The 57671-nt window shown below is 47.1% G+C and carries 50 protein-coding genes and 1 pseudogene (1 of these 51 running past the window's edge); 22 read left to right on the forward strand and 29 right to left on the reverse strand.

The features are described from left to right. Both ACTTHR_RS05080 and ACTTHR_RS05085 read right to left on the reverse strand, forming a co-directional pair. Positions 1–1411, reverse strand: a 1411-nt coding sequence (locus ACTTHR_RS05080; protein ID WP_442605416.1) for an SIR2 family protein, incomplete at its 3' end; no start/stop codon positions are given. Between the two features lie 366 nt (positions 1412–1777). Next, positions 1778–2683 (reverse strand): site-specific tyrosine recombinase, encoded by a 906-nt coding sequence (locus tag ACTTHR_RS05085; RefSeq protein WP_442605417.1) that lies wholly within the window; start codon positions 2681–2683, stop codon positions 1778–1780. A 50-nt stretch (positions 2684–2733) separates the two neighbouring features. On the opposite strand from ACTTHR_RS05085, the gene ACTTHR_RS05090 reads away from it, so the two are divergent. The 6 genes from ACTTHR_RS05090 to cobC are packed head-to-tail and all read left to right on the forward strand — an operon-like array spanning position 2734 to position 6833. Continuing rightward, positions 2734–3204 (forward strand): type II 3-dehydroquinate dehydratase, encoded by a 471-nt coding sequence (locus tag ACTTHR_RS05090; RefSeq protein WP_442605418.1) that lies wholly within the window; start codon positions 2734–2736, stop codon positions 3202–3204. A gap of 18 nt (positions 3205–3222) precedes the next feature. Next, positions 3223–3873 carry an O-methyltransferase gene (locus tag ACTTHR_RS05095; RefSeq protein ID WP_442605419.1) on the forward strand — a complete coding sequence of 217 codons (651 nt, stop codon included), beginning with the start codon at positions 3223–3225 and terminating at the stop codon, positions 3871–3873. Positions 3874–3906: 33 nt separating this feature from the next. Next, a complete protein-coding gene (gene cobU / locus ACTTHR_RS05100; RefSeq protein WP_004334910.1) occupies positions 3907–4419 on the forward strand; it encodes a bifunctional adenosylcobinamide kinase/adenosylcobinamide-phosphate guanylyltransferase in 513 nt (170 codons plus the stop codon). A 13-nt stretch (positions 4420–4432) separates the two neighbouring features. Next, positions 4433–5473 carry a nicotinate-nucleotide--dimethylbenzimidazole phosphoribosyltransferase gene (cobT, locus tag ACTTHR_RS05105; protein ID WP_442605420.1) on the forward strand — a complete coding sequence of 347 codons (1041 nt, stop codon included), beginning with the start codon at positions 4433–4435 and terminating at the stop codon, positions 5471–5473. A gap of 11 nt (positions 5474–5484) precedes the next feature. Then, positions 5485–6303 (forward strand): adenosylcobinamide-GDP ribazoletransferase, encoded by an 819-nt coding sequence (locus tag ACTTHR_RS05110; protein ID WP_442605421.1) that lies wholly within the window; start codon positions 5485–5487, stop codon positions 6301–6303. After that, on the forward strand, positions 6300–6833 hold the full coding sequence (cobC, locus tag ACTTHR_RS05115) for an alpha-ribazole phosphatase family protein (protein ID WP_442605422.1): 534 nt from the start codon (positions 6300–6302) through the stop codon (positions 6831–6833). Before ACTTHR_RS05110 ends, cobC begins: the two co-directional genes overlap by 4 nt. Here cobC and hemH read toward each other — a convergent pair. The 8 genes from hemH to ACTTHR_RS05155 form a co-directional block, all read right to left on the reverse strand. Continuing rightward, entirely contained in the window at positions 6822–7796 is a 975-nt protein-coding gene (hemH, locus tag ACTTHR_RS05120; RefSeq protein ID WP_442605423.1) for a ferrochelatase, read from the reverse strand. The two genes, cobC and hemH, sit on opposite strands and share 12 nt — an antisense overlap. A gap of 140 nt (positions 7797–7936) precedes the next feature. Further along, complete coding sequence (gene gmk, locus ACTTHR_RS05125) at positions 7937–8503, reverse strand: guanylate kinase (protein WP_304285147.1); 567 nt, start codon at positions 8501–8503, stop codon at positions 7937–7939. A 7-nt stretch (positions 8504–8510) separates the two neighbouring features. Continuing rightward, positions 8511–9422: a YicC/YloC family endoribonuclease gene (locus tag ACTTHR_RS05130; protein ID WP_442605424.1), complete on the reverse strand. Its 912-nt coding sequence runs from the start codon at positions 9420–9422 to the stop codon at positions 8511–8513. 183 nt (positions 9423–9605) lie between these two features. Then, positions 9606–12950, reverse strand: coding sequence for a preprotein translocase subunit SecA (gene secA, locus ACTTHR_RS05135; protein WP_442605425.1), 3345 nt, complete (start codon positions 12948–12950; stop codon positions 9606–9608). A gap of 65 nt (positions 12951–13015) precedes the next feature. Next, the gene (locus tag ACTTHR_RS05140; RefSeq protein WP_442605426.1) at positions 13016–14593 is read right to left on the reverse strand and encodes an alkaline phosphatase family protein; all 1578 of its coding nucleotides are present in this window, start codon (positions 14591–14593) and stop codon (positions 13016–13018) included. Then, positions 14586–15881, reverse strand: a complete 1296-nt coding sequence (locus ACTTHR_RS05145; RefSeq protein WP_442605427.1) for a lipoprotein N-acyltransferase Lnb domain-containing protein — start codon at positions 15879–15881, stop codon at positions 14586–14588. Before ACTTHR_RS05145 ends, ACTTHR_RS05140 begins: the two co-directional genes overlap by 8 nt. Positions 15882–15907: 26 nt before the next feature. Then, positions 15908–17065 carry a molecular chaperone DnaJ gene (gene dnaJ / locus ACTTHR_RS05150; RefSeq protein ID WP_442605428.1) on the reverse strand — a complete coding sequence of 386 codons (1158 nt, stop codon included), beginning with the start codon at positions 17063–17065 and terminating at the stop codon, positions 15908–15910. 28 nt (positions 17066–17093) lie between these two features. Beyond that, positions 17094–17654 carry a nucleotide exchange factor GrpE gene (locus ACTTHR_RS05155; RefSeq protein WP_314943101.1) on the reverse strand — a complete coding sequence of 187 codons (561 nt, stop codon included), beginning with the start codon at positions 17652–17654 and terminating at the stop codon, positions 17094–17096. A gap of 497 nt (positions 17655–18151) precedes the next feature. Here ACTTHR_RS05155 and thrS point away from each other — a divergent pair, with 497 nt between their 5' ends. The 13 genes from thrS (at position 18152) to mnmE (ending at position 32516) form a co-directional block, all read left to right on the forward strand. Beyond that, positions 18152–20104 (forward strand): threonine--tRNA ligase, encoded by a 1953-nt coding sequence (thrS, locus tag ACTTHR_RS05160; protein WP_442605429.1) that lies wholly within the window; start codon positions 18152–18154, stop codon positions 20102–20104. Between the two features lie 116 nt (positions 20105–20220). After that, positions 20221–20832 carry a translation initiation factor IF-3 gene (infC, locus tag ACTTHR_RS05165; protein ID WP_315561118.1) on the forward strand — a complete coding sequence of 204 codons (612 nt, stop codon included), beginning with the start codon at positions 20221–20223 and terminating at the stop codon, positions 20830–20832. Between the two features lie 132 nt (positions 20833–20964). Beyond that, positions 20965–21162: a 50S ribosomal protein L35 gene (gene rpmI / locus ACTTHR_RS05170; RefSeq protein ID WP_304285133.1), complete on the forward strand. Its 198-nt coding sequence runs from the start codon at positions 20965–20967 to the stop codon at positions 21160–21162. Between the two features lie 142 nt (positions 21163–21304). Next, positions 21305–21649 (forward strand): 50S ribosomal protein L20, encoded by a 345-nt coding sequence (gene rplT / locus ACTTHR_RS05175; RefSeq protein WP_004333375.1) that lies wholly within the window; start codon positions 21305–21307, stop codon positions 21647–21649. A 310-nt stretch (positions 21650–21959) separates the two neighbouring features. Continuing rightward, positions 21960–24149 (forward strand): ATP-dependent Clp protease ATP-binding subunit, encoded by a 2190-nt coding sequence (locus ACTTHR_RS05180; RefSeq protein ID WP_442605430.1) that lies wholly within the window; start codon positions 21960–21962, stop codon positions 24147–24149. 37 nt (positions 24150–24186) lie between these two features. Further along, positions 24187–26256, forward strand: a complete 2070-nt coding sequence (htpG, locus tag ACTTHR_RS05185; RefSeq protein ID WP_442605431.1) for a molecular chaperone HtpG — start codon at positions 24187–24189, stop codon at positions 26254–26256. Between the two features lie 327 nt (positions 26257–26583). After that, complete coding sequence (locus ACTTHR_RS05190; RefSeq protein ID WP_276774293.1) at positions 26584–27456, forward strand: cell division protein FtsX; 873 nt, start codon at positions 26584–26586, stop codon at positions 27454–27456. Between the two features lie 124 nt (positions 27457–27580). Continuing rightward, positions 27581–27826 (forward strand): DUF3098 domain-containing protein, encoded by a 246-nt coding sequence (locus tag ACTTHR_RS05195; RefSeq protein WP_442605432.1) that lies wholly within the window; start codon positions 27581–27583, stop codon positions 27824–27826. After that, the gene (locus tag ACTTHR_RS05200) at positions 27823–28665 is read left to right on the forward strand and encodes an undecaprenyl-diphosphate phosphatase (RefSeq protein WP_276774290.1); all 843 of its coding nucleotides are present in this window, start codon (positions 27823–27825) and stop codon (positions 28663–28665) included. Before ACTTHR_RS05195 ends, ACTTHR_RS05200 begins: the two co-directional genes overlap by 4 nt. 18 nt (positions 28666–28683) lie before the next feature. After that, complete coding sequence (truB, locus tag ACTTHR_RS05205) at positions 28684–29469, forward strand: tRNA pseudouridine(55) synthase TruB (protein ID WP_442605433.1); 786 nt, start codon at positions 28684–28686, stop codon at positions 29467–29469. A gap of 87 nt (positions 29470–29556) precedes the next feature. After that, positions 29557–30606, forward strand: coding sequence for a tRNA preQ1(34) S-adenosylmethionine ribosyltransferase-isomerase QueA (gene queA / locus ACTTHR_RS05210; protein ID WP_304285122.1), 1050 nt, complete (start codon positions 29557–29559; stop codon positions 30604–30606). An 18-nt stretch (positions 30607–30624) separates the two neighbouring features. Beyond that, positions 30625–31113, forward strand: a complete 489-nt coding sequence (folK, locus tag ACTTHR_RS05215; RefSeq protein ID WP_442605434.1) for a 2-amino-4-hydroxy-6-hydroxymethyldihydropteridine diphosphokinase — start codon at positions 30625–30627, stop codon at positions 31111–31113. Continuing rightward, positions 31110–32516: a tRNA uridine-5-carboxymethylaminomethyl(34) synthesis GTPase MnmE gene (gene mnmE, locus ACTTHR_RS05220; protein WP_442605435.1), complete on the forward strand. Its 1407-nt coding sequence runs from the start codon at positions 31110–31112 to the stop codon at positions 32514–32516. Before folK ends, mnmE begins: the two co-directional genes overlap by 4 nt. A 371-nt stretch (positions 32517–32887) precedes the next feature. Here mnmE and ACTTHR_RS05225 read toward each other — a convergent pair. From ACTTHR_RS05225 to ACTTHR_RS05315, 19 genes and pseudogenes are all read right to left on the reverse strand, one after another. Further along, positions 32888–33870, reverse strand: a pseudogene (locus ACTTHR_RS05225) (IS30 family transposase). Between the two features lie 141 nt (positions 33871–34011). Beyond that, positions 34012–34488 carry a phosphohydrolase gene (locus ACTTHR_RS05230; RefSeq protein ID WP_442605436.1) on the reverse strand — a complete coding sequence of 159 codons (477 nt, stop codon included), beginning with the start codon at positions 34486–34488 and terminating at the stop codon, positions 34012–34014. Positions 34489–34491: 3 nt separating this feature from the next. Then, positions 34492–34812 carry a helix-turn-helix domain-containing protein gene (locus ACTTHR_RS05235; RefSeq protein ID WP_442605437.1) on the reverse strand — a complete coding sequence of 107 codons (321 nt, stop codon included), beginning with the start codon at positions 34810–34812 and terminating at the stop codon, positions 34492–34494. 254 nt (positions 34813–35066) lie between these two features. After that, on the reverse strand, positions 35067–36242 hold the full coding sequence (locus tag ACTTHR_RS05240) for an ADP-ribosylglycohydrolase family protein (RefSeq protein ID WP_442605438.1): 1176 nt from the start codon (positions 36240–36242) through the stop codon (positions 35067–35069). Between the two features lie 179 nt (positions 36243–36421). Continuing rightward, positions 36422–38812, reverse strand: coding sequence for a DUF262 domain-containing protein (locus tag ACTTHR_RS05245; RefSeq protein WP_442605439.1), 2391 nt, complete (start codon positions 38810–38812; stop codon positions 36422–36424). Then, positions 38775–40511, reverse strand: coding sequence for a DUF262 domain-containing protein (locus tag ACTTHR_RS05250; protein ID WP_442605440.1), 1737 nt, complete (start codon positions 40509–40511; stop codon positions 38775–38777). Before ACTTHR_RS05250 ends, ACTTHR_RS05245 begins: the two co-directional genes overlap by 38 nt. 152 nt (positions 40512–40663) lie before the next feature. Next, on the reverse strand, positions 40664–41641 hold the full coding sequence (locus ACTTHR_RS05255; protein WP_442605441.1) for a hypothetical protein: 978 nt from the start codon (positions 41639–41641) through the stop codon (positions 40664–40666). Positions 41642–42178: 537 nt separating this feature from the next. Beyond that, entirely contained in the window at positions 42179–42511 is a 333-nt protein-coding gene (locus tag ACTTHR_RS05260; protein WP_377457850.1) for a hypothetical protein, read from the reverse strand. Positions 42512–43381: 870 nt separating this feature from the next. After that, complete coding sequence (locus ACTTHR_RS05265) at positions 43382–43663, reverse strand: HU family DNA-binding protein (protein WP_262501044.1); 282 nt, start codon at positions 43661–43663, stop codon at positions 43382–43384. 227 nt (positions 43664–43890) lie between these two features. Further along, positions 43891–44769, reverse strand: a complete 879-nt coding sequence (gene miaA / locus ACTTHR_RS05270) for a tRNA (adenosine(37)-N6)-dimethylallyltransferase MiaA (RefSeq protein WP_442605442.1) — start codon at positions 44767–44769, stop codon at positions 43891–43893. 31 nt (positions 44770–44800) lie between these two features. Next, the gene (locus ACTTHR_RS05275) at positions 44801–45343 is read right to left on the reverse strand and encodes an IS1096 element passenger TnpR family protein (RefSeq protein WP_442605443.1); all 543 of its coding nucleotides are present in this window, start codon (positions 45341–45343) and stop codon (positions 44801–44803) included. A gap of 8 nt (positions 45344–45351) precedes the next feature. Continuing rightward, positions 45352–45909 (reverse strand): GTP cyclohydrolase I FolE, encoded by a 558-nt coding sequence (gene folE / locus ACTTHR_RS05280; RefSeq protein ID WP_304286098.1) that lies wholly within the window; start codon positions 45907–45909, stop codon positions 45352–45354. 44 nt (positions 45910–45953) lie between these two features. Beyond that, a complete protein-coding gene (locus ACTTHR_RS05285; RefSeq protein ID WP_311552342.1) occupies positions 45954–46448 on the reverse strand; it encodes an SPOR domain-containing protein in 495 nt (164 codons plus the stop codon). A 123-nt stretch (positions 46449–46571) separates the two neighbouring features. Beyond that, entirely contained in the window at positions 46572–47333 is a 762-nt protein-coding gene (gene tpiA, locus ACTTHR_RS05290; protein WP_442605444.1) for a triose-phosphate isomerase, read from the reverse strand. 40 nt (positions 47334–47373) lie between these two features. Beyond that, the gene (locus ACTTHR_RS05295; protein ID WP_442605445.1) at positions 47374–48651 is read right to left on the reverse strand and encodes a BT_3928 family protein; all 1278 of its coding nucleotides are present in this window, start codon (positions 48649–48651) and stop codon (positions 47374–47376) included. Then, the gene (locus ACTTHR_RS05300; RefSeq protein WP_004334604.1) at positions 48648–49199 is read right to left on the reverse strand and encodes a DUF1599 domain-containing protein; all 552 of its coding nucleotides are present in this window, start codon (positions 49197–49199) and stop codon (positions 48648–48650) included. Before ACTTHR_RS05300 ends, ACTTHR_RS05295 begins: the two co-directional genes overlap by 4 nt. Positions 49200–49231: 32 nt before the next feature. Continuing rightward, positions 49232–51712, reverse strand: coding sequence for an endopeptidase La (gene lon, locus ACTTHR_RS05305; protein ID WP_442605446.1), 2481 nt, complete (start codon positions 51710–51712; stop codon positions 49232–49234). 180 nt (positions 51713–51892) lie between these two features. Next, complete coding sequence (locus tag ACTTHR_RS05310; RefSeq protein WP_004334458.1) at positions 51893–52447, reverse strand: nitroreductase family protein; 555 nt, start codon at positions 52445–52447, stop codon at positions 51893–51895. 14 nt (positions 52448–52461) lie between these two features. Further along, positions 52462–53064: a riboflavin synthase gene (locus ACTTHR_RS05315; protein ID WP_442605447.1), complete on the reverse strand. Its 603-nt coding sequence runs from the start codon at positions 53062–53064 to the stop codon at positions 52462–52464. 498 nt (positions 53065–53562) lie between these two features. On the opposite strand from ACTTHR_RS05315, the gene cysS reads away from it, so the two are divergent. The 3 genes in view from cysS to ACTTHR_RS05330 are tightly spaced (at most 43 nt apart) and all read left to right on the forward strand, a layout consistent with a single transcriptional unit that may run on beyond the window. Continuing rightward, positions 53563–55038, forward strand: a complete 1476-nt coding sequence (cysS, locus tag ACTTHR_RS05320; protein WP_442605448.1) for a cysteine--tRNA ligase — start codon at positions 53563–53565, stop codon at positions 55036–55038. 43 nt (positions 55039–55081) lie between these two features. Then, positions 55082–56122: a glycosyltransferase gene (locus ACTTHR_RS05325; RefSeq protein ID WP_442605449.1), complete on the forward strand. Its 1041-nt coding sequence runs from the start codon at positions 55082–55084 to the stop codon at positions 56120–56122. A 3-nt stretch (positions 56123–56125) separates the two neighbouring features. Beyond that, on the forward strand, positions 56126–57671 hold the 5' portion of the coding sequence (locus ACTTHR_RS05330) for a YfhO family protein (protein WP_442605450.1). 995 nt of this gene lie beyond the right edge of the window; 1546 of the gene's 2541 nt are visible here — the first part of the coding sequence; its start codon is at positions 56126–56128; its stop codon lies off the right edge, out of view.

A 57671-nucleotide genomic window follows, 5' to 3' on the forward strand; every position in this document is an offset into this window, starting at 1 on the left:
GATATTTTTCAATGGCTTCATCGTACAGCTTTTCAGCCTCGATTCCGGATTTTGTCTTGGCCAAGTCACTTAAAGTAGCTCCCCAATTGTTATAGGCCTCATAATAGTCCAGCTTATACTCTATGGCTTTCTGATATTTTTCAATGGCTTCATCGTACAGCTTTTCAGCCTCGATTCCGGATTTTGTCTCTGCTAGATCACTTAAGGTAGCTCCCCAATTGTAATAGGCCTCATAATAGTCCTGCTTATACTCTATGGCTTTCTGATATTTTTCAATGGCTTCATCGTACAGCTTTTCAGCCTCGATTCCGGATTTTGTCTCTGCTAGATCACTTAAAGTAGCTCCCCAATTACAGAATGCTTCAGAATTTCTGGGATTTAATACAGTCGCGACCCCATACTCTTCTGAGGCTTCTGGGTATTCCCCTGCCAGATGATGCCTTACTCCCTTATTAAAACGATTATTGGACTCCCACTCTAATAGGAGTAAGTTTTTCTTATGTTCATCCTTTACTTCCTCAAGCTCTTTTGCAAGTACTTCATTTCTCTTTTCAGTCTCCTTAAGTTGCTCCTTAAGAGGAGTATTCTTTTCGTCTTCAGCTCGTTTAATTTCTAAAAGCTGATCTATAACCCCTGGAATTTCTTCATAAGAAGTTATTGGGATGCGAGTCAGGAAATCAAGAGACTTCTCTAATGGATCAGGAGTAATGATGTAGTGCTTTTGATTGTAAGGCCCTTGAATTATTTTGATTTCCTCAAAAAAACTATTGATTTGAGGGTCGCCCAAACCCGTCCCAATAAAGAGAAAAGTTTTGTTGAAGATGAGATTTCTCAAAGCAGATAAGGTATGCTCCGCCTCTCGCCGGTTGCTATTATAAAGCTTCCCATAGTCGGATGGGAATAAGACCATCGAGTCTAGATGCTCTATACAACCATGCAATTTGAATAAAAAGACAGGATCTTTTTTGAGCCCATTCAGTTCGTAATCTTTACCCTTATATGCTTTTTGGCTTTGGAGTTGAGGAACTGCCATCTCAAAGGCTCTGTCGTAGTTGGTGGTAATGATCTTTGTGGATAATTCAAATAGCTTCTTCTGAAGGGAAAAATCATTCCCATCTCCCAAAGTGAAATACTCTCTGATAAATGGTCCTACTTCTCCTATACCGATTTCCCTTTCCTCCAATATTTCAAGAGTTTTTATCTCCCCTAATGTATCACAAGCTTGCTTTAAGTTCTCTAGGATATGGCCGTTATCACATAGATAAGAAGTAATAGACGAGGCCATTTTTGTCCATCCTTCCAGCGTCTCATTTTTCTTGTTCTTAAAGTTCCAAGATAGGCCGGCACCCACGAAAAGTACCAACTCATCTACTTTGATGGCCTCCCTTAGGCCTGGAGGTATTTCTATCATAGTTTTATCAAACACGTTGCTCAACTGCTATCATAAGTAGAGGAAAATCACATAGTATAAACTCCCAACAACCGATCGGGATTAAAACCAAGAGATTTTCGGATATGTAAAGGTATAAAAATATTAGGGCTCGGAAAAGTGTTTTTTCGTGGGTGGGATTTGTTGGGATTCCGGCTAATTTTCCCCTCCACTTTCGGGCGAAAAAAGAAAAAATCTCAGGCAGAATGGGCTGAGGTTTCTGGCTGAAAAGGAATGGAAAATTAAGCAGCGATTCCCTCGCTTTTCTTCTTAGACTAAAAAGGCTATTTGCCCCCTAGAGGAGGCTCTGTATGGGTGCGCTTTCTACTCCGCACCCGAGTATGGGGCTTAGCCCTCCTTGTTGCGCGGATGGTGCCGGAGGATCTCCTCTCGCAGGGTTTGGCTATCGATGTGCGTGTAAATCTCGGTGGTGCTTATATCCTCATGCCCCAGCATTAGGCGGATGGCTTGCAGATTAGCCCCTCCATCGAGTAGATGCGTGGCAAAGCTATGGCGAAAAGTGTGCGGGCTCACCGTCTTAGTGATCCCTGCCGCCTCAGACAGGGCCTTGATAAGATCGAAGACGCTATTGCGTGCAATGGCCTTACCCAAGCGAGAGAGAAATATATAATCCTCCTGCCCCGGCTTGGGTATAGGTCTATGGGGCGAGGCGAGGTATTGAGCAAGAGCATCGAGAGCCACCGGACTAATGGGTACAAGACGCTCTTTGCGCCCCTTGCCATAGACATGAACGAAAGCCTCCTCCGGATGCACATCGCCCAACTTGAGATGGCACAGCTCACTCACACGCAAGCCACAACTATAGAGCACCTCTATGATGGCTCTATTGCGGAGAGCGTCGTTTTTGCTATAGTCTATCGCCTCTAGGATGCGGTCGATCTCCTCAACGGAGAGCACGGTAGGTAAATGGAGCTCCAACTTGGGAGACTCGAGTAGCTCTGTCGGATCTTTTTGGATGTACTGATCAACATAGAGAAAGCGGTAGAAGCTCTTTACGCCGGCAATAATGCGCGCAATAGAGCGAGCCGCTATGCCACAATCGTAGAGCGAGGCAACAAAGGTCTCGAGGTGCTCATACTCTACCTGGTCTAGGGGTAGAGCGCAATCCTCGGCATAGGCAATAAGCTTGCCCAAATCCATCAGATAGGCACTGATGCTATTGGGGCTTAATGCCTGCTCCAGTTGCAAGTGTCGCTTAAAAGCTTCGGCAAGCCTTTGATTCTCCGTATTCATCCCGTTTGCGAGTTCCGGTGCCCCAAGGGGGGTAACCACCTATAGAGCTAATGCACTACCTTTGTAGCTACAAAGATAAGACTACTATACCTATGCAGCAACGTTACATTATACTAGACGGCCCCAACCTCAATCGCCTAGGACGGCGAGAACCCTCTATCTATGGAGTAGTATCGAGCCAAGAAATGATGGAGAGACTGCAACGGGATTTCCCCAACGTTACCATAGAGTACCACCAAAGCAACCACGAAGGAGTGCTGATTGACCTGCTCCAACAGTTCGACGACGAGAAGGTATCGGGCATTATCTTCAACGCCGGAGCCTATACCCACACCTCCCTATCCCTTGCGGATGCCATACGTAGTCTATCCACACCCGTAATAGAGGTGCACCTGAGCAATACCGCAGCGAGAGAAGAGTACCGACACACTTCCTACATCGCGCCCGTAGTACGTGGCACCATTACCGGCTTTGGGATTCATAGTTATCGCTTAGCTCTACTCGCTTTCCTTGAGGGATAAGGGAGAAGCAACCCCACTATGTCACTACAAACAGACCTACTAGAGGAATATCTAGAGCAACACTCCTCCCAAGAACCCACCGAGCTACGCCGGTTGCGTCGCGAGGCGCACGTTCACCTTTTGCAACCTAGGATGCTCTCGGGGCACCTGCAGGGGAGATTGCTCAAGATGCTGGTTCAGTTGGTCAATCCCCGTAATGTGCTGGAGCTGGGTACCTACACCGCCTACGCCTCCCTATGCTTGGCCGAAGGGCTACAAAACCCCTCAGCTCGGGTACACACCATTGAGCACAACGACGAAATGGAAGACTTTATCCATCACTCGCTGGCTCTCTCCCCCTTTGGCGATCGAGTGGTGGTCCATATTGGGGATGCTCTGGAGGTAATGCAAGAGCTACTCTCTCAGCACCCTTTTGACTTGGTGTACATTGATGCCAACAAGCGAGACTACTCGAGCTACTACCAGCTACTCATCCCGGCTCTCCCCTCTCAAGCCCTCATCCTGGCAGACAATACGCTATGGGACGGAAAGGTACTCCAATCTCCTCCCCCTGGGGATGCTCAGACACAAGGGATACTCAGTTTCAACGACCTCGTGGCCGGCGACCCTCGTGTAGAGGTGGTCATGCTCCCTCTCCGTGATGGGCTCACACTCATCCGCAAGCGATAAAAAGACTCCCTAACCCTCTCGAAGAATCTCAAGATGACACGCGTACTGCTAATAACCGGCGGACAGCGATCCGGCAAAAGCCAATATGCCGAGCAATTGGCACTGTCTCTCGCTCCCAATCCTATCTATGTAGCCACGGCTCGAGTCTTCGACGAGGAGTTTCGCCAGCGTGTAGCCCTGCACCAAGCTCGTAGAGGCTCCCAGTGGACCAACATAGAGGAGGAGAAAGAGCTAGCCCGCCACGACTTCTCTCAACGTGTTGTATTGATAGACTGCCTTACATTGTGGGCCACCAACTTTTTCTTCGACCTCAACGAGTCTACCGAGCAAGCCCTTCTTGCCCTACGCGAGCAGTTGGAGGCTCTATTTGCCCAAAAGGAGGTTACCTACATCTTTGTCACCAACGAACTCGGGCTGGGCGGTGTCTCTCCCAATGCCACGCAGCGCAGATTTACAGACCTACAAGGGAGCCTCAATCAAATCGTTGCGCAACGAGCCGACGAAGTCACCCTGATGGTATCCGGCATACCCGTACGCATTAAATAATCCACTCTAGAGAATGAGACAATACAATATCCCCCCTATTAACCGTGAACTGATTATCCCTATTCGCGAAAAGATAGACCACCTATCCAAGAGTAAAGAATCGCTAGGCTATGTAGAGACCCTGGCAGAACGCATTGCACTAATGCAGGGCACCCTCTCGCCCCACCTAGCGCATCCCTGCCATATTCTCTTTTCGGCAGATCATGGAGTGGTAGCAGACGGAGTTAGTTTAGCGCCTCAAATCATCACCTACCAACAGACGCTAAACTTCGCCCGGGGGGGTGCTTGTGCCTCTGTTTATGCTCGGCTATACGGCTTCGACCTCACCATTGTAGATGCCGGTGTAATAGGAGATCTCTCCATAGAGCCCTCCATCATAAACCGCAAAATAGCCGAAGGCACTCGCAACTATCGCCTAGAGCCGGCTATGACTCCCGAGCAAATGGAGCGTTGTCTATCCGTTGGGGAGGAGTTTGTGGCTTCGTTTGCAAGCCAAGGGTGTAATGTGCTAAGTGTAGGGGAAATGGGGATTGGCAATACCTCCACCTCGTCCCTATGGATGCATTACCTTACAGGGCTTCCTCTCGAAGAGTGCGTAGGTGTAGGCTCCGGATTATCTCGCAAGGGGGTAGAACACAAACTTGAGGTACTATCGGCTGCCATTCGCCGATTTACAGGCACCCCAACCCCTGAGCATCTCATGCAAGAATTCGGTGGGTTTGAGCTCGTAATGGCTGTAGGTGCCATGCTTGCTGCAGCAGAGCAGCGGATGGTGGTACTCATAGATGGTTTTGTAATGAGCGCTGTAGCCCTTATGGCGTCGCACATCAACCCCAACTTCCTAGACTATGCCGTCTTTGGGCATAAGAGCAAAGAGAGCGGACACGCTCGGATGCTTGCCGCAATGGGTGCAACGCCCCTACTCGACCTCGGTATGCACCTAGGAGAGGGAGTGGGAGCCATGATGGCTTACCCCATTGTACAGGGAGCCGTAGCCATGCTTACCCAAATGGGTACCTTTAGCTCAGACGGCATTATCAAATACTTCAAGTAAGAGACTACACCATGCGCCCTAAAGCCCTTGACGAACTATTTGCTGCCGTATGTTTTTTCACACGCATACCGCTCTACAAGTTCATCCCCAATATCCACCCCGATAGCTACCGCAATGTAGTAGCCTACTGGTCTATAGTGGGTATTCTAACAGGGGGAAGTATGGCTCTAGGCATGTACTTAGGAGGGATTCTTTGGGGGGCTGTTGGGGGTGCTCTCATGGCTGTATTGTTTCGTCTTCTACTCACAGGGGCACTACACGAAGACGGATGGGCAGATTGCTGCGATGCTTTCGGAGGCAGTTGCTCTCGGGAGAAGGCTCTTGCCATCATGAAAGACTCCCACATCGGCACCTACGGAGTATTGGGGCTAATCGTTCACTTCTCGCTCCTATGTCTCATACTGGTTTTGCTGCAAAACTACGCCTCAGGATGGGCGTTATGCCTGCTCATTGTTTGGCTAGACGTAAGCAGCAAAGCCCTTGTTTCCCTACTACACAACTTCCTCCCTTACGCCCGAGAAGAACAAGAAGCCAAGGTGGGATTTTCTTTTAAATCCCTCTCTATCCGAGGTATTTGCTACGAGTTTACTCCTGCGCTTTTGCTGTTCATAGGATTACTGCTCCTAAGGCCTTCTCTCTGGTGGGCACTACTAGGAGCCTTGGGGATAGGAGGGATTACCTTTTTTGCAGCCCTACGTTATCTAAAGCATCGGATTGGAGGATATACGGGCGATTGCTATGGTGGACTTTTTCTTTTGGTAGAGCTTGTTTCCTATCTCTCCCTCATCGCCTTACTCTCCCTCATCGCCTTACTCTCCCACACCCTATGAAGCTAGTTTTGATTCGCCATACCTCGGTAGATGTAAAACCCGGGGTTTGTTACGGAGCAAGTGATGTGCCCCTACGAGATAGTTTCTGCAAAGAGGCAGCTCTGGTGAAAACGAGGCTTTCGGAATACAAGATAGATCAGGCTTTTACAAGTCCGCTCAGCCGCTGTAAACGACTGGCTGAGTATTGCGGATTCCCCCATGCGATAGCGGATAGTCGGCTCATTGAGCGGAACTTCGGGGCTTGGGAGGGGCTGGAATATGCACGCATCGACGATCCCCAATTACAGCTTTGGTATGCCGACTTTGTGCACACAAGGGCAACAGAGGGCGAGAGCTTTATGGATGTAGTCGGCCGTGCAAAGGCATTCCTAGACGAACTAAAAGAGACTACGCCTCCGCTTCACACCTTAGCTTTATTCACCCATGGAGGCGTAATAACGGCACTGCGATTTCTAGTTGAGCATTGCTCGCTAGAGCATCTGCTTGACCTACAAATGCCCTACGGGACGGTGTACCCTCTAGAGCTCTAACGACTTCTCTTCTGCAAGAGATAGGAGGAACTCTGCCACCTCCTTGTCGCCATTAAGTGCCGGAACAAGGCGAAGTTCCTTTCCCCCTAGGCTTAGGAACTCCTCTCGCAGCACCACCCCAATATCAAGTACTGTCTCAAGGCAATCTATGGCAAAGCCGGGGCAGGCAATGGTAACTCGTTCGAAGCCTTTTTCGACCCACTCCTTCATATCCTCTTCTAAAAAGGGACCTATCCAGTGCACCTTGTCTAGTGCGGACTGAAAGTAGACTCTGCGCTCAGCCGTATGAGGGAGACACGAAAACATTTGGGTAGCAGTCTCCAAGCATTGCTCGCGATAGTTAAACCCTCGCCTCCGCCCCATACGCTGATGTTTTATGGGAATACTATGAAAACTAGCAACGTAGAGATCACTGGGCGTATCCAACGTATCGGCCAGTCGCTTCTGAATGAGTTGAATATAGTGGGGATAGCGAAAATAGGGAGGCGTGACGCGCAGTATTACCCTCTCACCCAAGAGACGATGTAGATGGCGAAACAGCTGGCGAGATGCCGATAAATAGGTGCTAAAGGTCTTGTGAGGGAAGAGGGGAAGCAGTACGACCTCGGAGTAATCCCCTCTAGCTCTAAGGCGAGCCGCCAAGTCCTCGGGGCACTCCTCTCCATGCTGCAAATACCCAAAGACATCCCAATCCTGGGTAAGCCCTTGCATTGTCTCAACCAAGGCATTCATATATTTACGGAGTGGCATTTCTCCCTCGTAGAGCGACTCCAACACCCGATAGCGAGCCGCCGAATGGCGGAGCCTGCGTGGTATTATAATGCCATTAACAAGAAGAGAACGAAATGGCTGGGGAAGGGAGATAACATACCTATCGCCGAGGAACTTAGAAAGGTACTCGCGCACATCCTCCGAGGCAGAGGATTTAGGAGTAGCAATATTACACAAAACGATCGCCTTCATTACTCGGCAAAGATACTCTTTTTAGGCTATTTACAGTGGCAATACAGGATAAAACGAATTGATTTTTGTCTAGACATAAAAAGAGAGGTGCTGAAATTGCCTTCGACACCTCTCTTTTATAACAAATGGATAAATAGGGTTTAGCGACTCAAAAATTGGGTAATAGCCTCCCGCACAGCTTCGGAGCAACGTGTGAGATCATCATTGACCAATTGGGTATCAAACTGCTCCGCCAAACTTATTTCGTACTCAGCTCGCGCAAGTCTATCGGCAATTACTTCGGGCGTATCTGTACCTCGCCCTTCGAGTCGGCGGCGCAACTCGTCTATAGAAGGTGGCAACAAAAAGATGGCGAGCACATCTTGTCCATACTTCTTCTTCACCTCCAGCGCGCCCTCTACATCTATGTCTAAAATCAGATTGCGCCCAAGCCCACCGATGCGCTCTAGTTCGCTTTTGAGCGTACCATAGTAACGCCCGGGATACACCTCGACGTACTCAATGAACCGCCCTTGCTCTATGTAGTCTTGGAATTGTTGGTCGGAGAGGAAATAGTACTCCACTCCATCCTTTTCTTCTCCACGAGGAGAACGATTGGTGGCAGAGATAGAAAAAGTAAGTTTGAGGTTAGGATCCTCTATAATACGACCTATTACAGAGCTTTTGCCCGTACCGGAGGGGGCTGATAGTATAACGATGCGAGACATAATAGTATTACAACGCGTTCAGTACTTGTTCCTTGATTTGCTCTAGTTCATCCTTCATCCGCACTACAATCTGCTGCATAGCGGCTTGGTTGCTCTTCGACCCTAAGGTGTTGATCTCTCTACCTATCTCTTGAGCAATAAAGGCGAGCTTCTTACCTACCCCTTGCGCAGAAGCCTCCTTCATGGTCTCCATAAAGTACTTCAGATGGTTGGCAAGTCTCTCTTTCTCTTCGTGTACATCAAGCTTTTCTATGTAGTAGATCATCTCCTGCTCAAAGCGGCCGTTGTCAATAGTGATCCCCTCTAGTTTGGCAAGCTCTTCCGTAAAACGAGCACGAATATCCTCAATACGTTGTGCCTCGTAGGGGGCCACTTCCTCTAGCAATGCTCCGATATTGGCAATTTTCTCCTCAAACACACGCTCAAGCATCTCTCCCTCTTGTTTGCGAAAAGCTTCGAAGCCAAGAAGAGCCTCCTCTATGAGAGCTAATAGCTCTGCCTGCTCTTGAGCGGAAGCCTTTGTAGCCACTTCTGCGGTAGTAGTAGCCACCACCCCCGGGAGAGATAGGATACGAGTCAGCAAATCTTGTGGCAGAGGGATGTTGTATTGCGAGGAAATCTGCGTTAGCTCTCGGTAGTATTGGGCAATTTTCTCCTTGTCAAAGAAAGAACTATCAGAAGTCTCTTCTCCGGAGCTAGGGTCAGTAATCGGAGTTAACGTGATCGTAAGTTCTACCTTCCCACGTACTACTCTTTTACCTATAGCACTACGTATCTCAGGCTCTGCATCACGAAATAAATTGGGTATCCTAGACGATAGCTCTAGTTGTTTATTATTTAGAGAGCGGATGTTCACAGAGATAGCATTTCCGGCTATGGAACCTTCGGCTTTCCCGAAGCCTGTCATTGATAGAATCATATCTTATAGTTCTATTGTTTCTATGTATAAGAGAGAATATAATACCCTGTAAAGTATTAATCCAAATATCCCAGAATCAAAAAAGATCTCGCACTACGATAGAGAGGCAATCCTCCCTTATCGCAGTACGAAATCTGACTTTTATATCCTCATACCAAAATAAGATACTCCAAGCGACTTGGATTAGAGATCACGTCCGTGGCAGTTCTTAAACTTCTTACCACTACCACAAGGACAAGGATCGTTGCGCCCAATCTTCGGCTCGACACGTACCGGCTCAGCCTTCGGTTGCGAAGCCTGTCCGGCTCTTGCGGCAGCGGCACGTTGTGCCTCGCGTTGCTCTTCGATATCGTCTTTTCTAGTCTTATAGCGACTCATATCTGTAGGACGCTCGGGAGCAGCTTGCTTCACTTCTACCTTTTGAGCTGCAGCAGCTTCGGCCTCCTGAGGAGGTGCAACTTGTATGTGCGCACGCATCAGGATAGCAGAGGCTTTGCGGTTCATCGAGTCTATCATTGTCTTAAATAGCTCGTAGCTCTCTAGCTTGTAGATGAGAAGAGGATCCTTGTTTTCGTAGCTTGCATTTTGCACAGAGTTTCGGAGTTCGTCCATCTCGCGCAAATGCTCTTTCCAAGCTTCATCCAAGGTATAAAGCGAGATACTCTTCTCGAGTTCTTTTACGATGCTCTTGCCTTCTGAGGCATCAGCTTCTTCCAAGTTTACGGCAATATTGTAGACACGACGCCCGTCCGTAATGGGTACTACAATGCGCTCATATTGCGTTCCATGCTCTTCTCGCACTTGATGAATAACGGGATAAGCAACAGAAGCAATGGTATCACAGCGACGCTTAAAGGTCTTATATACCTCGTCAAAGACAACATCAACAAGCTCATTCTCACGTTCTTTGCGGAATTGCTCTTCGGTTAGCTCTACCTCAACGGCAAGCGTAGAGAACATCTCAGCAACGAAGCCTTCGTAATCTTCTCCATCCTTATACCTTGTCACAATACCCTCCGTTACATCGTAGAGCATGTTGAGGACGTCCATCCCAATACGCTCTCCCATGAGAGCATGGCGGCGACGAGTATAGATCACCTCACGCTGAGAGTTCATCACGTCGTCGTACTCAAGAAGACGCTTACGAATCCCGAAGTTATTTTCTTCGACCTTCTTTTGTGCCTTCTCTACCGACTTAGAAAGCATATTGTTTTCGAGTACTTCGCCCTCTTTGAACCCCATACGATCCATCAAAGAAGCAATACGATCGCTTGCAAAAAGACGCATCAAATGGTCCTCAAGAGAGATATAGAAAACAGAGCTACCGGGGTCTCCTTGACGACCGGAACGGCCTCGTAACTGACGGTCTACACGGCGAGACTCATGACGCTCCGTACCGATAATGGCCAAACCACCTGCCTCTTTCACCTCGGGGGTGAGCTTAATGTCGGTACCACGACCTGCCATGTTGGTAGCAATGGTAACGGTGCCTTTGCGCCCTGCCTGTGCCACAATGTCGGCTTCACGCTGGTGCAATTTGGCGTTGAGCACGTTGTGTTCGATCTTACGCAAAGAGAGCATTCTGCTGAGCAATTCACTAATCTCCACAGAAGTAGTACCCACAAGCACCGGTCTTCCCTGCTCTACGAGGCTTACAATCTCTTCGATAACAGCGTTGTACTTCTCACGAGCCGTCTTGTAGATACGGTCGTTCATATCCTTGCGGAGGATAGGGCGATTCGTAGGAATAACCACAACATCCAACTTGTAGATGTCCCACAATTCTCCTGCTTCTGTTTCGGCAGTACCGGTCATCCCCGATAGCTTGTGGTACATACGGAAGTAGTTCTGCAACGTAATGGTGGCAAATGTTTGCGTGGCAGCTTCCACCTTCACGCGCTCTTTGGCTTCGATAGCTTGGTGGAGACCATCTGAGTAGCGACGCCCGTCCATGATACGACCCGTCTGCTCATCTACAATCATCACCTTATTATCCATTACCACATACTGGTCGTCTTTCTCAAAGAGAGTGTATGCCTTGAGTAGTTGGTTCACCGTGTGCACTCGCTCACTCTTGATGGAGTAGTTCGTAATCATAGCATCCCTACGAGCGGTGCGATCTTCCGGAGAGAGCTCTAGATTATCGAGTTGAGCAAGCTCTGCCGCAATGTCGGGGAGCACAAAGAACGTTGGGTCTCCCGTACCCGAGGTTAGCAAATCAATCCCCAAATCGGTGAGCTCAATGCTATTCATCTTTTCGTCAATAACGAAATAGAGAGGGTCGGTCACCACATGCATTTGACGCATATTGTCTTGCATGTAAAACTCTTCTGTCTTGAGCATGGTAGCTTTTACCCCGGGTTCGCTAAGGAACTTAATGAGAGCTTTGGACTTAGGCAGCCCCTTGAATGTTCGGAAGAGCAACAAGGCTCCCTCCTCCTGCACCTTCTTATCGTCGCTGTGAATCTTCTGTTTTGCTTCTAGCAGAATCTGATTACAGAGCTTACGCTGAGCCTCTACCACTTTTTCTACATTGGGGAGGAACTCTTCGAAAAGCTGATCTTCGCCCTTAGGCGTAGGGCCGGATATAATAAGAGGTGTACGAGCATCGTCAATAAGCACAGAGTCCACCTCATCGACAATAGCATAGTTGTGCTTCCTCTGTACAAGGTCAGAAGGAGCCGTAGCCATGTTGTCTCTCAAGTAGTCAAAGCCGAACTCATTGTTCGTACCAAAGGTAATATCGGCATTGTATGCTGCGCGTCTGCCGTTGGAGTTGGGGATGTGTTTATCAATACAATCCACCGTAATGCCGTGGAACATATAGAGGGGGCCCATCCACTCCGAGTCACGCTTAGCAAGGTAGTCATTCACCGTAACGACATGCACACCATTGCCGGATAGGGCATTGAGGAATACGGGCAAGGTGGCTACAAGCGTCTTCCCTTCCCCGGTTGCCATTTCCGCTATTTTCCCCTTGTGGAGCACCACTCCACCAATAAGCTGCACATCGTAGTGCACCATATCCCAGGTCATATCATTACCACCGGCAACCCAGTGATTCTGATAAATCGCCTTGTCGTCTTCGATGCGTACGAAGTCGAATTTGGTGGCAAACTCACGATCTCGGTCGGTAGCTGTAACTACGATCTCTGCATTTTCTGCGAATCGACGAGCCGTATCCTTAACTATAGAAAAAGCCTCGGGCAGAGCCTCATCAAGGATCTCTTCTGTCCTATCGAGGATTGTTTTTTCTATCTTGTCTACCTTATTCCAGACCTCTTCGCGTGCCTCAAGATCCAACTCTTCTACATTGGATTTGAGTTTCTCAATCTCGGCACGCTCGGCAGCCGTATACTCACGTATCTTCTGCTTTAGGCTCTCACTCCTGGCTCTAAGCTCATCGTTACTGAGAGCTTGAATGCTAGGATAGGTCTCCTTGATTTTTGTAAGATAAGGTTGTACCTCACGGAGGTCTCTTTGAGATTTATTACCGAATAGCTTCGATAGTATATCATTGAATCCCATATGATCAATCTGTATTATAGTCTATATCTTCTTTTTTATCTTCTTAGAGGGGGTAATCTTTTAGGTCAAAGCCACTCTTCGAGAGGGGCACCTTGAGCCCCCGTAGGAGGCCTTATTCGTAGGATGTACGCCAGAGTGGAGGCAAGTGCCACCATCTCAATGGGTCGTGTAACGCGCTCTCCTTTTCCTCCCGGTCTTGCGATAATCAACCAACAGGGCAGGGGCGATAGAGCCGTAGGGGGAGTACTAAGATGCTCAACATTACCCTCCGAAACATACGTTGTAGCTTCGAGACGAACTAATACGTCGGCCCGACTGGTCAGAGGGATAGCTCGCAACATACGCATGGAGAGGTTATCTTCAGAGGACACCTCACTCACAGCAAAAGCATCTGCCACGCCATCCATCTCTCGCATTAGGGCTGCAGTGCGCAATTGTAGCTCCCTGAGGGATAAAGCCTTGCGCTCTATAAGGGTTCGATTGAGGTAAACGGCATCACTCGTTGCACGCTCTACCCAATTCTCTTTGCCATAGAGCGCCGAGAGGTAGAGGTTAATCAAAGCCGTAGCTTTGGCCGGAGAGTAGAGCGGCTTTTTAATCGAATTGCTAGGAGGCGTTACCTTAGCAGCTCCCGCAACACGAGGTGCTGAGGTCACAACAAAAAGGCAATGCTCTGCACCAAAAGCCTTCTCTGCCACCTGCAATAGAGAGCCGATAGCTTTATCGGCTCGGAGGTAAGCATCAAGGGCTTCCGGACTATATGGAGAGTACGTAGTACCTGCTCGCTTGGGAGCTAGGGGGTATGTGATGTTAAGGATGGTGGGTGCAGAAGCCTTTTCCACAGCGCTCTCTTGGAGCAACGCCGTTGCAAAACGAGTAATTTCGTCCCCAACCAGGGGTGACGAGATATACTCACGATAAGCATGAGCACCTGCAAAAGAATATCGAAAATTCCCCTCAGTACGTTGGGGGAGATACTCAGAGGGCAAAGGAGAAGAGACCCGACGCAGGGGAGTCCAAACCTGCTTTGCAATTGTATTTCTAAGCGATTGAGAAGCTCTATTTACTTCTGTAAAAGATTTGGGGAGAGCCGGATAGTAAGCCGAAGAGGCCCACATTCCATTAGTCTCATCAAGCCAAAACGCTCCGGAAGCCCCCGTTGCAGCCAACGTAAGAGCCTCGGGAGCAGTAGCACTTATAGCATAAACAGAGGCCTTTCCCTGGGTTACGTCTCTCAGGACATCCCCTACTGTACAATAGGACAATCGCTCGGGAGAGAGACGGCTTGACGTATTTATTCCTCTTTGAGAAGAGCGGAAGAGCTCTGTATAGTCAGTACCCCATCCCAATTTATGCTCACGAGGGTAGCAGCCGCTTACGAGGGTTGCAAGAGCACTTTGCGGCTCAGTTAGGGGGAATCCATAATCGGCATTGGCATACAAAACGCCCTCCGAAAGCAACCGCTTTAGCCCATCTTGCCCCAATAGAGGGGTATAAGTCTCTAGTAAACTACTCTCAGCACCCTCTAGATGAATGCACAACAAGAGGCGTGGAATATCACGCGCCTCTAGAGGACGAATGCTGAGTGCAGAGAATACAACCAGCGAAGTAAGTAACCGAGACCACCCTCCCCCTTTATTCATTGCCGAGCTTTTTTAGATTAGCTGTAACTATCAAACGAAGAGAGACCACCGCAGTACCCAAAGCCCATGCGACAGGAGCCAAATTGGGCGTCTGCCAACCTGCAAATACAATCAGTAGAACATAAAGCAATTGCAGACCTATATTGATAAGATGGTACCAGTAGCTCCAACGCGAGTAGGGAGCAAAAAGAATAAGAGGTGCACCCATAAGAAGGTGTAGAGGATGCAACGATAGGAGATTAAGGTTAGGCCATGTAAGGGGATGCAATGATAGGAAAGAAAGGAAAAATAGCACTACTCCCACCAATCCTAAAACAGCAAAATACCCTGCATAGAGCATCCGCCACCCTTTTCTTCCTTTACGGTCTATCGCACAAATAATCAGTATCCCTATTACAAGAAGAGCCGCCAAAGCTCCCGGATGCAGATAGAAAGGCGTAGGAGCAATCATAGAGGGCTCTGCCGTACGTGCGTAGGAAGACTCTGAAAGTACCAGCTTTCTTTCCCTCCCAAACTCATCTACAATACGAGTGTGGCGCATTATATCAAGCAAGTAAAGAGGGAGAAAAACTTGTTCCCGCACCTCTACTTCTTCATCAGCAGGCATCCCCAAAGCCAGGTCAGTACCCAGTTTGAGCCACGCCCACTTAGTACTGCAATGATCTATCATGTTGCGCCAAGTAACTTTGAGAGAGCCCTTGAGATCTTCGGGATACAACAAGTGCCCCTTTATGGCTTTCTCTATGATGGCAACAGGGCGCGTGGCACAATTGTCGTAGACTACATTGTATCTATACCTGGCATTCTCCGGACGAGCATTCTCAATAAGAAGCATTTCTATATTTTGTGCCTCCTCCGGTCTTAGATTCAGTACTAGCTCATACACCTCGCACCCCTGCTCTGTATAGCTCTGTACATAGTCCGCAGTATATTGAGAGGCGAGCATGTAATCATCGGTACGCCCTGCAATAAACTTCGCTGTAAAGTTGGGAGCGTCGTAATCAAAAACCCCGTAGTTGTACACCCGATCAGCGAGCCCCACCCCTCCTTGTACTCGGATGGCGGCATGACCATAGATCGTATAAATAGCTTCGTCTCTTGGCGGGACAATCAACAAGCTCACCGTAGGAGTGGGCAGACTATCCACCGAGAGACGAAATGGAGTTGCCGTATATTCCTCCGAGACAGGCTCCGCCAGCAGAGGATGAACGGCCAAGAGGGATAAAAGCCCACTCAGCAGACTACAGAATAGCCAACAACTCCAAATATTCTTATTCTGTCGCTTCATAGGCAAACAACTATGTGGTGGGAGAATTACCGAGCCAGCATCTCCCTATATTTCTTATCAATGAGTTCTCTGTCTTTTGGCGTGGGCATAAAGTTTGGCTTCGACGCCATCTTTTCGACCAAATCACTCTCCTCTTTACCCAACGTTTTTGGGATAAATACATTCACATTGATGAGCAAATCCCCATGGCCATAGCCCCGTACACTGGGGAGCCCCTTATCCTTTAGTCGGAGGATTTTACCCGGCTGAGTGCCCGGCTCTATACTCACTCGTGCCACTCCATCGATGGTAGGCACCTCAACCTTTCCACCCTGTATAGCTACATGTACGGGGATGAGGAGATTATATATAAGATCGTTGCCATTACGGATCAAATTGGGGTCTTCAATCTCCGAGAACAGCACAATCAGGTCCCCATTTACCCCTCCATGAGGAGCTGCATTCCCCTTGCCTTGTAGGGTCATCTGCATTCCATCTCCGGCACCGGCTGGCACATCGAAGGTCACAAGTTCTTCTCCATTCTCAACGCCCTGACCATGACAATGAGCACAAGGTTTCGTTATAACTTCCCCTGTTCCTTGGCAATTTTGACACGTTGTTTGCGACTGCATTTGCCCAAAAGGAGTACGAACAATGCGCGAGACCCTACCCGTACCGTGACATACGGAGCAAGTATTTTTCCCGTCTGGCTCTGTAGTTCCGTTTCCGTGACAAGAGCTACAAACCACCTTTTTCTTTACCTTGATCTTCTTGGTTACTCCCTTGGCTATATCACGTAAAGTAAGGCGGATATTGACCCTCATATCAGTACCCTGAGGTGCTACCGGCCCGTCATTTCCGAAGCCACCAAAGCCTCCGAAACCACCAAATCCACCACCAAATATATCTCCAAAGTGGCTGAATATATCTTCCATAGACATACCGCCACCAGAGAATCCTCCGGCACCGGCGGCACCATCCACTCCTGCGTGACCAAAACGATCGTAGCGTGCTCGTTTATCGGCATCGCTAAGTACGTCATAGGCTTCGGCTGCCTCTTTGAATTTCTCTTCAGCCTCCTTGTCTCCAGGATTTTTATCAGGATGGTACTTGATGGCCATCTTGCGATAAGCCTTTTTGAGCTCTTCAGCTGTGGCGTTTTTGTCAACACCAAGTACCTCGTAATAATCTCTTTTTGTTGCCATATTATCTATAATTGCTCCGAGAGACTACTTACTCCCCTACTACCACATCAGCAAAGCGAAGCACCTTACCATTGAGAGTATATCCTTTTTTGGTGCAATCAATCACTATACCTTTTTGCTCTTCACTTGGAGCCGGCACCATGGCGATAGCTTGTTCCTTCTCATCATCAAAGGGTTGCCCAATCGCCTTGATCTCCTCCACTCCATGCCGTGAAAGATAATCCGAAAATTTGCTGCAAATAAGTTCTACGCCCTCTCGTAAAGCAGACACATCACTAGCTTCTCGGATATTCTTGAGAGCCAATTCGATATCGTCAACAACGGGCAAGAGATCTAGCAAAGTACGCTCTCCCCCATTCTGTATCAAGTCTGCCTTCTCTTTTATTGTGCGCTTGCGAAAGTTGTCATACTCGGCCACCAAACGCAGATACTTATCGTTGACCGCAGCCAACTCCTCCTTTGTCTTAGAGAGTTCGTCTTGCGTCTCTTGCTCCACTTCGGGTGCATTCTTGGGGGCTGTTTCCTCTGTATGCTGAGACTTGGCAGCGTTCTGCTTAAGTTCTTTCTCTGTATCTTTTTTTTGCTTCATATCTTCATTCTTCCATTGCAATGCATCTATCTCACTCTGAGGGGAATCAAGTCACCAGTCTAAAACTACCGGTACAACATCCTCCCGAGGTGGAGATACAAAAACTAGGCCAATGCCTTAATATAGGTACATTTGTCCTACAATTCGGGTACAAAGATAGCGTATTCACCTCATCCGTGACCGGCTAGGAGAGAAACGAATCACAAAAGGGAGCGAAAATAAACTCCCCTGAAGTTTGAAAAATTCCTGCCCAAGATTTTCCGAAAAACCAGCCTATATCTCTCGAAATCTCACCCTAGAAATATTTTGTTTTAGGCCTGAAAAAGAAAAACTATAGGCCTAGAAAATTCTAGGAAGCAACCGACCCTAAAAAAGTAGCTGATTGGGTATAAAGTTGTAACTTTGCACGGAATTGCTCTATAAAAGACCATATGACACTTACCCTTAAAGGTCGGTGGCAGAGGTACAAGAGCAAAAGAGGACGAAAAGAAAAGACTATGATAAAGATAACGCTACCCGATGGGTCGCAACGCGAATGCCAAGAGGGTGTAACTCCGCATCAGATAGCAGAAGAGATCAGTACTCGTCTCGCTCAAGATGTTTTGGCAGCAGAGGTGGACGGAAAGATTGTCGATCTATCCACGCCCCTCATGCAGGATGCAAACGTAAAACTCCTCAAATGGGAAGACGACGGTGGTAAGCACGCCTATTGGCACACATCTGCTCACCTTATGGCAGAGGCAATCCAAGCCTTATACCCTCACGCTCAGTTTGGGATCGGTCCCGCCATTGAGAATGGGTTTTACTACGATATAGACACAGGCGACACCGTACTCAAAGAGAGTGATTTGGCCAAAATCGAGGAGAAGATGCTCGAATTTGCCAAAGAGAAACAGCCTTTGACTCGTTGCTCTATCAGTAAGCAGGAGGCTCTCAAACGCTTTGCAAACGAGGGACAAACCTATAAAGTAGAGCTAATCAATGACCTAGAGGATGGTACCATTACCACCTACTCTCAAGGTAGCTTTACCGACTTGTGCCGAGGGCCTCACCTCCCCAATACGGGCTATATCAAGGCCGTAAAATTGCTCAGTGTAGCAGGGGCATACTGGCGAGGTGATGAGAAGCGTAAGCAATTAACGCGTATTTATGGTATCACCTTCCCAAAAAAGAAGATGCTTGATGAGTACCTTGCCGTACTCGAAGAAGCCAAAAAGCGTGACCACCGTAAGATTGGTAAGGAGCTGGAGCTATTCGCTTTCTCTCAAACCGTAGGTGCAGGGCTTCCCCTTTGGCTCCCTCGCGGTACACGCCTCCGTCTCCGTCTCGAAGATTTTCTCAAGAAAATCCAAAAAGACTTTGGCTACCAGCAGGTAATGACCCCCCATATCGGGAACATTGAGCTCTACAAGACCTCCGGGCATTATGCTAAGTATGGAGCAGACTCATTCCGCCCCATCACTACCCCTCAGGAGGGTGAAGAGTTCATGCTCAAGCCCATGAACTGCCCCCACCACTGCGAGATCTACCGCATCAAACCTCACTCATACCGCGATTTGCCCGTACGTCTCGCGGAGTTTGGAACGGTATATCGTTATGAACAGAGTGGAGAGCTACATGGTCTAACCCGTGTGCGTGGCTTTACCCAAGACGATGCGCACATCTTCTGTACGCCCGAGCAGGTAAAAGACGAGTTCCTCAAGGTGATGGATATTATATTCATCATATTCAAGGCACTCAAATTTGAGAACTTCGAAGCTCAAATATCACTCCGCGACAAAAATAATCGCGAGAAATATATCGGGAGCGATGAGAATTGGGATCGTGCAGAACAGGCTATTATAGAAGCATGCCAAGAGAAGGGACTGCCCGCTGTAGTTGAGTATGGAGAAGCCGCTTTCTACGGACCCAAACTTGACTTTATGGTCAAAGATGCCATTGGCCGTCGCTGGCAGTTGGGTACAATCCAAGTCGATTACAACTTGCCGGAGCGATTTGACCTCGAATACACGGGCGAAGACAATCAAAAGCATCGCCCCGTGATGATTCACAGAGCACCTTTCGGCTCCATGGAGCGCTTCGTTGCTGTTCTTATCGAACACACTGCAGGCCGCTTCCCCCTTTGGTTAACTCCGGATCAGGTTGTCGTGCTACCCATTGGAGAGAACTTCAATGAATACGCTTATAAAGTAAGGGACTTCTTGGCCGATCACGACATAACCGCAACGGTGGACGACCGTAACGAAAAGATTGGTAGAAAGATACGAGACAACGAACTCAAGCGCATCCCTTACCTCCTAATCGTGGGTGCACAAGAGAGCGAAAACGAAACGGTTTCTGTAAGAAAGCAGGGAGAAGGAGACCAAGGTTCCGTAAAATTATCTACCTTTGCGGAGAAAATCTGCCAAGAGGTGGATGATGAAATGAATGCTTGGCAGCGAGATCGCTGATAAATAGAGCCTTACACAGGATTCGAGCGTGGTATAACTCATCAGAATCATCTCTGTAGAATAGAAGAAAAAGAGATAGAATATTTAGAACCCTCAACCCCTCAAGAAAAAGGATAGTGAACGACAACAAGAAGCATAGTAGCAATCACAACAGTAGAGATCAACATCGTATTAACGAAGCCATTACAGCGCGTGAGGTTCGTCTCACGGGGGATAATGTGAACCAAGGGATCTATCCCATACAAGAGGCTCTACGCATAGCAGATCGTGCTGGTCTCGACCTCGTAGAAATTGCTGCAGAGGCCAATCCTCCCGTTTGTCGGGTGATTGACTACCAGAAGTTTATCTATCAAAAGAAGAAAAAGCTCAAGGAGCAGAAGAGCAATTCTGTGAAGGTTGTGATCAAGGAGATCCGCTTCGGTCCCCAAACAGATGATCACGACTACAACTTTAAGCTCAAACATGCTCGTAGCTTTATCGGGGAAGGTTCTAAGGTAAAGGCGTATGTATTCTTCCGAGGTCGCTCTATCCTTTTCAAAGACCAAGGGGAGGTACTCCTACTTCGCTTTGCTACCGATTTGGAAGATATAGCAACAGTGGAGAGCATGCCTTCGCTCGAAGGGAAACGAATGTTTATGATGCTCGCCCCCAAAAAAGGAACAGCACCAAAGAAACAACAGCCCAAGCCTCAAGTGGAGACCCAGGCAGCAGATTCAGAAAGCAAGTAACAAAAGAGAGTGCTATTTCACTTCGATCTCCTTTTAAAAGAGAGGGAGAAGGCTGTAAACAGAAGGGCATAGGCGTGCCCCATGGTTGCAGGAAGTAGTACTATAAGTTTCACGAATAAATCAGAAAAGAAAATGCCTAAACAAAAGACTGTATCGGGAGCAAAGAAACGCTTCGCGATCACCGGATCTGGGAAGATCAAGAGAAAACATGCTTTTAAGAGCCACATTCTCACGAAGAAGAGCAAAAAGCGTAAACGTAATCTTACGTACACTGGGTTGGTAGAAAAGGCCAACGTTGCCAGCGTAAGAGAGATGCTCGTTATGCGTTAATAGCAACTTCTCCTGTATCAATTAACCACATCCGATCAGAAGTTTTTCACAAAAACAAAGTTTCACCGAGGGGCAAGCCCGACAAAGAGTTCGCCGGTAGCATTGACTACCGAGAGCCGCTGCCCATCAAAAACGAATTATTATGCCAAGATCAGTAAATCATGTAGCATCTCGCGCAAAGCGCAAGAGAATACTTAAACTAACTCGCGGTTACTATGGTGCTCGCCGCAATGTTTGGACCGTTGCCAAGAATACCTGGGAAAAGGGTCTTACCTATGCTTACCGCGATCGTAAGAACAAAAAGCGCAACTTCCGCGCACTTTGGATCCAGCGTATCAATGCTGCAGCTCGCATGGAAGGGATGTCTTACTCTCGTCTCATGGGTGCACTCCACAGCAAGGGCATCGAAATTAATCGCAAGGTTCTAGCTGACCTCGCTATGAATAATCCTGCAGCTTTCAAAGCTATCGTAGAGAAGGTAAAATAAACTCTATAAACGGAGATTCTCTCCCCTCGGTACGTATAGTACCCTACTCTTGTAGCCTTCTTGAAATGGCGAGATAGAGGGGAAAGAGATAACAAGAGAGGATCTTTCGGATTTACATTAGCAAGAAGGGCAACCACTCAAGGCTTGAGTTGGTTGCCCTTCTTGGTATCTATACCTTGACCTCTGAGGGGATGACAGGTTGTCTTTTGGCACAGTGTTTGTATATTCTCCCTATAATTAGATACACTCGAGAGTATTTTCCTCCGAGACAGCTCTTGTACTTCGCAAGGGGCTGAAGCAAATAATGAGAATGAAGTGCATTATGGACTACAATAATATAGAGCAAACAAACCTCCTCAGAGAGATAGATCCATACCAAGAAGACACAAAGCTTGTGGATGGTATTAGTCAAGAAGACTTTGAGGAGTCTCTACCTGATAATAATAACGAGGGTGCAGGCAAATCCTCTTCGGCCTCATCGTCCGAGAGAGAGAGGCACAAAGACCCACAACTGAAGGCCCTATCGACATTTGGTACAGACCTAACAAGGCTGGCACAAATGGGCAAATTAGATCCTATGATTGGGCGAGAGCAGGAAGTGGAGCGGCTTATCCAGATCCTATGCCGCCTCAAGAAAAGCAATCCGGTACTAATCGGAGAGCCAGGGGTGGGCAAGAGTGCTATTGTAGAAGGGTTAGCCCAACGCATTCACGACCGAACAACTCCTCATATCCTACACGACAAGCGCATCATTTCTCTGGATACAGCGCTATTGGTGGCAGGTACTTCGTACAGAGGCCAGTTTGAGGAGCGATTAAAATCCGTCGTAAAGGAGCTCAAAGAGCATCCCGAAATTATCCTGTTCATCGACGAGATCCACACCATAATAGGGGCAGGCTCTACCCAAGGGAGTATGGATATGGCCAATATCCTCAAACCGGCACTCTCCCGAGGAGAGATTCGCTGCATCGGGGCAACTACACTTGCAGAGTATAGCAAGAGCATTGAGAAAGATGGGGCACTAGAGAGACGATTCCAAAAGATTATTGTCAACCCCACCACCCCCGAAGAGACCCTCAACATCCTGAGAAATATCAAAAGTATCTACGAAAAATACCACAGAGTACACTATACGGATGAGGCTCTACAGAGTGCTGTAGAACTTACAGATCGTTATATTTCCGATCGATATTTCCCCGATAAGGCAATAGACGCAATAGACGAAGCCGGGGCTCAAATGCATGCAAATAATAGCGAACCCTCCGAAAAAGCAAAAGAGCTAGAGGAGAGATGCCAATACTATAAGGAACAAAGGATAGCGGCCGTTAAGGCATCCAATTACGAACTTGCCGCCTCTTGGCGCGAAAAGGAGCGCGATATGCTTGCTCGCATGGAGCAGCTCTCTTCCGAAGATGGAGAAAAAGGATCGGAATCGACAATCACTTCAGATCACATTGCTCAGACCGTAGCTCTCATCACAGGCGTCCCTGCAGAGCGTATTGCCAAGGCAGAAACGGAACGACTAAAGGCACTAAAGGATACCCTCAGTAGCATTGTTATCGGACAAGACGAAGCTATTGACAAAGTATCGCGAGCCATCCAACGAAATCGGCTAGGTCTACGCAATGAAAAGCGACCCATCGGGAGTTTCCTATTTTTGGGATCCACCGGGATTGGGAAAACATTCCTTGCAAAGAAACTCGCAGAGCAATTGTTTGGGGATGAGGATGCTCTTATCCGCTTGGACATGAGCGAATACTCCGAGAAGTTTACCACCTCTCGTCTAGTAGGTGCCCCTCCGGGGTATGTAGGTTATGAGGAGGGGGGACAACTAACAGAGAAAGTAAGACGGAAACCCTATTCCGTTGTCCTGCTCGACGAAGTAGAGAAAGCACATCCCGAAGTATTCAACATGCTGCTCCAAGTTTTGGACGAAGGGGCATTAACAGACAGCCTCGGACGTAAGGTAGACTTCAAGAATACCGTAATCATCATGACGGGGAATGTGGGAAGCCGTCGGGTCTCAGAGTTCCGATCTGCATTGGGGTTCCGAGCAGAATCTGAGATGACGCCCGAATCCGCTTCGGAGTACACACAAAACATCATCGATAAGGAACTCAAACGCACTTTTAGTCCGGAGTTCCTCAACCGCCTTGATGCCGTAATTCATTTCTCTCACCTCAGCGAGGAGGCTCTTCTGCGCATCGTCGAAAACGAACTTGCCGTCTTGCAACAACGCGTAGCACGAGAGCATTATAGCTTTGAGATATCCATGGAGGCTAAGCGCTGGCTTGCAAAAAAAGGCTTTGACCCTCTCTATGGAGTACGACCTCTGAAGCGTCTCCTACAAACAGAGATCGAAGACAAATTCACAGATCTGATACTTGATGGTGCAATCTCACAAGGAGACTGTGTAGAGTTCGTATTGGAGGATGGATCTCTAAAAGCTAAAGTACCCTCACGACAGGAGGTACTCGAACCCGTAGAGGTTACTCAATAATCTAGAAAATCAACAAACAATCAGTCGTCAAAATAACATGGCAACAACAGGTCAAATTGGGGTAACAAGTGAGAATATATTCCCCATCATCAAAAAGTTTCTCTATAGTGAGCATGATATCTTTTTAAGAGAATTGGTATCGAATGCCGTAGATGCCACTACCAAACTCACCACTATTGCACGTACCGACAATAGTGTAGGCGAATTGGGAGATCTCTCCGTGCGCGTCGATTTGGATAAGGAAGCCAAGACCATTACCATCACGGATCGGGGAGTAGGTATGACCCAAGACGAAATTGACCGCTACATCAATCAGATTGCCTTTAGTGGGGCTGAGGAGTTTCTGAAGAAGTACGAAGGGAGCGAAGCCGCCATCATTGGGCACTTTGGTCTAGGGTTCTACTCGGCCTTTATGGTAGCACATACCGTAGAGATTGATACGCTTTCCTATAAACCCGGAGCAGAAGCTGTTCATTGGTCTTGTGATGGTTCTCCGGAATATACTTTGACTCCTTCTAGTCGTACCGATCGTGGTACTACCATCACTCTTCACGTAGACGAAGATAGCCTTGCCTTCCTAGAAAAAGAAAAAATAGGAGCTCTACTCGATAAGTATTGCCGCTTCCTTCCCATCCCCATCCTATTTGGTAAAAAGGAAGAATGGAAGGATGGCAAGATGGTACCCACCGATGAGGATAATCAAATCAACGATACCAACCCTCTCTGGGTGCGTACTCCCAACGATCTCAAAGAGGAGGATTATAAAGAATTTTACCGCTCACTCTACCCCACTTCTGACGAACCTCTCTTTTGGATTCACCTAAATGTAGACTACCCTTTCACCCTAAAAGGGGTACTCTTTTTCCCTGATATTAAACCAAATGTAGAGCTACAAAAGAATAGAATTAAGCTGTTCTGCAATCAGGTCTTCGTTACCGACCATGTAGAAGACATCGTACCCGAGTGGCTCACGCTACTCGAAGGGGTAATAGACTCTCCCGATATTCCTCTAAACGTAAGCCGTTCCTATTTGCAAAATGATGCCAATGCTCAAAAGATCGCACGGCACATCAGCAAAAAGGTATCTGATAAGCTGGCAGAATTATTCCAGAACGACCGCAAGGGGTATGAGGAAAAATGGAATTCTATCGGGCTATTCGTGCATTACGGGATGCTCACCGACGATAAAGCATACGAGCGTCTCTTCCCCTCTATGCTCTTCCAAGATTGCGACAACAAATACTTCACCTTCGATGAATATCGCACGCTGATCGAAAGCCAACAAACCGACAAAGACGGGAATCTCTGCATACTCTACACAACGAATAAAGAGGAGCAATTCCTATCTATGCGTGCGGCTACCGACAAGGGCTACAGCGTAATTGTGATGGATGGACCTCTTGCGCTCCCCCTCATGAATATGCTGGAACAGAAGCAAGAGAAGGTACATTTTGCTCGTGTGGATAGCGACACCATAGACCGACTCATCGTAAAAGAGGAGACAAACAACGAGCCTCTCGAGCAGCAAGATGAAGAGCTTATCAATAAGTTATTCACTCAAACGGCTCCGCAAGAAGAGGGACGTACCTTCCACGTACAGGTAACGGCGAAAGAGGCAGCCTCCGCTACAGCCTTACCGGTTGAGCTCATCCAAGGAGAATGGATCAGGCGTATGAAGGACATGAGCAAATTCCAACAAGGGATGGCATTCTACGGCACTTTGCCCGATTCATTTAACCTCGTGGTCAATGCTTCTCATCCTATCGTGCGCTCGCTTCTCACGGAGCTAAAGAGCAGCTCAAAGGACTCTCTCCGGTCTCTCCAAGAGGATTTGAAGAAACTCAACAACGAACGTGCCGAAGTAGTGAAGGAGATCGGAGATAAGAAAGAGGAGGATATCGCTGAGGATCTGCGCACTCGCCGAAGCAATATCACGAAAGAAATCGACGAAAAGAGCGAGCAACTTACCTCTCTTATTAAGTCATTTGCAGAGGGAGCCCCACAGCTTGCTCAACTTTGGGACCTCGCTCTTCTTAGTCGTGGCTTGCTCTCTGGCGAGCGTCTACACGACTTTATGACACGCTCTTATAGCCTAATAAAGCAATAAGGATCAATCGATTAAACACAAAACACTAGAGGTAGCAATACCTAAGCATTACCTCCGGAGGAGAAGGAAATCGAACCTATTTCTTTCCCTCCGGAGATTTTTTTTGGATCGGCTAGCCATACGCAAATAAAGCACTACAAACCTAAGAAAGCTCCATCGGAGCAGTTACAAGGGAGCAAAATTGCCTGAATCACGAAAAGATAGTAACTTTGTAGGCGGTGAAGTTATGCACTAAAATGAGCGTTTGTTTGCGGAAACTCAGTCTCATGTAGGAGCAAATTTACCAAACAGAAATAGAGACAGACGGAGTAAGAAAAGCCTAGTTATATGTCACATCCCAAGAAGAGGAAGTATTCATTTCACACTCGATTTATTGCTATCATAAGTATTGCCATCCCCCTCTTTATCCTAGGTTGGGTTGGTGTTCTTGAGTCAATACAAAAGGGGATGGAGCGCGAAATGCGCGAGGGGCTGACGTTCACCATCAATCTTGATAAGGAGATGGAGGGCGAGAAGGCAGAAGCCTTAAGCCAAGAATTAGCTCAACATAAATATATCAAAGAGGTACGCTACATATCTCCGGCAGAGGCAGCTAAAGAGCTGGAAGAGGAGTTAGGAGAAAATCCGGAACTGGTACTTGGGCACAACCCCCTACTCCCCTCTATCGAATTACACCTCAAAGCTGAATATACAGACCCCGACAGCCTACCTTTGGTTGATGCCTACATAGCATCGATAAATGGAGTGGATCAGCTCTCCTATCGCCTAGACATGTTCTCTACGGTAGACAAGAGGATGACCAAAGTATCCTACCTCCTTTTACTTTTGATAGGGCTTTTACTCCTGATGGCTATTGTACAGGTAAACAATACTACCCACCTCATGATCTACACCAAACGTTTTTTGATTCGTTCTATGACGTTGGTAGGGGCAAAATTTGGTTTTATATGCCGTCCCTTTTTGCTCTATAGCTTGATGAATGGATTGTGGGGGGGCTGTATCGCAGTAGCTCTGCTGCTTGCTTCTCTCTGGGGGGCAGATCGTTACATGCAGCAAGCCACAAGCTACATCTCTAACCTACATTGTGCCGTTGTGATGATTGCTCTTCCCCTTCTCGGGATGCTCCTATCTCTTATCACGGCACTCTTTGCCACCCGCCGTTACATCCGAATGGATGGTGGCCGCATGGTGTTAAGCTAAAGAAGAAATCAACAAAATATAAGGGAGTAGCTTCTCTCATTCGCTCCGCACAACTCCTCGTAAGAGAGAGGGCAAGTTATCCGAAAGAGAAAAGCATCTCCCTAGATATCAATCCATACAATATATGATTTTTGGCAAGAAGAATTACGTGCTGATGCTTGCATCTATAGCACTCGTAGCCATAGGCTTTATCCTAATGATGGGAGGAGGTTCTGAGGATGGCATCAGCTTTAACCCGGCTATATTCTCTGCTCGTCGCATTGTAATAGCACCTGCAGTATGCCTTATAGGGTTTGTACTTATGATCTACGCCATCATGAGGCAAGACAAGAAAAAGGAAGATAAATCCAAAGAAACACCTCGCCAATGACTATTTTAGAGTCTATTGTCCTTGCCATTGTAGAGGGGCTTACAGAGTTTTTACCGATCTCCTCTACGGGGCATATGATCTTCACCCAAGGGCTCCTTGGGATGCAGAGTACCGATTATAGCCGTGCCTTTACGGTTATGATTCAATTCGGAGCCATACTATCCGTAGTTGTTCTCTACTGGCGTAGGTTCTTCGTTCCCGGGGCGCAACAGATGGGCGCAAGCGGAGATAAATCCACTCGTTGGAAAGACTTCTTCCTCTTCTACCTCAAACTCGCTGTGGGATGCCTCCCTGCTGCGGTGCTAGGGTTACTGCTAGAAAAGCAAATCGACGCCCTACTAGGCAGTGTTTGGGTAGTAGCAACGATGCTGCTCCTCGGCGGAGTACTCATGGTGTTTGTAGACCGTATATTCAGTAAATCTCAAGGGGAGAAGATAACCTTTGGGAATGCTCTTTGGATCGGATTTTTCCAATGTATTGCCATGATACCGGGGGTATCTCGCTCTATGGCAACTATCGTAGGAGGGCAGCAACAGGGTCTGAGTCGCAGAACGGCTGCCGAATTTTCTTTCTTCTTGGCCGTCCCCACTATGTTTGGCGCTACCCTACTCAAAGCCTATAAACTCTACAAAGGCTTTGGCTCAGCCATCTTTGCCGAGAACTGGCAAACCCTGCTTATTGGCAATGTAGTGGCCTTCCTTCTCGCTCTTGTAGCTATACGATTCTTCATCAACTTCCTCACACGCTATGGCTTTAAGGTATTCGGATACTATCGTATTGTCGTGGGGATTCTCATCCTCACCCTACTAGCTTGTGGGGTAGAACTTACGATTGATTAAGGAGGACATAGCGCAAAGATGAGCGAAATCGTACTGCATACTCGGACGCAAGATGGAAAACCGATCGCACCCCTTACCCTCAGGATGGGTAGTATCATTGCCGTAGACAAACCCCTCGATTGGACTTCGTTCGATGTGGTAAATCGCTTCCGCATCATGGTGAAGCAAACCGTTGGACTAAAGAAAATCAAGGTAGGGCATACAGGTACATTAGATCCCAAGGCAACCGGATTACTCCTCCTCTGTACAGGGCGGGCAACCAAACAAATAGAGCAACTAATGCTCGACAGAAAAGAGTATGTGGCCACCCTCAAATTTGGGGCTACTACCCCTTCTTTCGATCTTGAGCACCCCGAAGATGCCCATTATCCTTATGAGCATATAACTCAGGGCATGCTGGAGGAGGCTCTTCGGGAGTTCCTTGGCACGACGCTGCAAGTGCCCCCTATATTTTCGGCCGTCTCCGTGGGTGGAAAGCGTGCATACGATCTTGCACGTAAAGGAAAGGATTGCCAACTAGAGGGCAAACCCATTACAATTCACGAGCTAGAAGTAGTAAGTTTCGAGCCACCCTACGCAACCCTACGGATTAGTTGTGGCAAAGGCACTTACATACGCTCTCTCGCTAGAGACCTCGGGGAAAAGCTCCAAAGTGGCGCCTACCTCACCTCTCTACGGCGCACTCAGCTAGGCAGTGTACGAGTAGAGGATAGTCTCACACTGGAAGAGTTGCCCGATTTTCTAGCCCATGCAGAACTAAACGAAGAGGGATTCGACCCCATTGTCCCCCCTACTTCGAAGTAGCATCTGCCCCTAAAACTAAAAGGAGTAGAAAGGCTAATTTCCCCTCTGCTCCCCTTATATTGATAATGATTAAATACTAAGATAGCTATGAAACTTTCTGAGTTCGACTTCGATCTTCCCCAGGAATTAATCGCCTCACATCCGGTAGAGCACCGAGACGAGTCCCGTCTTATGATTTTACATCGCAAAGATGGCTCTATCGAACATGGTATTTTCAAAGACATCCTCAAATACTTCGGAAAGGGTGACACCTTCGTCTTCAACAATACGAAAGTAATACCGGCTCGCCTCTATGGCAAGAAAGAGAAGACCAATGCCAAGATAGAGGTGTTTCTCTTGAGAGAACTCAACCCCCAAATCAAGCTATGGGATGTACTTGTAGACCCCGCTCGTAAGATCCGTATCGGCAACAAACTCTACTTTGGTCCCGATGATGGTCTCATGGCTGAAGTTATCGACAATACAATCAACGGCGGACGTACCCTCCGATTCCTCTACGATGGCTCTCACGAAGAGTTCAAATCGTACCTCTACGCTCTAGGAGAAGCTCCTCTGCCTAAGTACATGGAGCGAGATGCAACCGACGAAGATTTGGAACGCTTCCAAACCATATATGCCAGCGAAGAGGGGGCTGTTATTGCTCCTGCGGCAGGGTTGCACTTTAGTCGCGAGCTACTCAAACGCTTGGAAATTGCGGATTGCCGTCTTGCGTACCTTACCCTACACAATGGGTTGGGCAACTTCGAAAATCAAGACATCGAAGACCTATCTAAGCACAAAAAGAACAACGAACAGATGTTTATCGGGCCCGAATGCTGCGAAATTACTCGCAAAGCCCGTGACGAAGGGAAGCATATTGTGGCAGTGGGTACTTCCGTACTTCGTGCCCTCGAAACCGCCGTAAGCACCGATGGATATGTAAAGGAATTCGATGGCTGGACCAATAAGTACATCTATCCTCCCTACCCTATCGAATTTGTAACATCGCTCATAACCAACTTCCACATGCCGCAATCGCTCCTTCTCATGAACGCAGCTGCTGTGGCAGGGTACCAAAACATTATGAACGCCTACGAAGTGGCAAAGCAAGAGAAGTACCGCTTCGGAGCCTATGGCGATGCCATGCTTATTATTTAAGTAGAAGGGGGATCTTTGATGGAGAAGTCGGCTCCGTTCAGTTTGGTTTACCTATCTCTCGGGAGCAATCAAGGCGAGAGATGGGAGTTGCTATCGCTTGCTATCCGTAAGATAAGAGACGAGATAGGCTCTATTGCATCCATTGCTCGGTACATAGAAACTGAGCCTTGGGGCTTTAGCTCTCCGCACCCTTTTCTCAATACGGCAGTAGCTGTGTACACGCCTCTTACGCCTCTCGAACTGCTCTCTCGGACGCAAGCCATAGAGCAAGCTCTGGGGCGTAGGCACAAGCATCTCCCTCACGAAGCCTACCAAGATCGCCCCATCGATATTGATATTCTCCTGTACAATCAAGAGATCATAGACCAAGGCGATCAGCTCCAAATCCCCCACCCTCAGATGCTCAAACGCCTCTTTGTGCTGGAGCCCTTAGCCTCTATTGCCCCCACACTCGTGCATCCCCTAACGCAGCAACGCATCGATTCGCTTCTCTCCCAAGCCTCATGAATCTAGATCATCTCACCGACGAATCCACCATTTGCGCCCTTGCTTCGGGCCGTGGTGGCGGCATTGCCCTCATCCGTGTATCGGGCAGTCGGGCCCTCCCCTGCCTCCAACAGCTTTTCTCTCCCCATAGAGATAGTTGGACACCCCGCCATGCCTACTACGGAACGATAAGCCGCTCGGGAGAGATCCTAGACGAAGTAGTGGTGACCTATTACCAGGCACCCAACTCCTATACGGGTGAGGACCTCGTGGAAATATCCTGCCACGCCTCCCCCTACATCGTACAAACGCTCCTGCGCTGGCTTGTGGCAGAGGGATGCCGACCGGCACAACCGGGAGAATACACCCTCAGAAGCTACCTCAATGGTCGTCGGGACCTAGCCGAAGCGGAAGCCGTTGCGGATGTGATCGTCGCCGAGAGTGCCGCCCAGCACCGCCTTGCCTTGCAGCAATTAAGGGGGAAGCTAAGTCAAGAATTAGGCTCCCTGCACGACCAATTACTCGAGTTTGCCTCGCTGCTCGAGCTCGAATTGGACTTCAGCGAAGAGGACGTTGAGTTTGCCGATCGCCAGGCCTTGCGCTCTCTTGCCACCGCCATCCAGCAGCGCATCGGACAACTCATTGGCAGTTTTACCCAGGGGAAACACCTCAAAGAGGGCATCCCTATTGCCATTATCGGACAACCCAATACGGGTAAAAGCACACTACTCAACGCCCTACTGGGAGAGGATCGCGCCATTGTAAGCGATATAGAGGGCACCACTCGCGATAGCATCGAAGAGAGACTGGTGATAAAGGGAGTGCTATTCCGCATCATAGATACAGCAGGCCTGCGCCACACCCAAGACCCTATTGAGCAGTTGGGGATCAAGCGAGCGCTACAAAAGGCAGAAGATGCCGCCCTCAGCCTTATCCTCCTGGATGCATTACGTGTACAGAAGGAAGGGGTAAATTCGTCTCTAGAGCAACTCACCTCTCTCGCGCTATCCCCTGGGAATCGCCTCATTCTCCTCAACAAAATAGACCTCCTGACGAGAGAAGAGCAAGATGCGTTAGCCTCAGAGGTTAGCGCAGCATTCCGGCAGATGCCCGTCTTACTATCGGCAAAAGAGGGTCGTGGACTAGAGGAGTTACAAGAGCTACTTCTAGAGAAAAGCGGAATACAAGAGGGCAATACCGAAGAGGAAACGTTGATTACAAACGAACGGCACCTGCACGCCCTAGAGAAGGCAGCAACGCATCTTCGGAACGTGCTGGAGGCTCTGGATGCCAACGTCTCGGCCGACTTTATCACCCTGGATCTCCGTTGCGTGCTCGAGGCGCTCGGCGAAATCACGGGCCACACCATCACCGGAGAGGAGGTGCTCCACTCCATATTCGCTCACTTCTGTATCGGCAAGTAATTTCTGATTACAACCGATAATCAAATATCACCAAATATCGAAAAGGCGTTCATTATGAGCGTCTTTCTTTTTGCTCTTTCTCCTCGTTAGGCATCATTCGAAGCCGTTCTTTCGCTCATTCTTGTACCTTATTTGTACCGCAAGCAGCTCGCCAACCCTCCAGCCACTCGCATATATACCGAGATGCTGGACAAAGTTGAATATGGAATAAGATAGGATAATCATATCGGGCGAAATGAGAATGCAAAACAAGCTCTTTCTTCATCACTCCCCACCTCTGAAACTGAAAGTTTTATCGAAGAATTGGGCGAAGCCATAGAAGACCTTGGAGAGAAGCTATTAGACAGCAATGCGCCTTGCAGATTCCAGTATCAAGTGCAACGGTATGACAAAAGTAATGCACGGACTTCATTCGGAGATTTAAAGTCCAAATTTTTCCTAGGTCTGTTGTTTAGCAGCATCCTGATATTTCGTATTTGTTTGTCATCAATATCTTTGAACGAAGTTCCTTTGGGTATGTATTGTCGAATGAGTTTGTTGAGCAATTCAACATGGGTCTTGTCTGTGGAACAGTAGGGTTTGGCAAAAAAGACGGGAATACGGAGCGCCCTCTCAATGGATCTAAAAGCCATAAATTCCGATCCGTTGTCCGTCGTTATGGAATGCAACAATCCCATCCTCTTGAAGTAAGCCAAACTCCGATTGACGACCCGAGCCAACGACTTGGCATTCTTACCATTAGGCAGCTTTTCAATGATGGCATACCCCGTTTTTCTCTCGGTCAGAGTAAGGATGGCTTCTCGTTGATGAGCCCCGATGATAAGATCCATTTCGAAATCTCCAAAACGCTCTTTACGGTCGATGCAGTCCGGTCTCTCGTCTATACTTTTACGCCGTCCCCAGTTCCCTTTTTGGGGAGTGGCTAAAGGCTTGTGGCGGTATTTTAGATGATGCCTCGTATGGCGATAGAGGTCCCCACCGCTCTCCTTGTCCTTATGGAGAAAGGTGTATAAGGTGGTTTTGCCCACAATGGGAATTCCCTCCAAGCGAAAGCGTCCTACAATTTGTTCGGGCGACCATTGTTGCTGCCGGATAATTTGTTCGACATCATGCCGCATCTTCGGGGTGAATTTGCGTGGATAATAACGCCATTCCTTGCGTTCCGAGGCATATGTCTGAGCCTGCCAACAGGAATATCTTCCGCGAGGGGTTTGATTCCTACGGATCTCTCTAGAGACAGTACTAGTGGCCACCCCAATGGTGTCTGCAATGAAAGAATAGGACTTACCTTGCTTTTGAGAAGTCGATCAATTGTGTATCTTTGCTCTCGGCTCAAATGGTTGTATTTTTTCATAACAACGCAAATATAAACTTTTGAGTTCAACCACCCTGGGGCTAGCCCCAGGGTGGTTTTTGTTTATCTAAGCGTTGCACTTACAACTGGGAAATACATCTTTTAAAGTCTAATACTACCTTTCAACAATTAATAAGGGTACTAAAGAGAGGAGATTGAGTATAGATAATTATATTCTCTCTCATATCTTTCTCTTCTGATAAAGTCTTTTGATGAAGGGGATGGCAAACGAGAAAGATCCATATTGTGTCGTAGGTCATTCAGCTTAACGGCTCTCGCCAGTGGATGCTCTCCAATAGCTCGAATATAAGAGTCTCTATCAGGGGAATTGTGATGATTGAGCAAGTGTAATGCAGAGGAGAACTCCAACCTATCTTCTTTACTTAATCTCTGTTGAGCCTCCTTTTCAAGTAAAGAAAGAACCTCTTCGACTGTATTAGGAGTATCTTCACTGGCGTCATGAAGATAACCTACCACTTGTTCTTGCCACGTTTTTCCCATAGAGGCGACCATACAAAGATGTCCCTCAAAATAGTCCACTCCTGCTTTATCGACTTGATCTTTATGCAAACGTTTAGCTAACGTTGCAGATGATTTTATCCAAATGTTATTATCCATAGATCAGCTTTTCTTGGAGGCGCGACGACGATTGATGAGAGAAAGGTTTTGGAGACGCCGCCCCAGTTCATCGTCTTTAGCAAGGAGGAGGATGTCACCTTCGAGTTGCAGAGTATAAAGTACTCGCAAGTAGATCCCGATAGACACAGTAGGAGCCCCTTTCTCAATACCTGAAACGGTCAAATGTGAACAAGTGGCACGCTCAGCAATCTGTGCCACACTAAGATTACGACGTAGTCGAGCAAACTTGATTTGCTCTCCCACAATCTGCATCTTCTGCTCTAATTTTCGAGGCAACTTAGTCCCCATTGTATTCTTTGCCATATCTTCAATACATCATATAATACGTGAATATATGCTTTTAATCTCACTATTATGATTGTTGGAAGAAAAATAAATATGTCGAGTATTTTCCTTGCATCATTTTGCTTTGATATGCTCCGAAATAGGCACTTTTGCAGTGAGCAAGCGTGTTAAGACAACTGGAAAATACATTTGATGGGGCGAGATACCCCATTGAATAACCTCATTCATTTGCTCACATTTGCCCACAAACCATCAGAGACCGCACGCCGTGGTCACGCTAAATGGTAATCATTTATGAGCAAACAATCAGACATATCCAGGCCATCCTCCCGAAAGGGTTCGATAAGAGCTTGATACGTTTTCCCCTGCGGGTGGTTGCGACAGTATTGCACTCGCGAGATGCGATAAGTATTCTCTGTCGAGTGCTCGATCAGGAAGCGATTGAGAAGTATCTCACTACGATAGACATAGTACCAACCATCATCGAGGTAAATACCATAACGAGCCTCCCATCCTGTATCATGAGATAGGCAAATGCGTTGGTATTCCTCTGGCCTCAAGAGGCGATCCACAAAGATATTGGGAAGGTCAAACCACAGCCAGCGCTCTACATTCGTCAGTGCCCTATTCTTGGGAAAGAAAACCCGATCAAGGTCTTTATGTGAACTGATCAAGGCAAATTCATCCCGATATGATCGCCCCAATTCTTCGGGAATAGACACCTCAAAACGGATGTCATTATTAAAGCTATACTTCCGCTTAATAAACCCATATTCACAGCTGTACATTGCCTCTGCAATAGCCCCGGTTAGGGCAGCTAGGAGGTGTTTGTCACCATAGGGGCATCTCATCGCATTGTGAAGAGCGGAGGTAAAATCCCAACTCTTCTTGAAGCATTCCCAAGCATGACAGGCATAGCCAAGAGGGCTTTCTGGGTCGAGGAGACTCCAGTCTTTGAGATAATGAACACCTTGTATAGCTTCGTGCTTTGTCGCTCCCTGCCGCAAACGATAGATAACCTCGGCCAACTGCGAGAAGTAATGCTCCTCCTTATTTCCGTGAAACTTTCTCGAAAAGGCGACAATCCGCTCTCTGTCCACACCATTCCGATCAAATGCGTTGCACCACCCTCCGACAAGAGGGATAACAAGGAGCATCACCCGTTTTACTCTCTCGGGGATAGGCGTATGATATCCAGCTTGCAGCCAATCTCTGAAGGTGGGAGGTAGAGGGCCGACGTTAGCTTTCTGAAAAACGCCTCCGATATGTTTGTAAAGAGCCTCCCACTCAAAGTCAGAAGGCCAACGAAGCATAGGCTCTGCAAGGCCAAGCACAGCAAGCCCGACCTCCGAGATTTGGGCATCAGGCGCAATGAGTCTTCGATAAAAAAGAGCTGGGTCACGCTCCCAAGTCCACGCAGCTAAATCCCCTATAATTGCTCCTAACATAATCCGATTGCCATCTTCAACTCAAAGGTACTTCATTCTATATTCTACCCACCCAACCGCATGCTTTTCCCCTTAAATATCTGCAAGAGGAGATTCAAGAGGCTGAATGGCGTGGCTCATCTAGGGTTGGAGGAATAATCATCGAATAGAAACGATGCTAAAGTCTCCGAAACCTCTATCTAAAGAAATGAATTAGTTACCTCTGTCATAAGCTTTTCGAGTTCTTCTTTGATCTTAGAAGGATCAAAAGTGTCAAATTCGACCTCCTTGACGACCTCCTCTTTTTGGTCTTTAGAGCAACCAAACACCTCAAGCAACTTTGGATAAGCTGAGAGGTCCGTATTGTTGTCCGTATCCTTCAGATTGATCCTCAGTATTCCAGTAGAGCTACTGTTGCTCTTCGAGAGGAACCGTATATCGAGTTTGATATTCTTGTATTGAAGAACTATACAATTGAGTTCATATTTGGAAGCATCCCAGTACCAAACAGTCCACCCATCATGCTTAAGAAGCTTTTGATTCCATCCTCTATTTTCATACCCTCCCTCGAAGCTCTTGAGAATATAAGCATTGCGCCGAGAAATGAAAGCTGTATGTCTTCCGGTGCTACCTGAGGTAAAGATTTGCCAGTCGTTGGCTTCCCAAATTATATCACAAGCTCTAGAATCATTCGTGAAAGAGAGTAAGTAATCATCTTTGGCAAATTCGCTATATTCCTCCTTTAGGTCAATATGCTCATTAATATATCTTTCCAAAAGGCCCAGGAGCTCATCGCAACCTTTATTGACACTCAAAGCGTCCTCTTTTAGGAGATAGTCAAGAAAGGCTTTTATCTGAGAACAATCTTGACTTAGGAACATCTTCCACTCACTCCAGAGCCAACCAAATGTTCTGTATGCCCCTCGTGCAATGGGTTCATAGGATTTCAAACAAACTATTATGCAACGACGCAGTGTTTGAGTAAGGTTCTCATGTTCGACCTCTCCTGAGAACAATCTATCAAGAAGTTCAGTGTATTGTCGGAAGAGATCGAAATCAAATTCTCCATTATGGCTAGCCCATTCGATAATTGGCAAGATCTCGCCATCCCATAGATCTTGTGCTTGGAGACTCCAAAATAGCTCCTCAACTTCCTCACGGCAGTCAGAGTCTCTAAAAATCTCTAGCTTCCGTATTTCTTCTTTAGAAAGTATCCTAAACTCATCTTTAACGTTGGCTAAGGAGGTAATATCGGAGTCTGCGATTTGCTCAACAAGGTCAAGAGTCTCGGAGACTAGATCGTTTACCGACTTCTGGACATCGTCAATACGGATTAAGTTTTTGAAGAAGTTATATACTCTGAGACATTGTCTCTCTTGAATGGCACCCCCTTGATTGTAGACAAAGCGTAGCAAAGGGAGCAAGACGAAACATTCTTTCTGCTCAATCTTTTTGTTTTTAGGAGATAGTAGGTCTTCTTCGAAATTGTAAACATTCCTGTTTTCACCAATAATCAACTTAAGAGCTTGCCAGTACTTGTATATTGTATCAAATGAAATATCATCATAGGGGAACTTGTATATTTCTTCCCCTTTCAGAATCTTTTTCGCCAACTTGCGTGGCCCCCCTGGTTCATTATGACTAGTTCTTTGTGATGCGCCTCCCACCGTATATTCAATAATAGAGATCCATCGCAAGAATTCTGAGAATCCCACATCTGCAGTGTCATTAGGAGCCCTGCGATTGCGCCAAAACCAAGTCTCAATTCTCTCCCACTTTGTAGCAAGATCTTCTTCTTTCTTATTGATTTCAGAATTAATAACCAAGGGTTTTAGGTTCTCAGTCGCCGACAGAGGCTCCCCCGTAGTGTTGATAACAACAAAAGTCTCTTCTCCATTAGATCTGGTCTCCATATCGAAATACATGAATGTGAGTCCATGAAGTAGCCAATTCCCAAAGTCTTCACACCAAGCATCTTCTTCCTCCTTTAGTATCGACTCTATCGACTCCAGTGCAAGAAGCATAGATCCAATACTCGGATCGTAGTCATAGTCTCTGAAGTACCATTCCGCATCTCTAATGCATCTCACTGCATCCGAGTTTTCGATAAAGAATCGACAGACAAGACCGCTTAAGAAGTAGAGAGATGATTCTCGAATAGCATACTGAAGATAGGGCTCTCTATCGTCTAGGCTATACTCATAGTCGGATATGAGATACTGACGGAACTTGCCAACACATTTATTGAGCATCCCCAAGAGAAGATAGAGTGTAGTAAGACGTTGCTGACCATCACAGAGTTGAATATGATTAGCCGGCATCTCATAGCCATAAAAGAGCCCTAGGTTAAGTGTAAAATACCTATCGTTATTCCTAAACTGACTTATAAGAGCTTGAATAAAATCTCGGACTAATTCCCCTTTAATCGAATCTGTTTTTGGATTCCGTACACCTCCCCAACAATAGTCGCGCTGTAGGTCTGGAATGATAATTCTACGATTGCCGGAGAAGAGCTCTGCTAGGGTATAGGTCTCCCCTGTAACAAAGTTGATTTTATTCCTGTACATGATTGACCGATATGTATCTTTCATAGGTTTTGTCAAATTCTTTTAGTACTTGCAACTTGTTTTGAGCGATATCTGATCCCTTCCATTCAGAGTTGGCAAATTTGTAAATACTATGCAGTAGATGTCTACTCTTGAAGACCTCTTTCATCTTTTTATTATTGGGTTTCTTGAAGAAGAGGGCCTTCTTTTCTTCAAACGAACTATTACTGAAAGATGAATTGTCATCCTTATAGAGTAGAACTAAGTTCCCTATGGAGTGCTCGCTTGCCGTAACCCCATCGTATACACAGTCCTCTCTTCGGATGTATGAATCATCAATATCGGAGTTAGTTAGCTCTTTGTTATTACCATTCAATAATTGTTCTCTATCAACATCCTTATAGGTGTGATAGACTTTAGATTTAGGATAAATATGCTCTAGAGATCGTCCACGACTATCCGTTCTGTCCCAAATAGAGAAGTCAAAATTCCTTCCCCATCCATCTTCTTGAAGATTGTCCTCGTCTATATTCAGTCTAAGAAGGAGCTGAAATGCCACCTCTGGATTAGTGAGATAGAGATAGTTGTCCTCTAGTTCTTCTCTCCTTTTTTGATACTTATTACGGATTGCTTCCTCATTATTCTCTATAATCTCCTTATGTGTCACATCTAGGAAAACTAAGAAATAATACCTCTCCAACTCGTCCTGCCGAGGCTTCTCTCCTAAAAAGTACCATTTTATAAACTCTTTCTTATCTTCCTTTTCTCTTATCCTAAGGATTGCCCCAATACAGTTATAGGTTCTAGGAGTATTGAAGGCGTCTTCGAAACGCTTCTGAAGTCTTCGTAACCTATCAAAAGTATCCTTGGCTTCTTTTGGATGCTGTCTTTTTAGGAACCCTTCGCAGAACCCTTCGAATGATAAATCTTTAAAGCCCATAGACTGATGCAGAGTTAATACGAGAAGCCCCATAACGTTATGCACCATGTATAAATTCTGAACCTCCTTTTTATTCCACCATTGGAGCCATTTGTCCCACTCTCGAGCATAGCGACTTCGCAGCATATTGCACTCCCACTCCCGAGAAAGATGCTCATCGGATCCGGTATTAGGGTCTGGAGAACTAAGAGATGCCAAGCGAAGTAATTCTGCTTTAATAAGCTCTTCCGGTTTCATCTCAGCTCTATTCCCATTCATCATTGAGAATACTATCGTGGCCCTTTCTTTCGGAATATCAATGTAAAGGAATTTGACGTTATCAAGGATATAGTCAAGGAAGAGTCCAGGATCCTGGACTTCTTTGATCCTGGACTTAATGATATACAGAGATTTCTTGAAGAAATAAATGTCTTGATACTCCTCAGTATCCTCAGGTAGAGTATTGAAGTCTCCCAAAAGTTCACTGCTCTGAAGAAACTTCTGAGACTCTTCGCGAACTTCGTAGTTGATAACAAAATGATCTTGATAACCTAGACTTTTCAATAGAAGATAGAAGAAAGTCGTGCGTTGCTGTCCATCTACTAGTACAATAGACTCCTCCATTTCAGAAACAGTAACACCTTGAATAAATATGGAACTTTGCCTCTCCACAAATCCTTTAAGAAGGGATTGCATCATGTAGGTTGCCGAATCTGTCTGGTTATTGGAGCTTGTTTTCCCCCAAACATAGCCTCGCTGATAATAGGGGATAATAAAGTTTTTGTGCTTGTTGAGGTACTCTCTCAGGGTTATTGTTGTATTCATTGGCAACACCTTATTTATTGCTCTGTATCACTTCTTTATTTTATATCTATCAATGTCTGCTATAAAAAGGACGATTTCTCTCTCCTACATATTCCCAACTGAGTTTCAATTTTTCAGATCTTCGCATACCTAAGGAAGGGGGGAAGTGGGTTTTAGGGTTGCTGGTCAGGGGGGACTTCAGTGCCGTCACTTAAGAAGAGACGCCCACTAGCCTCATCTGTAATGACAATATCAAACGAATACCCTTTCCCTTCCGCCCAACTCCATCTAAAACCACCCTTTCGGAACCCGGTAAGCTGCTTCCCTTGCCTATTGAAGAAGGCACGTTCCTCCCCTTTGGATACGGAGAAGCCTGCGCCATTAAAGTTTGCATGACAACAGTCAATAGGGAAAGGGGTGAGACTCTCCCCCGTAGTTGGGTCTAAAACATACAGTTCCTTACCTTTAGCGGCTAAAACCCAATTCTTTGGTCTATTTAGGGAAAGGATTTTATAGTCCGGATACTTCTGCTCCAGGGTCGCCACCAATGCATGACACTCACTGAAAAGATCATGGTACTTTCGGTGATAGTCCAGAACTTGCTCCATTCTCCCCTTGAAGATAGAGAGGTCGAACTCATGAACTTGGGCATCCTCTATACTGTCTCCATAGGCACACCACTTTTCAAAACTGGCATTAGGATCTTCATCGAGGAGGGAATTCCACGAATGATACTCATCGCAAATCCAACCCTCGGAGAATCCAAAGATCCGTGCAACATCAAAGGCATCCTCTCTTGGCCACGAGCGAATATGCCCATTGATATCCACCGAATAGGGCCAAAAGTAAGTGCTATAGCGAGACATAATCCATATATCCCAGTATCCTTGTCTAAGCAAACAAGTAGCATGAATGAGGGGGAGTTCAAAACTATACTCCAGCAAATCCTCCGGGTCCTCCGAAGAAGTGCGGAACCTTCCCCAATCAGGAGAGTCTGAATTATGGATACAGATGTTCTCAACAAACGTCTCTCTCCCCCCAAAGTACTCTGCAATCTCTTCGATCTTTTTATAGAATACTTTCGTGGCAAGGGCATTATCCCAGATGTCATAGCATTCATTGGGAAGGATTAAGCTAAGATTTACACTCATAACTTTAACTATCTAACGCCTACAAAGGGATCTTCTATACTCGGATATATCATTTTGGAAAAAGAAGGCCTCCGATTTGTACAACTCCCGTAATAGCTCCATGCAAGAAAGGTATCAAGAATTTCACATAGTATCCAAAGAGGAGGATCTGTTTATCATAGGATGTCGCATACAATCGTTTTATTCCTCTGGAAGGATGTCCGTTAGCTTGTCTCCATGTATAGCCTTGTAACCATCATAATGCTCACCTTTCTTTTTATAGGAACACAAGTATCTTCCATCGTCACAAATCGAATGAATACGTACCCTCTCGTTAAGTTCGGTAGAGAACAAAATTTCTCCATCCAAGTATATCCTTTCACCTCTAGCATTAGAATACTCTCCGAGACGGTGTATCAACTTCAGCTTTTCATAATCCGTTCGCATGAAGCGTAGGTCCTTTGCCATTTGAAAGAATTTTACAACCATTAGGAGTTGTACAATGAATATCGCAAGTGCGATAGAGATGTAGATAAGCAGCATAGTATTATTAATCCTTTATTTATTATTCTTCATTTCAATTATCGAGAGAAGGCGATCTATCTGCTCCTGAGCCTTGGTTACAAGTTTTCTCTGCTCACCTATCTCTGCTATTGCTCTCTCGAGGAGGTTCGCCTCATAAATCCAGCTCTCCTTATTATTCGTTGTGTTGCCTTGATAATTCAGATCTCCATCTCCTATTTGTACATTAGAGGAGCTCCCCATCATATCGCCTTCACCAAATAGCAACCAATTCCGAGAAACATCAGGGAAGGCTTGTAGAATGTTTTCAGCCTTATCGGCACCCATCGTCTCTCCAATTCTACTCACATAACCATTCGCAACGTGCATAATTCTCTCAAGCGCTCTTACTGAGATTCTTTTTTCTTGTGCTAGCTGTTTTAGTCTATTACTCAAGTTACTCACGACCAATCCAATCATCTTATTAAAGAAAAATCACACTACAAAAGAATTCACTCTGATGTTAAATCATCTTACCCCTAGAATACAAAGTTTTAGCAAGACAAAGGTACAAAATAGCTGGCAACCAAAGGGTTTAAGATAAACTTCCATTTACACTTTTCCTTTCTTATCCCCAGATATTCCCCAAAGTGTAGGGTTAATAGGGCTAGGGGGTATTGGGCACAGGCAGAAAATCGGGGGTGGAGAGGGGCTCCGTTGCGGGGCATGGTGGCTGGGGCGTTGCGCGAACGGCGAATTTCTGGCGACTCTAAAGGTTCGGATAATTTCGGGCTAAAACGAAAAACTTTTCAGGCAAAATGTCCATCCCTTATCAGCCAAGAAATAAAAAATTTTTAGCCAACACGCTAGATAAAAATAGGCTAAAAGAGAAAAAGAAATCAGTGAATAGAGGATGTCAGCTCTAGCAAGCCCTAATAACAGATTGACTTAGGGGAGAAAAGTTCATAGCAGGAAGAGAATCAAAGGGAGGCTTCGGAGGCTTAAATCACCCCCTTCTTGCATCGTTAATATCAGAGAGGGAAAGGACAGGATGATGAGTAGAAATAGATATTTTCTCCAGAGATAATCACCCCTCCAACAGCTCACCCCCAAAAAACAAAAGCACCCCGAGGCAAGATATTTTACCTCGAGGTGTCTCTATAAAAATAGAAGTTTTCTTCAATCGCCTTGGTAGCGGACTACACGACTTTTGGGGTTCCTCAAATCAATTCGTAGCTGCGAAAGGCAACGAAACAACTTTTACTTAAGATCAAGATTAGCACCCGGCTTAAAGTGTACTACCTTGCGAGCAGCAATCTTGATAGTTTCTCCTGTGCGAGGATTCTTTCCTTCACGGGCCTTTCTCTGAGAAACAGAGAATGTACCAAAGCCCACGAGAGGAAGTCTATCCCCCTTTTCCATCGTTTCCTTTACAACTTCAGTAAAAGCGTTGACAGCTCTTTGAGCATCAGCCTTAGTAAGGCCAGCCTTTTCTGCAACAGCAGCGATAAATTCAGTCTTGTTCATTGTCTTCGTATTAATCTTATTCTGTATTTCAACCTTTATCTCCCCTACCTCTTTGGCTAAATTACCCTGTACAAAAGAGAGTTACAGAGTCCTTCAGTCCAAAAGAAGAGAAGACTACTCTCGCCCCCAAAAGTACTAATAAATATGATTCACACTACCTTTTCCATGGAAATATTTGTCTAAAAACAGCAATTTGCCCCTAAATAGACTTTTACAATCCCCAAAGAAGGGATTTTCTAGGACTAAAAAGGTAGAAGGGGAAGGATATCAGCAAGAGAAGATATAGAAGCATCCACTCGATGATAGTCGTGCTGTTTCTTAAACCACGTCATCTGTTTTCTTGCATATATACGTGTATTGCGCTGTATTTTATGGACAGCTTCGTCGAGGGAAATTAGTCCATCGAAATAACAGAACAGCTCTTTATAACCGATTGTGTTTAGAGCATTTAAGGCTCGATGAGGATAGACGGCTCGAGCTTCGTCTAGCCAACCCTGTGCGATCATCTGCTCAGTTCGGGTATTGATTCGGTTATATAACTCTTCCCGAGGAGAGGTTAGTTCAAAGGGAATAATGGTAAAAGGACGTTCTTTGCATGTGTTGGTACGGAAAGAGGATAAGGGTTGGCCCGTAGTGCGAAAGACCTCCAATCCATGAATTACCCGCTTGGGGTTGCAGCGGTCTACTATGTGGTAATAGTCGGGATCTACGAGAGCGAGCTCCCGGAGCATCCCCTCCAAGCCCTCTGCAGCGTAGCGTTCGTTGAGTTCTTCTCTAATGGTTCCATCTACATCCGGCATATTGTCTATCCCCTGAGTAATGGCACTAATGTAGAGCATCGACCCACCCACCAACAGGACGATGGGATGCGCCTTGAGAAGGTCTTGAATAAGGGGAATAACTTCACTCTCGTAGCGTGCCGCATTGTAGGGATCATGTATCGTCGCATTCCCCACCATATAGTGTGGGATAGCAGCCCGCTCTTCCATAGAGGGAGCTGCGGTACCGATAGGTAACTCCCGATAGATCTGCCGAGAGTCTACAGATACAATAGGAGCGGAAAAGTGATGGGCTAGAGCAAGAGAGAGGCGCGTCTTACCGACGCCCGTAGGGCCCGCCAAAAGCAGGACGTGCCCCCTCTTTGTAGAAGTATCAGTAGTCCGGATTATCACTATAGAAATCGCTATCGTCGAAAGAGGCGTCTTCACCAAAATCCTCTACGTCCTCATCTAGAGAGAAATCTTCGAAAGAGGGCTCATCCAGAGAGTTTTCGAAGAGAAGGGCATCCATCTCCGCTTCGGATAGGATAGGCGTAGGGGCATTTCCCTTGCTCTTCACAACCTTAGCCTCCTCTTCGCATGAGGGAGAAGTCCCCACATACTTGACAAAGAAACAACGCTCCGTAAGAGTATCAAAGATATAGACAAGCTGCCGGTCTTCCTGATTTATTACCTCACCGAGTGATGTAGTCTGCATGCTACTCGGCTCCTCTTCGGAGGTCGAATCGTTGGTAATCTCTTGCAGCACGTTGTAATCCTCGTCACACAGCATAAAGGAGGTAAAGAGGTTGGAGGGATAGTCCACAGCCTGCAAGATAAGCTGATGAAGATCAAACAAAGTTGCCGATTCGGGGATCTCTAGAAGGCGCTCGAAGTCCTCTATTTCGGGAGATAGGAGAAGTAGTTTAAAAGCCATCTCTACTATTAATTGCGACGAATTCGAATAAGATTCATAAACTCTTCTCGGGTGCTAGCCTCTTCAAAAGCTCCCGTAAAGTCACTCGTTGTGGTAAGCGAATTTTGCTTCTCTACCCCTCGCATTTGCATACACATATGCTGTGCTTCTATGACCACGATGGTACCAAGCGGATTGAGAGTGGCTTGTATGCAATCTTTTATTTGCGTAGTAAGGCGCTCCTGCACCTGCAAACGACGTGCAAACACATCCACTACACGAGGGATCTTACTGAGTCCCGTTATATATTTATTGGGGATATAACCAACGTGAGCCTTGCCAAAGAAAGGCAGCATATGATGCTCACACATGGAAAAGAAATCAATATCTTTTACAATTACCATCTGCCGATATTCTTCACGAAACATGGCAGAGCGCAATAGCTCCTCGGGGTCTTCTCTATATCCTTTGGTAAGGAATCTGAGAGACTTTGCTACCCGTTCGGGTGTTTTAATCAAACCTTCTCGGTCGGGATCTTCGCCGATCAACTCAAGGATACGACGCTGAAGATTTTTCATCTCAGCCATCTCTTCTGGAGAGAGCTGAGGGTCGAATGTAGATTGTCTATTCACTAGTTTGATACTCTAATATTGTCTCGTACAATGTATAGCTCCGGAGCAATGGCAGGTATAGCTCGCTTAAGATCTTGCATAGCCTTCTGAGCCTCTTCTCTTGTTCTGAAGTCGCCTACCGATAACCTCCAAAAGGGTGACTTATAGGTTACATAGCAGCCCAATGCAGGATTGGCAGCATTTACAACCTTAGCTCGGCGGTAAGCCTCGTCTTTTGATTTTGCAAGGTTGCCCGTATAGGCTTGTATGCGGAATCCCTGCTGAGTGTGGACTCCGCTCCTCTCACCCTCGGAGTGGCGGGCTTGCTTTTGATGCACAAGGCCGACTTGGTTTTTAATGTCTTCGGGCTGAGTAATATCAATTGTTCCCTGCCCTTCACGTTGGGCAGAAAGAGCCTCAAAAATACCGTTAGCACCATGGCTCAAAGATTCCTTTTCTGTCTGAGCATATCCTTGGAGACAAGATGCTAAGGAGACGAATAGCACTAGCGCCATACCCCTCAAAAGGGTACGGCAACCAGTTATATTTGAGATCGAATAACGAACCATCTTACATTGTATTAATTGAGAAAAATCGACTCTTCCCGTCCTACTACTATAGAGAGAGGAGACCCTGTATTATTTATCAAAAGCTCGGATGATGGGGAGGAAAGTATCAGCGGCAAGGGCAGCACCACCAATCAAACCGCCATCTACGTCGGGGTTGGCAAAAAGTTCTTTTGCATTAGAAGCCTTACAGCTACCACCGTAGAGGATTGAGCAATTATCGGCTACCTCTTGACCATACTTCGAGGCAACAAAAGCCCGGATACGAGCGTGCATCTCCTGAGCTTGTTCGGGAGTTGCCGTACGACCGGTACCGATAGCCCAAACGGGTTCGTAAGCAAGGATTAACTTAGAGAAGTCCTCTGATGCGAGATGGAATAGAGCTTCTTTGATCTGATTTTCAACCACATCAAAATGGCGATCTGCATCCCGATCCTCAAGCTGTTCCCCAATACAGAAGATGGGTGTAAGCCCTTCTGCAAGAGCCAAATTAACCTTTGTTGCGAGAGTTTCGCTATCCTCGTGGTAGTAAGCACGACGCTCAGAGTGGCCTATAATTACGTAACGAACACCACTAGCCGATAGCATGGGGGCAGCTACCTCTCCCGTATAAGCTCCACTTGTATGATCGGCACAATTTTGAGCGCCTATACCTATTATGGATTGGTCTACACGCTCAACCATAGGTACAAGATGCAAGAAGGGAGGAGCAACAATAACACGACAATTCGGACGCTGTTCCTTCAGCTCCTTTTGGAGAGATTCTACTAGTTCGAGACCTTCGGCAACGCTCTTATTCATTTTCCAATTGCCTGCTACAATTTTTGTTCTCATAATGGTGTTGTACGTATTTTAGGTAAAACAATATTCTTTGCTATGCAGAGGGAGGGATAGGCAGCGTGCGAGACTTGGTAATCTCACGACGCGTAGAAGTAATGATCAAGGAGATAAGGGTATATAAAAACCAAATAATCAAAAGAAGGGAACGCAGTAAGTACCCCTCGTGACGTACCCCTTGTGTATATGTATTCTCGAGCAATGCACCCATTTCTTCCCTACTACTCGGGAGGTCGTGTCCATTCATCTTTCGATAGATCACACCATCCTTTATAAAGATGATAGAGGGCGCCCCTCGTGCCATTGTTTTGATGGTTGTGGCATCGAGGAATAGGCACTCATAAGAAGCTCCGGTGCTCTCTCTCCAATCCCTTTCTTCTTCAAGCGTAGAGCTAGAGAGAGCATACAACGTAGCAGAACGCTCCTCAACGGCTTCCTGTAAGAGGTTTAGTTCCTGCCCCAACGACCTGGGAACTTTCTCCCAATTAGGAGTGGTAATAAAGACAAGTTCTCCCTCACCGGCAAGTACATCGTTCGTGACATCTTCAGTCCCGGAGAAGAGAATAAAGTCCGTGATAGGAGGTGTATAGCCTTTGGATATAAGCTTGTCGTGCCTATCTACATAGCTCCAAGAGCTATCGGGGAGATTGTCCATATCAAACGTTTTTTGCACCCCATCCTTTTCGTAGATAAACTCATAGGCGTACTCATCTTGAGGAGCATCCTCGGGCACAAGCACTAAGGAGCGAAGATTTTCTCCCACCTTATAGGGGCGGAAGTCAAGCATCGGGAGGTGCCTATAATTAGCAAAAGTAAAAACCAGAATACCCAATAAGGCAAACAAACTAGGGATCCATACCGCCTTGTATGTAAAGGCTCCGGATATCTGTTTCGAACCCAAAAGGAAGACAAGAGCCGCAGAGAAGAGGACTACATTCTTCTCAAAGGTTTGCCAGTTCGTTAGCTTAAAAGCATCCCCAAAACAGCCGCAATCTGCTACCGGATTGTAGAGGGCAAGGTAGAGTGTAAGCAGCGTCATAAAGCCCATAAGCAACACTGTTCCCCATGCCGTAAGTTTGCGCCACACCCCCATAAGAAGCAATGCCCCCAACATGAATTCGAGGGTAGAGAGAGCAATAGCAACAGGCATTGCAAAGGAGGCCATAAAGGGCATTTGGAAGGAGGTAAAATACTCTCCCACCTTGATACCCGCCCCCACAGGATCTATTGCCTTTACCACGCCCGAAAAAAGGAAGGTAAGGGAGAGAAGGTATCTTGCGACCTCTATCAGAATATGTTTTGCAGCTGATTTCATTCTACCATGAGCCTTATGAGGGCGAAGATAGCATAATTTACTATATCCATGTAGTTTGCCTCAATACCTTCGGATACGAGCGTAGCTCCATTATTATCCTCAATCTGTTTGGTACGGAGTACCTTAGACAAAATCATATCGGTAAAAGAGGTCGTACGCATGGAACGCCAGGCCTCTCCATAATCATGGTTTTTGTCCATCATGAGACGGAAAGTGCGCTGGGCAACTGCATCGTAGAGGCGCAAAGCATCTTCTACCTCGAGATCAACGCTATCAGCTTCTCCCAGCTCTAATTGTATCTGTCCCATAATAGCGTAATTGACAAGCCCGATAAACTCAGGAATAATCCCCTCGTCTACCCTAGCCTCTCCCGTTCTCTCAATGCTACGGATACGCATTACCTTGATGTATAATTGATCCGTAAGCGACTCGTGACGGAGGATACGCCATGCCACTCCATAGTCTTGCAACTTTTTACTGTAGAGTGTACGGCATACGTTAAGCACCTCTTGGTACTGACGAGTGGTAAGGTCTACATCTTGTATCATAACTAGGAATGGTCGTATGGTTTAGGACAAAATCATTTCTGTTTCTTCCCCTTAGGCAATAAAGCAAAGTCTAGGACTTGGCGTATATCATCCACATAGTGGAATGTTATTCCCTTGGTGTATATTTCGTTAATCTCGTCGATATCCTTTTTATTTTCCGACGAGAGTACAATATCGGTAATGCCGGCACGCTTAGCGGCGAGGATCTTTTCCTTCACACCACCCACGGGCAATACCTTTCCACGTAGGGTAATCTCCCCGGTCATGGCAATACGCTCCCGTACAAGACGCTGAGTAAATGCCGAAACAATAGAGGTGACCATCGTGATACCAGCCGAGGGACCATCTTTGGGGATTGCCCCTTCGGGCACGTGGATATGCAACTCATTGCTGGCAAATAGCTCCGGGTCAATATCCAACTCCGCAGCATGCGCCCGTGTGTAGTTAAGGGCTATAATGGCAGACTCCTTCATTACATCGCCAAGATTTCCCGTAAGAGTGGGACGACTATCCTTCCCCTTATGCAAACTCGACTCTATAAAAAGAATCTCTCCACCCACACGCGTCCATGCAAGCCCGGTTACCACACCAACATACTTATTACCTTGGTACATATCGCGAGAAAAAGGTGCAGGACCGAGGTACTCTTTGAGTTCACTCTCTTTGATAGAGACATTGTAAGGCTCCTCTGCAACTACCTTTTTTGCAATTTTACGCATGGCAGCGGCAAGTTGCTTCTCAAGCGCACGCACACCACTCTCACGGGTATATTGCTCGATGATCTTCTCTAGAAGGCGATTACTAAACTTAGCTTGCGTCTTCTTCAATCCATGCTCCTCTAGTTGGTGAGGTACAAGGTGTCGCTTAGCAATCTCTATCTTCTCTTCGGTAATATATCCGGATAGTTCTAGCAATTCCATTCTATCCAAGAGAGGGCGAGAGATAGTGCTAAGGGTATTTGCCGTAGCTATAAACAAGACATTGCTGAGGTCGAAGTCTAGGTCAATATAGTTGTCGTGGAATGTATTGTTCTGCTCGGGGTCTAACACCTCTAGGAGGGCAGCTGAGGGATCTCCCTTGTAATCGCTGCTAACCTTATCTATCTCGTCAAGCACGATCACCGGATTCGCAGTTCCTGCCTTCTTGACGGCTTGAATAATACGCCCCGGCATAGCCCCTATATAGGTACGTCTGTGGCCTCGTATCTCAGCCTCGTCGTGTACCCCACCAAGGGAGATACGTACATATTTCCTCCCCAAACTCTCGGCAATACTCTTACCTAAAGAGGTTTTCCCTACTCCGGGAGGGCCCCAGAGACAAAGGATGGGAGACTTCATATTTTTCTTTAGACGAAGCACAGCCAAATGCTCTATGATGCGCTCCTTTATTTTCTCAAGACCAAAGTGATCTCGGTCTAGTATCTTTTGCGCCTGGGCAAGGTCGAAATGATCTTCGGAGTACTCGTTCCAAGGGAGCTCCAGCAACGTCTGTAAGTATTGGTACTGAACGGCGTAGTCGGGGCTCTGCGGATTATAGTTATCGAGTTTGCGCAGCTCCTTTGCAAAAACTTGAGCCGTCTCCTCGCTCCACTTCTTATCTTTTGCCGCCTCTATCAGCTCGTAGAAGGGAGAGTCCATAGCATCTCCACCCCCCAATTCTTGCTGCATGGCACTAATCTGCTGCTGCAAGAAGAAATCCTTTTGGTTGCGATCTATAGCCTTGCGAGCCGTTCTACGAATGTCTTCTCGAATAGAAAGGAACTGACTCTCCTTGTCGAGAATCTCAAAGATACGCTCCCCCCTTGCCTTGATAGACCTTAGCTCGAGTAGCTCCTGCTTAACGTAGGGAGTGAGCGATGAGCTCTGAACGGCAAAATTGATGATGAACTGCAGATCATTGCTATCCTTTAGGTTTTTGAAAATTTCCTTGGATAGGTTATCGAATGCCTTAGATACATTCTTTTGTGAAGCGACAAGGATATTATCTACAAGCCCCATCAGATAGACATTCTCCCTTTCATTGCTAGAAGCAAGTGCCTCTTGGTAACTATTTACCTCTGCAAAGGAGAAGGGCGATTGGCTATTTATCGTATGGATACGTACTCGTCTCAAACCCAAAACTATGGTTTGAGTACTATCTTCGTCCATGGCAATGACGCGCACAAGACGGCATAGCACGCCCACTTTGTAGCAAAACTTGTCGTATTCGTGCTCTTCGTGCCCCTTTACATCGGGGGTAGTAGCGGTTGCGATAAAGTAACCATCGCCATCATGCAGGTGCTTAAGCAAAGCCTGCTCGCGTGGAGTGGAAAACTCCATCGGCATAGTCACGTGTGGAAACATCACGGCCCCACGCAATGGAAGAAAGGGTAAAGGCTCTGAAAGGACCTTGATATTGTGGGCATCTTCCAAAAACTCTTCCATGATTTGGTACGGGAGAGGGAATGGAATCGTTATTGTTGATAAAAAGTCGAAATAGCTCGACCAGTGCAGAAGGTTATCTTCTTTTTTCATGCTTTGTCAGTACAATCTCTATCTCTATAATAGGATGTAATAAATAATCGTTTGTCTCTTTTGTAAGGGGAATGCGCCACTGTAGAATACCTCTAAAAGGAGGGGCAGAGGATAAAACCCTAGGTCTGTATCTACAAAAACATTCTCTAAAATGATTTGTTCACCGGATACTCTAAAGCCCTACCACCCATTATAGTGAATGCAATCTTCGGGCTTCTTTCTCTTCTTAGGACGCTTGGAGTCTAGAGAGTACCCTACGGAGATATCAAAGAGCACCTTTTTAGTCTTTGGGATACCCAATACCTTTGCCACCTTGCGCCCATTAAGCCACCCCACAATACAAGACCCAAGCCCCTCAGCCTCTACGGCGAGCACTAAGTGCGCAATGAGAATGCCAAGGTCGTAGGGCACATAATTGATGTCGCGAAAAGTCTTCCCCATTGTCGCGGCTAAGGCTCCGGGTCTATCGCCTATGATCAGGATATGAACAGGAGCTTGGAGTAGGAATTTATTCTGACCCAACATACCCGAACGCGCCGCCGAAGCTACCTTCTGAGACAAGTCCGGAGTATCTACTACCACAATCTGCCAAGGTTGCTGATTGGTAGCTGAGGGGGCAAGAAGAGCATTCTCTACAATACGCTGTAACACCTCTCGAGGGATAGTGCGCGTCGTATCGTAGTGCCGGTCGCTCTGCCTTGAGCGAAATAGATCATAAAGCGCCTGAGCATCCATGTAGAGACTCGCCTTTAGTCAAAGTTTTTTAGCTTGGCAAGATACTTACCAATGATGTCGAACTCAAGATTTACCACACTCCCCTTTTCTATACGACAGAAGTTGGTATGCTCGAGAGTATAGGGAATAATAGCGACTTCGAAACTCGTATCGGTGGAGTTACATACAGTCAGGCTCACACCATTGACGCACACAGACCCCTTTTCTACCGTAGTGTATCCCTTACGAGCCATCTCTTTGGGGACGCTATACTCGAAGCAGAAGTAATGGCTACCATTGGCTTCGCGGCGGTCGACACAGCGTGCCGTACAATCTACATGCCCCTGCACGATATGCCCATCGAGGCGGCTATCCAGCAACATGCTACGCTCTACATTCACGAGGTCACCCTCATGCAAAAGACCTAAGTTTGAGCGATCCAACGTTTCTCGGATAGCTGTTACCGTATAATCATTCCCCTCAAGGGCAACTACCGTGAGACAAACTCCGTTATGCGCTACACTCTGATCGATAGTCAGAGCCTCCTTAAAAGGAGAAGTGAGTGTAAGGTGGATATTGTCTCCATCTTGACGAATATTTTTGACCTGGGCAGTGCCCTCTACGATTCCTGAAAACATACGATTAGTCTCTATATAATCTACTTATTCAGGTACAAAGGTAACGAATCTAGCGCAATGCCATCCGGATTCACTTTAACAAAGAAGCTCCCATCCCGAGGATAAGCACGCACAACGCCTCTTTACTTACGCTCCTCCCTTGAGAGAAGCCCCCTACCCAAAAATCCTCTTATCCGAGAGGCGGGCAAATCTCAGGCCTATTTTTTCTCAGAAATCAGCCAGTTTTCCCTCCACTTTCTGCCTAAAACTTTTTGAAAAATCAGCCTGTTTTACACCTCTATTCTGCCCAAGAAAAAGAAAAATTCCAGCCAACGATTTTCCGCGCTCTACACGCAGGCTGTAAAGTGTACAGAGATAGAGGGGGGCTCCCGAGGTCATCCTCTCCCCCTTTGCCGGCTGATAACGAAACAGATCCTGCCCACAAAGAGAATGGAGGGTTGCTGGGTATTCGTTACCTTTGTGACTAGAATTGTAATATACTTAAGCGAAAGAAATAAAATGGAACACCCTTTTTACCTCTACAATACACTCTCACGCAAGAAGGAACAATTTATCCCGGTGGCTGCTCCCCATGTAGGCATGTACGTTTGCGGCCCTACGGTGTACGGAGATGCACACCTCGGTCATGCTCGCCCTGCCATTACCTTTGATATACTATACCGCTACCTAACGCACCTTGGCTACAAAGTGCGCTATGTACGCAACATCACAGACGTAGGGCACCTCGAAGCCGATGCCGACGATGGCGAAGATAAAGTGGCAAAAAAAGCCCGCCTGGAGCAACTCGAGCCTATGGAGGTAGTGCAATTTTACCTTACTCGCTACCGCCATGCCATGGAGGCTCTCAATGTGCTCCCCCCAAGCATCGAACCAATGGCAAGTGGGCATATCATCGAACAAATCCGATTGGTAGAGGAGATCCTCAAAGCCGGATATGCCTACGAGAGCAAAGGCTCTGTCTACTTCGATGTGGAAAAGTTTAACCGAGAAAAAGGGTACGGAAAGCTCAGCGGACGTAACATTGAAGACATGCTCTCCAACACCCGCACGCTAGATGGGCAAGACGAAAAGCGTAACCCCTTGGATTTTGCGCTCTGGAAGTGTGCCAAACCAGAGCACCTAATGCACTGGCCTAGCCCTTGGAGCGAAGGATTCCCCGGCTGGCACTGCGAATGCACCGCCATGGGGCGTAAGTACCTAGGAGACCTATTTGACATACACGGGGGAGGGATGGATCTCGTATTCCCTCACCACGAGTGCGAGATAGCCCAAGCCGAAGCCGCTATGGGGCACGAGCTGGTACGCTACTGGATGCACAATAATATGATCACCATTGAGGGTAAAAAGATGGGCAAAAGCTATGGCAACTTTATCACGCTCGACGAGTTTTTTGCCGGTAGTCACCCCAAGCTTACAGAGGCTTATTCGCCCATGACCATTCGCTTCTTTATCCTAGGGGCACACTACAGAGGAACGGTAGACTTTAGCAACGAAGCTCTACAAGCAGCTCGCAAGGGGCTGACGCGTTTACTTGATGCCAATACCCACCTCGACAAACTCACCCCCGGGGCAACAAGCACTTTTGACCCCAAGGAAATCGAGAAGTCAGCTCAGGAGGCGATGAACGACGACCTAAATACCCCCATTGTGATAGCAACCCTCTTCGAAGCAGCTACCAAGATCAACCGCCTACGCAACGGAGAAGAGAGCCTGACCCAAGACGATCTTGCCGAACTTAAGCGCGTATTCCGCCTCTACCTCTTCGATATACTCGGGATGCAAGATGAGCGCGAATCCACCTCTTCGGGGGCAGAAGCCTACAAGGGTGCTATGGACCTCTTGATGGAAATCCGCAAGACAGCCAAAGACAGTAAGGACTGGGCAACAAGCGATAAGATACGCGACCGCCTTGCCGAACTAGGGTTCATCGTAAAAGACACCAAACAGGGGGCTGAGTGGTCTCTCGGAGAGTAAATATCCCCTCCTCGGACTAGAAACAACATACGCAAGAGGTGCTATGGAGGATTTTTTACTCTCGATAGTTGTACCGGTCTACAATCGCCCCGACGAGATTGAGGAGCTACTATCCTCTCTCGTTGGGCAGAACCCCTTCTGTTATGAAGTTATTATTGTGGAAGATGGATCGGCTATTCCTTGTAAGGAGGTGGTAGAGCGTTACGAGGGAGCATTCCCCATTCAATATATTGCCATCCCCAACGGAGGGCCTTCCAATGCCCGCAATGTGGGAAGCTCTCAAGCCCAAGGGCGTTACCTCGTAATACTAGACTCAGATGTCGTCCTCCCCCCGGATTACATCAAAAACGTTGTAGCGGCTATCAATTACTACGATGATATAGGCAAGCCTTTGGATGCCTTCGGGGGGCCCGATGCAGCGCACGAGCATTTCTCCAACGTACAAAAAGCCATCAATTACTCGATGACGAGTTTCCTAACAACCGGAGGGATACGAGGGGGAAAACGCCGAGTAAGTCACTACTTTCCTCGGAGCTTTAATCTTGGTTGTAGGCGAGCTCTCTACCAAGAGGTACACGGCTTCGATACCGGCATGCGCTTTGGCGAGGATCTCGACTTTAGTATGCGACTCCATGAGCGCGGAGCCCATGTACGTCTAGTAGAAGATGCCAAGGTGTACCACAAGCGGCGTGTGGACTTTCGCAAGTTCTTCCGCCAGGTATTCAATAGCGGCATAGCACGTATTCACCTAAGCAAGAGGCATCCCAATAGCCTTAGGTTGATCCATCTGCTCCCTTCAATAGCGACCCTGGGGATTGTTGCCCTGTTGTTTTTGGGGCTTATCCTCCTACCCTTGTTGGGAGCTTGGGCTACTCTTGCCTGGCTACCCATCCTGTTACTTGCTCTACTCTTCTTTGTAGACGCCCTTCTCAAGACCCATTCTTTCACCATCGCCCTACTTGCCATCAGGGCTTCGTTTACTCAGGTAATTGGCTACGGCTCGGGGCTTCTCATTGCAGCTTGGCGTTGCGTTGTGCTCCGCCGCCCCGAATTCTCTGCCTTCAATCAAACATTTTACAAATAAACTATGGCTCTCTCTCTACCCCATTGGCTTCGCAAAGCCCTCCCCTACATAGGCATTATACTGCTTTTTGCTGCCATTACCTTTGTCTATTTCGCCCCTGCCAATCTAGAGGGAAGAGGGCTTTTCCAACAAGACATTGCAGGAGCCTCGGGCACCGCTCAAGACGTACGAGACTTTGAGGCCGCCACCGGAGAGCATTCCTATTGGACCAATAGTCTCTTTGGGGGGATGCCTATGTACCAAATAGCCCCCTCGTACCCCTCCACACGCCCATGGATGAATCTAGAGAAACTATACGGTTTGAGGGCTTTCTTGGGTAGCTTGGGATGGCTCCTCTTTGCCCTAATGGTCGGGTTTTTCATCTTCCTAAAATCGTTGCGAGTTCGCAACCTCCTTGCCGCCATTGGAGGGATAATGTGGGCCTTCTCCAGTTACTTTGTAATCCTAATTGCCGCCGGGCATATCTGGAAGCTCACCGCCCTAGCCTATATCCCTCCCACCATCGCAGGCCTTGTTTGGATATACAGAGGCAAGTGGCTCTCAGGGGGTGTTACGATGGCTTTCTTTACGGCGATGCAAATCCTCGCCAACCACGTGCAAATGACCTATTACTTCCTGTTCGTTATGGCAGCACTGGTCATAGCATGGGGTGTAGAGGCCATACGCACGAAAAAGATGGCTCATTTTGCCAAGTCTACTGCCGTAGCTCTTATTGCCGGACTAGTAGGTGTGGCTATCAACGCAACCAACCTATACCATACTTATAGGTATGCCAAACAGACGATGCGTGGGGGTAGCGAATTGACCATCCCCGACCCCACGGCTCCGCAAGGCACATCGTCGCAAGCTAATCCAGAAGGTTTGGAACGAGAGTACATCACGCAATGGAGCTATGGCATAGGAGAGACGATGACCCTACTCGTGCCCAACGTGCGAGGAGGAGCCTCCGAGGCTATCGGCAGCAAACCTGCAAGACTATCCGAGGTAAGACCGGAATATCGGGAGGTAATAGCCGGAGCATCTTCCTACTGGGGTGAGCAACCTTTCACCTCCGGGCCCGTGTACGTAGGAGCCTTCGTGCTTTGCCTTTTCCTCTTAGGGTGTTTTATCGTAAAAGGCCCCGTCAAATGGGCTCTCCTTGCAACTACCCTCCTCTCCATTCTCCTCTCGTGGGGCAAAAACTTTCTGGGATTGACCGATCTTTTCATCGACTACTTCCCCTTGTACAACAACTTCCGCGCGGTCTCCTCTATACTGGTCATTGCGGAGTTTACCATTCCCACACTTGCCATTCTTGCCCTAGTAGAAGTAATTCGCGCCCCTCAAGAGGTCATAAAGAATCGCCTCGCCCTTGGCATCTCTCTAGGAATACCTCTCGTTATTTGCCTCGTCTACGCGTTAGCCCCCGGCCTACTGGTTAGCTTCTTGACCCATGCCGAGCAGGAGCAACTATCCGCTCTCGTTTTGCAAAATCCCGAGTATGTAGGGCTTCGAGACGCCCTTGTGTCGGTACGCAAGTCTATGCTGCAAGCTGATGCTTGGAGGTCTC

This window comes from Porphyromonas endodontalis (assembly GCF_052173515.1).
GTDB classification, from domain to species: Bacteria; Bacteroidota; Bacteroidia; order Bacteroidales; family Porphyromonadaceae; genus Porphyromonas; species Porphyromonas endodontalis_A.

What these genes read in the sequence shown, in the direction of transcription:
- tpiA (WP_442605444.1), bottom strand. Translation starts at nt 47,333, where the DNA reads ATGAGAACAAAAATTGTAGCAGGCAATTGGAAAATGAATAAGAGCGTT.
- ACTTHR_RS05155 (WP_314943101.1), bottom strand. Translation starts at nt 17,654, where the DNA reads ATGAAGCAAAAAAAAGATACAGAGAAAGAACTTAAGCAGAACGCTGCC.
- ACTTHR_RS05145 (WP_442605427.1), bottom strand. Translation starts at nt 15,881, where the DNA reads ATGAAGCGACAGAATAAGAATATTTGGAGTTGTTGGCTATTCTGTAGT.
- secA (WP_442605425.1), bottom strand. Translation starts at nt 12,950, where the DNA reads ATGGGATTCAATGATATACTATCGAAGCTATTCGGTAATAAATCTCAA.
- ACTTHR_RS05260 (WP_377457850.1), bottom strand. Translation starts at nt 42,511, where the DNA reads ATGCACGTTGCGAATGGTTATGTGAGTAGAATTGGAGAGACGATGGGT.
- ACTTHR_RS05180 (WP_442605430.1), top strand. Translation starts at nt 21,960, where the DNA reads ATGAAGTGCATTATGGACTACAATAATATAGAGCAAACAAACCTCCTC.
- ACTTHR_RS05250 (WP_442605440.1), bottom strand. Translation starts at nt 40,511, where the DNA reads ATGAATACAACAATAACCCTGAGAGAGTACCTCAACAAGCACAAAAAC.
- ACTTHR_RS05310 (WP_004334458.1), bottom strand. Translation starts at nt 52,447, where the DNA reads ATGGATGCTCAGGCGCTTTATGATCTATTTCGCTCAAGGCAGAGCGAC.
- ACTTHR_RS05285 (WP_311552342.1), bottom strand. Translation starts at nt 46,448, where the DNA reads ATGGCGCTAGTGCTATTCGTCTCCTTAGCATCTTGTCTCCAAGGATAT.
- cobU (WP_004334910.1), top strand. Translation starts at nt 3,907, where the DNA reads ATGACACGCGTACTGCTAATAACCGGCGGACAGCGATCCGGCAAAAGC.
- ACTTHR_RS05195 (WP_442605432.1), top strand. Translation starts at nt 27,581, where the DNA reads ATGATTTTTGGCAAGAAGAATTACGTGCTGATGCTTGCATCTATAGCA.
- lon (WP_442605446.1), bottom strand. Translation starts at nt 51,712, where the DNA reads ATGAAAAAAGAAGATAACCTTCTGCACTGGTCGAGCTATTTCGACTTT.
- ACTTHR_RS05240 (WP_442605438.1), bottom strand. Translation starts at nt 36,242, where the DNA reads ATGTTAGGAGCAATTATAGGGGATTTAGCTGCGTGGACTTGGGAGCGT.
- rpmI (WP_304285133.1), top strand. Translation starts at nt 20,965, where the DNA reads ATGCCTAAACAAAAGACTGTATCGGGAGCAAAGAAACGCTTCGCGATC.
- ACTTHR_RS05090 (WP_442605418.1), top strand. Translation starts at nt 2,734, where the DNA reads ATGCACTACCTTTGTAGCTACAAAGATAAGACTACTATACCTATGCAG.
- ACTTHR_RS05300 (WP_004334604.1), bottom strand. Translation starts at nt 49,199, where the DNA reads ATGATACAAGATGTAGACCTTACCACTCGTCAGTACCAAGAGGTGCTT.
- cysS (WP_442605448.1), top strand. Translation starts at nt 53,563, where the DNA reads ATGGAACACCCTTTTTACCTCTACAATACACTCTCACGCAAGAAGGAA.
- folE (WP_304286098.1), bottom strand. Translation starts at nt 45,909, where the DNA reads ATGGCTGAGATGAAAAATCTTCAGCGTCGTATCCTTGAGTTGATCGGC.
- ACTTHR_RS05235 (WP_442605437.1), bottom strand. Translation starts at nt 34,812, where the DNA reads ATGGCAAAGAATACAATGGGGACTAAGTTGCCTCGAAAATTAGAGCAG.
- ACTTHR_RS05130 (WP_442605424.1), bottom strand. Translation starts at nt 9,422, where the DNA reads ATGATTCTATCAATGACAGGCTTCGGGAAAGCCGAAGGTTCCATAGCC.
- dnaJ (WP_442605428.1), bottom strand. Translation starts at nt 17,065, where the DNA reads ATGGCAACAAAAAGAGATTATTACGAGGTACTTGGTGTTGACAAAAAC.
- ACTTHR_RS05110 (WP_442605421.1), top strand. Translation starts at nt 5,485, where the DNA reads ATGCGCCCTAAAGCCCTTGACGAACTATTTGCTGCCGTATGTTTTTTC.
- gmk (WP_304285147.1), bottom strand. Translation starts at nt 8,503, where the DNA reads ATGTCTCGCATCGTTATACTATCAGCCCCCTCCGGTACGGGCAAAAGC.
- hemH (WP_442605423.1), bottom strand. Translation starts at nt 7,796, where the DNA reads ATGAAGGCGATCGTTTTGTGTAATATTGCTACTCCTAAATCCTCTGCC.
- mnmE (WP_442605435.1), top strand. Translation starts at nt 31,110, where the DNA reads ATGAATCTAGATCATCTCACCGACGAATCCACCATTTGCGCCCTTGCT.
- queA (WP_304285122.1), top strand. Translation starts at nt 29,557, where the DNA reads ATGAAACTTTCTGAGTTCGACTTCGATCTTCCCCAGGAATTAATCGCC.
- folK (WP_442605434.1), top strand. Translation starts at nt 30,625, where the DNA reads ATGGAGAAGTCGGCTCCGTTCAGTTTGGTTTACCTATCTCTCGGGAGC.
- ACTTHR_RS05295 (WP_442605445.1), bottom strand. Translation starts at nt 48,651, where the DNA reads ATGAAATCAGCTGCAAAACATATTCTGATAGAGGTCGCAAGATACCTT.
- ACTTHR_RS05255 (WP_442605441.1), bottom strand. Translation starts at nt 41,641, where the DNA reads ATGAGTGTAAATCTTAGCTTAATCCTTCCCAATGAATGCTATGACATC.
- thrS (WP_442605429.1), top strand. Translation starts at nt 18,152, where the DNA reads ATGATAAAGATAACGCTACCCGATGGGTCGCAACGCGAATGCCAAGAG.
- ACTTHR_RS05095 (WP_442605419.1), top strand. Translation starts at nt 3,223, where the DNA reads ATGTCACTACAAACAGACCTACTAGAGGAATATCTAGAGCAACACTCC.
- cobT (WP_442605420.1), top strand. Translation starts at nt 4,433, where the DNA reads ATGAGACAATACAATATCCCCCCTATTAACCGTGAACTGATTATCCCT.
- ACTTHR_RS05230 (WP_442605436.1), bottom strand. Translation starts at nt 34,488, where the DNA reads ATGGATAATAACATTTGGATAAAATCATCTGCAACGTTAGCTAAACGT.
- ACTTHR_RS05140 (WP_442605426.1), bottom strand. Translation starts at nt 14,593, where the DNA reads ATGAATAAAGGGGGAGGGTGGTCTCGGTTACTTACTTCGCTGGTTGTA.
- ACTTHR_RS05315 (WP_442605447.1), bottom strand. Translation starts at nt 53,064, where the DNA reads ATGTTTTCAGGAATCGTAGAGGGCACTGCCCAGGTCAAAAATATTCGT.
- ACTTHR_RS05190 (WP_276774293.1), top strand. Translation starts at nt 26,584, where the DNA reads ATGTCACATCCCAAGAAGAGGAAGTATTCATTTCACACTCGATTTATT.
- cobC (WP_442605422.1), top strand. Translation starts at nt 6,300, where the DNA reads ATGAAGCTAGTTTTGATTCGCCATACCTCGGTAGATGTAAAACCCGGG.
- ACTTHR_RS05085 (WP_442605417.1), bottom strand. Translation starts at nt 2,683, where the DNA reads ATGAATACGGAGAATCAAAGGCTTGCCGAAGCTTTTAAGCGACACTTG.
- truB (WP_442605433.1), top strand. Translation starts at nt 28,684, where the DNA reads ATGAGCGAAATCGTACTGCATACTCGGACGCAAGATGGAAAACCGATC.
- ACTTHR_RS05325 (WP_442605449.1), top strand. Translation starts at nt 55,082, where the DNA reads ATGGAGGATTTTTTACTCTCGATAGTTGTACCGGTCTACAATCGCCCC.
- htpG (WP_442605431.1), top strand. Translation starts at nt 24,187, where the DNA reads ATGGCAACAACAGGTCAAATTGGGGTAACAAGTGAGAATATATTCCCC.
- rplT (WP_004333375.1), top strand. Translation starts at nt 21,305, where the DNA reads ATGCCAAGATCAGTAAATCATGTAGCATCTCGCGCAAAGCGCAAGAGA.
- ACTTHR_RS05200 (WP_276774290.1), top strand. Translation starts at nt 27,823, where the DNA reads ATGACTATTTTAGAGTCTATTGTCCTTGCCATTGTAGAGGGGCTTACA.
- ACTTHR_RS05245 (WP_442605439.1), bottom strand. Translation starts at nt 38,812, where the DNA reads ATGAAAGATACATATCGGTCAATCATGTACAGGAATAAAATCAACTTT.
- ACTTHR_RS05275 (WP_442605443.1), bottom strand. Translation starts at nt 45,343, where the DNA reads ATGGCTTTTAAACTACTTCTCCTATCTCCCGAAATAGAGGACTTCGAG.